This window comes from Campylobacter sp. CNRCH_2013_0898h, from assembly GCF_025772965.1.
Taxonomy (GTDB): domain Bacteria; phylum Campylobacterota; class Campylobacteria; order Campylobacterales; family Campylobacteraceae; genus Campylobacter_D; species Campylobacter_D lari_D.
In genome coordinates this window covers 1-57,671 of record NZ_JAKMTD010000001.1, presented here as the reverse complement: position 1 = coordinate 57,671, position 57,671 = coordinate 1, and the positions used below count along the sequence as shown (strand labels likewise).

The window sequence follows — 57,671 nt, the reverse complement described above, 5'->3', positions numbered from 1 at the left end:
GCTTTGGCTTACGGACTTGATAAAAAAGAAAGTGAAAAAATTGTAGTTTATGATTTAGGCGGTGGTACATTTGATGTTACTGTGCTTGAAACAGGTGATAATGTTGTAGAAGTTTTAGCAACAGGCGGTAATGCATTTTTAGGCGGTGATGATTTTGATAATAAATTAATCGATTTTTTAGCAAATGAGTTTAAAGATGAAACAGGTATTGATCTTAAAAACGATGTAATGGCTTTGCAAAGATTAAAAGAAGCAGCTGAAAATGCTAAAAAAGAATTAAGTTCAGCTAATGAAACTAATATTAATTTACCATTTATCACAGCTGATGCAAGTGGCCCAAAACACTTAACTAAAACTCTAACAAGAGCTAAATTTGAAAGTATGATTGATGGTTTAGTTGCTGAAACTATTAGCAAAATTAATGAAGTAGTAAAAGATGCAGGGCTTGATAAAAGTGAAGTAAAAGAAATTGTTATGGTGGGTGGTTCTACTCGTGTTCCACTAGTACAAGAAGAAGTTAAAAAAGCCTTTGGAAAAGAGCTTAATAAATCAGTAAATCCTGATGAAGTTGTTGCAATAGGTGCGGCAATTCAAGGTGCGGTTATTAAAGGTGATGTTAAAGATGTATTATTGCTTGATGTTACTCCGCTTTCTTTAGGTATTGAAACTTTAGGTGGTGTGATGACTAAAATCATCGAAAAAGGTACAACTATACCAACTAAAAAAGAGCAAGTTTTCTCAACTGCTGAAGATAATCAAAGCGCAGTTACTATCAATGTTTTACAAGGTGAGAGAGAATTTAGCCGTGATAATAAATCTTTAGGAAATTTCAATCTTGAAGGAATTCCACCAGCACCTCGTGGTATGCCACAAATTGAAGTAACTTTTGATATTGATGCAAATGGTATTTTAACAGTTAGTGCAAAAGATAAAGCTACAGGTAAGGCTCAAGAGATTAAAATCACAGGTTCAAGTGGATTAAGTGAAGAAGAAATCAACAACATGGTAAAAGATGCAGAGCTTCACAAAGAAGAAGATAGAAAACGCAAAGAAGCAGTAGAAGCTAGAAATGCTGCTGATAGCTTGGTACATCAAGTAGAAAAATCTTTAAGTGAGCTTGGAGATAAAGTAGGCGATGATGATAAAGCAAATATTCAAAAAGCTTTAGATGAGTTAAAAGAGACATTGAAAAATGCTAATGCTTCTAAAGAAGAAATCGAAGGCAAAATGAAAGCTTTAAGTGAAGTTTCTCATAAATTAGCAGAAAATATGTATAAAAAAGAAGAACCAAACGCTCAAAAGAAAAAAGATGATGATGTAATTGATGCTGAAGTTGAGTAAAAACTAAACTAGAAGCCTTGTTGCTTCTAGTTTAATCAATATATTTTTTACAATCTTCCTTAAAATAATTTCTATCAAATCTTGCAAAATTATCATTATTTGGCACTTTATAACATTCAGTGAAATTTTTAGCCTTAAGAATTTTGATATAAAAACTAGGAATGGCTATGTTGTTTTTAATGCGTTTTGGCTTATCATCATAAAGTACTAAATTTAAGACTTCTAATTCTTTATTTTTCTTTGCTAAATATCTTTCTCTTTGTTCGATTTCATTCCAAATTTCTGCATTAATATCTTTTTTTTGCGGAGTGATATTGCTCATTAAAAAAGTGCTAAGTTGGGCTTGTGGGGTTGCATTCATGGATTGATTTGGTACAACATGCCCTCTTGTATAACCACTTCTTAGATAATCCTCCCAATAAGTTCTATACTTTTTAGGAATATTGGTATCATCTTTAAATTTTGGGCGTTTTTTGATGTGCCCTTGATTTAAAATTTTAGCTTCTAGTTTATAAGCAATTGCCTTAGTGCCTTTATAATTATAATCATAACAATTAATATAATAATATTTATCCATTAATAAAGAGCAGTCTTTAAAATAAGCTTTAAAGCTAGGATGTAATTCATATTGAGTATAAGCAAAAGAGCTTAAAGCTAAGGCGCAAAGTGTTAAAACTTTTTTCATGCTAAAAGCTTTCTTACCATTTCATTAAGTCTTTTACCATCAACGCTCGCGCCAAAAGCTGCTTTAGCTTCTTTCATCAAAATACCTTGTTCTTTTAAAGAGCTAATTTGTAGTTTTTCTATAAGTTTTTTTAGCTCACTTTCTAATTCCTTATCGCTAAGTTGTTTTGGTAAATAAGCACTTAAAATAGCTACTTCTTGGAGTTCCTTTTGTGCTAAATCTTCTCTAGAACCTTTGCTAAAAGCAAGTGCGGCTTCATTTCGTTTTTTAATCTCACTCGCAATGATTTTATATATTCTTTCATTATTAAGTGTGATTCTCTCATCAACTTCTATTTGTTTAAAGCTAGCATTAAGCGTTCTTAAAGTGTTTCTTTTAAAATCATCTTTATTACGCATAGCTTCTTTGATATCTTCTAAAATTTGATCTTTTAAACTCATTTTTTCTCCTTTAAAATTTGATATTTTTAAAATGTGCTATACACACACCTTCTCTAACACCATCATCAATCACAATGAGCTTTTGCTTATTAAATAAAGCAAAAAGTATCATTGAGCCTGCTATGAGGTATTTTTTTCTATTTTCTCCAAGATAAATTTTAGCTTTTTCTTGTTCTAAATTCCAAATTTTTAATGCAAAATCAAAAAAATCTTTGCGTTTGAGTATTTTGCCATTTACACTTTCTTCTAGATAATCTTTGTATTTTATGTTTTGTTTATAAGCACAAAGTGTGGTAGGTACTCCTGAATTTAGTATGAAAAAATTTCCTTTTAATTTTATATCTTTACTAAGATTAAAAGCTTTTAAGGCAAGTTGCTTTAAATGCGCAGGGTAGGGGCTTAGATGAATTTTTAATTTTTCATCTTTAATACGCACAAGATTTTGTGGATATTTTTTAAAAAATCTTACATAAATACTTGGTTTTATGGCTTTAAAATGCATTCTTTCATAAAAACTAATGATTCCAAAATCATAACTTTTGCTAAACTTATCATTTGAAATTTCACAAGAAGCACCGCCCAAATCACAATAACTTAAGTCTTTTCTAAAAAGTTTAAGAGCTTTAAGACGCTCTTGCATACCTAAAACGCTTAGTTTTGCTTCGGTTTTTGCATCGATTAATTTTATATCAAGTTTAAATTCTTTTTGAATTTTTTCAAAAATAAGCTTAGTATTTTTTGCTTTTCTAAAAGCAGCTGTGGCGACTGCTTTAGCTTGACTTAAGTTATAATTTTTTTCTTTTAAGATTTTCAAAGCGCTAAAAATTCTTTCTATAGCTTCATCACTAATGGTGTCATTTTGCATATTTTTAGCTGCTCCTATGATAAATTCTTCACTTTTTAATTTATTAAAATTCTCATCCATCAAAACAGCTCTTAATGTATTTGAACCCATATCAATACCTAGCACTAGCTCTCCTTAAAAAATTTAAAGTATAATAGCAAAAAACTTATAAGGAAAACTTATGCTTTTAGGGGTTAATATCGATCATATAGCAGTTTTAAGAGAAGCTAGAAAAGTAAATGATCCTGATTTACTTGAAGCTGCTATTTTGAGTGCAAATTTAGCTGATCAAATCACTATCCATGTGAGAGAAGATCGTCGTCATGCTAATGAGTTTGATTTAGAAAATATCTTAAAATATTGCAAGTGTGTAGTGAATTTAGAATGCTCTATTGATATGATAGAATATGCTTTAAAATACAAACCCTCGCGCGTTACTTTAGTACCTGAAAAAAGACAAGAGCTTACAACAGAAGGTGGTTTAAATTTAGACAATAAAAAACTACAAGAAGCCATTAATGCTTTAAAACAAGAGCAAATTGAAGTTTCTTTATTTATTGATCCAAATTTAGAAGATATTAATAAATCATCTTCTTTAAATACTGATTTTATAGAGCTTCATACAGGATTGTATGCTAATATTTATAATGCATTATATACCAATATCAATCAAACTTCTTATGCATTGCCTGAATTAATTTTAAGTAAAAATGAACTCAAAAAGCTTTTAGAAAATGAACTCCAAAGATTAAAACAAAGTGCGAGTTTGGCTAAGGGTTTAAATTTAAGAGTGGCAGCTGGTCATGGGCTTAATTATAAAAATGTAAAAAATATTGTGGATATTTTAGAAATAGAAGAGTTAAATATAGGTCAAAGCATAGTAGCAAGATCGGTTTTTGTAGGCTTAGAAAAAGCTATATTGCAAATGAAAGCTTTGATTAAAAGATGAAAAAAATTGCTATTAGTATAGGAGATTTAAATGGTATAGGTATGCAAATTTTATTATCTTGTCATGATGAGCTAGTAAAAATTTGTGAGCCATATTATTTTGTGCATTATGAATTATTTCAAAAAGCAAATAAACTTTTAAAAATAAATCCTAAATCTAAAATCAATTTAGTTGAAATTTCTAATGCTTTAAAACCACATTTTGCCTTTAAAGAAGAAAAAGAAAATTTTTTAATTTATGAGTTTTTATATCAAGCTAATAAAATTATTGATTTTGATTTTGAGTTAAATCCTGCAAATTTAGACGCTAAAAGTGGAGCTTATTCTTTTTTAAGTTTTGAAGGAGCTAGTTATTGCACGCATTTATTTTTAGATGCTTTAGTAACTTTACCGATTAATAAAAAAACTTGGCAAATGGCAGGAGTGAGCTATAAAGGTCATACTGAAGCACTAAGAGATTTTTTCAAACAAGATGCTATTATGATGTTAGGGTGTGATGAGCTTTTTGTGGCTTTATATACTGAGCATATGCCTTTAAGAGATGTTTATAAAGAAATTAAGGCTTTTGAACTTGCGAAATTTTTAATTAATTTTTATCAATGCACTTTATTTGAAAAAATTGGAGTTTTGGGTTTTAATCCTCATGCAAGTGATAATGGCGTAATAGGCGGAGAAGAAGAGCAGGAAATAAAAAAAGCTATAAGAATGGCAAATGTATTTTTAAAAGATCATGCATTAAATTTACAAAATTTGGAAAATGAATATTTTTTAAGTCAAAAAGAAAAAGAGTTTTCTTATAAGGAAAATATTTTTTTAAGTGAGCCTTTAGTGGCCGATAGTGCTTTTACTCCTTTTGCATTAAGTAAATGCAAGTATTTAGTTAGTATGTATCATGATTTAGCTTTAGCACCTTTAAAAGCTTTGTATTTTGATAAAAGTATTAATGCGAGTTTAAATTTACCCATAATTCGAACTAGTGTTGATCATGGAACAGCTTATGATAGGGCTTATAAAAATGAAAAAATAAACTTACAAAGTTATATGCAAGCAGTAAAATCTGCTTTACAATTTTTACAAATCAAAGAAAAAAATAAGTAAAAGTTACTAAAATATTCTTAAAATAATTTCTTAAGGAGAATGCTTGAGTAAAGACAATACCATTGCATTTTTTATTTTTATTGTAAGCGTTTTGTGTTTTTTTGTTTGGGGTTATAATTACATTCCTAATAATTCCATGATATTATTTATTCTTGCTAGTGTATTTGGAATTTTTATGGCCTTTAATGTTGGCGGTAATGATGTTGCAAATTCATTTGGCACTAGCGTGGGAGCTAAGACAGTTACTATTAAGCAAGCTTTAATTATTGCAGCAGTATTTGAATTAAGTGGGGCTGTGTTTGCAGGTGGGGAAGTAACTAATACTATAAGAAGTGGTATAGTGGTTTTACCAGATAGTGTTGATCCTATGGTGTTTGTATGTGTTATGCTTTCAGCTTTGCTAAGTTCAGGTATTTGGTTATTTATAGCAACAAAAAAAGGACTTCCAGTTTCTACTACTCATAGCATTATAGGTGGTATTGTAGGTTCAAGTATAGCTATGGGGTTTGTATTTTTTGATCAAGACCAAGCTTTTTCTATGGTAAATTGGAATGGTATTTATAAAATAGCTATGAGTTGGGTTATTTCTCCTTTACTTGGTGGACTTGTGGCGTATTTAATTTATGCTTATATTTATAAAAAAATACTTCAACCTTCGGCTTTGATTAATATGCAAATAAAAGAAATTAAAAAAGAAAAAAAGGAGTTTAAAGAAAATTTTTTTATCAATTTAAAAAACAAAAGTCAAGAAGAGCAAATTAAAGAATTAAGTGCCATTGTTTTAGATGATGATGAAAAAAGAAGTGAATATAAGTTAAAAATTAAAGAATTAAAAGAAAAAGAAAAAAATATAGATGTTTTTTCTAAAATGAAATTTCATGTTCCTTTGGTTGCAGGGATAGCTGCTTTAATAATAGCGTCAATGTTTTTATTTAAAGGTTTAAATAAAGTTTCTACTTTAGATATGGTGCAGAATTTATGGATAGTTTCTATTATTTCTATTTTTGCTTATATAGTTACTTTGGCTGTTGTAAGATTGATGAAAAAAACTGAAGTAAATAAAACTATAGAAAAGATTTTTTCGTGGTTTCAAATTTTTACTGCTTCTAGTTTTGCTTTTTCGCATGGAGCTAATGATATAGCTAATGCTCTTGGGCCATTTGCTGCGATTTTGGATGTGCTTAAAAATAATACCATTAATCCAAGTTCGCCAGTGCCATTTGCTGTAATGCTTATGTTTGGTATAGCTTTGGTTATTGGACTTTGGTTTTTAGGTAAAGAAGTTATTCAAACTGTTGGTTCAAAACTAGCAGAAATTAAGCCAACAACAGGCTTTAGTGCTGAACTTGGTGCAAGTATTGTTATACTTTTAGCAACTCAACTTGGAATTCCAGTTAGCTCAACCCATATTTTAATCGGTGCTATTTTAGGTATAGGGGTGTTTAATAAAGATGCTAAATGGGGTATGATGAAACCTATTGGTTTAGCTTGGGTTATTACTTTACCAGTTGCTGGAATTCTTTCAAGTATTATTTTTGTAATTTTTGTAAATATAATCTTATGAGTTTAAACTCATAAGATATTTTTTAGCTTCATTTAAATTAGAGCTATTTATAAAATAATCAATTTTTGCAGGTTTTTTATATACTTTATCATAATATTCAAAAAGCATTTTTACACAAAGTTCTAAATTATTCTCTTCATAATTTTTACAAAGTTTTATCTTGAAGTCTTTACTGATATAGGGTGAGATTTTCTCAACACATTGATAAAACACTTTTTTATCCATTGGAGTATAGTTTTTTAAAGCTCTTTGAATGCGTAAATTTATATCACACTCGCACCAAATTTTCTTAGCTTTTTGCATACTATTATATAAATTTAGCGGGATAGTTAAATTTCCAATTTGTCTGCTTTCAGCTTCTATAAAACAAGTTTTGTGAGTATAATCTTTTAAAAAATAAAACAACTTATCTTCAAAGGCTTTTTGGCTTGGTTGTTCTCCATAAATTTTACCAAAACTTGATCCTTGGTGATTAGCTAGTTTTTCTAAATTTAAAGCATTGTTTAAAGTTTGGATTAAATCACTTTTACCACTTGCTGTATTGCCACAAAGACATAAAAACTCAATATTTAAATCTTTCCTAAAAAACTCACTCACATAACTTCTATAGGCCTTGTATCCACCTTCTAATCTTACAACTCTATAACCAAGTTCAGCCAAGATTAAAGCAATAGCTTTTGATCTTTTACCACCTCTTGCACAATAAATTCCCACCAAAGAACCTATTTTATAATTTTGATAAAGTTTATTAATATGTTCACTCATATTTTTACAAATATAACTTGCACCTTTTGCTTTAGCTAAGCCTTTATTTTTCTTATAAAGTGTGCCTATTTCTTCAAATTCATTATCATTTAATGCGTAGTAATTTTGCGCAGATTTTATATGAGCAAGTTTGTATTCTTTGGGACTTCTTACATCAATTAAAAGATCAAAATTAAATTTTAAAAAATTTTCAAAATCAACTTCTTTATACATAGTCTTTAAAAGCTTTGCATAAGGTGGTATAAACTTTTTCCAAATCACTCCCACAAATTCTAGTTTGTCCTATGGTAGTGATAAAATTTGTATCCCCTTGCCATCTTGGGATTAAATGATAATGACAATGCGGCGCTATGCCAGCTCCTGCTGCACTGCCTAAATTCATACCTATATTAACACCCTTGGCATGAAAGTTTTCTTTTAAAATTTTAACTCCAATACGCACAAAATGGCTAATTTCTAGCCATGCATCATTATTTAAATCTTCTATATTTTCTAAATGCTCATAAGGGATAATCATGAAATGACCCGGACTATAAGGGTATTTATTCATAATGCCAAAACATTCTTTAGCTCTAAAAATTACCCCAAGTTTTTCATCTTCATTGAGTTCATACTTACAATGACAAAAAGGGCAAAAATTTTTATCTTTATTATTAAAATAAACATCCCTCCAAGGTGCGTATAAATACTCCATCAACTCTCCTTTATGCAAGCATGCAGATTTTTGATATTTTTACTTATAAGAGCTTTATTTTTTGGTATCAAAGGTAATAGCTTTTCATCTTCTAATAAAAAAATTCTAGCTCCTGCTAAAATAGCATTATTAAGATCACTTTTGCTTTCAATATAAAAAATGGCCTCTAAGCCAAGATGTATTGCAAAATTATAAAGTTTTTTTAGTTGTATAGTTTTTAGCATTTTAGGAAATACAATAAACGCATCAGCTCCATATACCAAGCTTTCTAAAATTTGATATTCATCAAAAATAAAGTCAAATTGCACAATGGGTTTTTCATGATAGCGTCTAAAAAGACTTAAATTTTGTATGTCTTGATTAAGCAAAGGACTTGTTGGTAAAACGATAGCATCAAAATTTTCATGATTAAAATTTAAATCTTTGGAATATAAAAAATGCGAAAGTTTTCTTTCAAGCAAAAGTGTGTAAATATCTTTAGGATAAAAAGCATTAGAAGCTAGGCTTCTGCCTAGCATATCATAAGGAAAAATTTCTTTTTTATTTTCTAGAATTTTTTGTGTTTTTGAAAAATGATCTTTTAAATCTATTGTTTTAAACATTTTTCAATGGCCTTTAAGTGATCTTTGCTTTCTTGGGAATTTGCAAATTCTTTATCGTGGAATGTTTTTTGTAAAATTTCATAAGCTTTTTTGCAATTTTTAAGTTTATAATAGCCCCAAGCTAAAGAATCTAGGTAGTAAAGATTTTGTGGTTCTTGTTCAAGTGCCCAGCCTACTAATTCTATGCCTTTTGCAATATCAATATCATATTCGATTAAGGCATAGCCATAGTAGTTTTGATATAAAGCATCGCTACGCACATCTACACTTTGTTCAAATTTTTTCATAATAGAAGCTAGAATTTTTGGATCCGTGATTTTTTTACTTTTAGAATCCATATAAATTTCAAATTCTAAAACCCCTGCCATAGAAAGGTATTTTTTATCTTTGCTAAGTTCATAATGTTTTAAAGTTATTTCGTAAGCTTTTTTATAATTTTTTGTTTGTGTATATAAGAAAATTTTAGTATCAGGATCTATGTTGTATTGTTGGACTAAATTTAGAGCTTGTTTATAATTTTTTTCTTGCACTAGTAATTCTATCATAGCATATATATATTTAATATCATTGTTGAGTTTATATAGTTTTTCAAGGGTTTGAATGCTTGCCTTATTGTTTTTTTGCTCTTGATAAATTTTTAAAAGTAGGGTGCATGTTTTAAGAGTGCATTGTGAATTTTTTACAAATTCTTCTAAAGCTTTTTTAGCTTGATCGATATTTTTATTTTTAATATTAATTTCAACTATTTTAAGTAATAAATTTTCATGTTCAAAAAGCTTATAAGCAAGATTGTATTGCTCTAAAGCTTTGGTGTATAAAGCTTTTTTAGCAAAAATATCACCTAGTATTTCATAGTTTCTATAATCTTGCTCTTCTTTAATGAGTTTATAAAGTATAGTTTCGGCTTGTTTATAATCTCCTATTTCAAAAAAATGCAAAGCATTTAATCTTGCAATAGCTGTATGATTTAAAAATTCTTTAGAGGCTTTTAAAAGTTCATCTTTTTGTTTTAAGTTAGCACCCAAAGCTAAAAGCAATGCTTTTTGCAAATAGATACTTTCATTATTTTCATGAAATAAATTTGTATAAATATCACATGCTTTTTGAAACTGTCCATGTTCTTCATAAATGAGTGCTTGTAAGATTTTATCTTCGCTTTTAGCCAAAGCAAGGTTTGTTAGGATAAAAACGATAATTAGTGAAAGCAAACCCCTATACATTCTTCTTTCAACTCCTCTTTGTGTGTTTTAAAATACTCCCAAAATGGAAAAGTTTTACATTGTTTTGGTCTATGCTTGTAAATTAAACATTTTTTATACATTGTATCAAAAAAAATACAACGATAGCCATTTTCATGCTTTACTTCTTTAAAACTATATTTAAATCCAACTTTGATAAGGTATTGTTCTTTAAAGGCTTCAAAGTTTAAATTTAAAAAAGCAGCAATAGCTTCTAGCTCTTCTTTGCTAGCATAGATATATCCACTTTCTCCAGTGCAGCATTTTCCACCGCATATTTTACAAGCATTTTCATCAAAAGAATAATCAAAGTTTTTTTCACATATCATAGCTTATAGTTCCTGTATTTTCATAAATTTCGCTAATTTTTGGATTTAAAACATTATTTTCATACATAAAAAGCGTAGGCATTATCACACAAGGGCTTTTATTATTTTTTTTAATATGCATTAAAACAAGCCTTGCATTAGTTTGTGTATTGGTGTGAATACATTGAAGAGAAACTAGTTTTAATTTAAATTGTTTTAAATAAGCACAAATTTCATCTAAAAAACTTGCCTCATAGCACATAAAAAAACTACCATTTGGCTTGATTAAAGTATTTATTTTAGCAAACATCTTCTCAAGCGGCATAAATTCTTGATATCTTGATATACATAAATGCAAATCTTGGCTTTTTTGTGTATTTTTTTTATAAAATGGAGGATTAGAGATTAAAAAATCAAATTTTATATCACTTTTATAGTTTAAAAAGTCTTCGCAAATGCTTTGAATTTCAAGTTTATTTTCTTTGGCATTTTTATAACTTAGTTTGATATTTTGCTCTTGAATATCTAGTAGATAGACTTTTGAATTTGGAAATTTTTGCTTTACTAAAAGTCCTAAAATTCCACATCCACATCCTATATCAAGGATATTTCCTTTTAAGTTATTTTTAGATAAAAAGTCAAAAAGTAAAAGGCTATCATTATTATAACGATAGCCTTTTGAATATTGAAAGAGTTTTAGCATTTATAAAGATGATCGCAGATTTTAAATGAATCATTTAAACCCACTACAATAGAAGCTCCGTTTTTACTCGCTATATCGCCTGCTACAAATAATCCTTTTACATTACTTTCTTTGTTTTCATCAAAGCTTGGCACACCTTTTTCATCAACTTCTATAGAGCATTTTTGTAAGAAATCAAGTGGAGTTGAACCACCAATAGCATAAATAATGCGATCATAAATTTCACTTGTATTGTTAGTGAAATTTACTTTAGCTTTGCCATTTTCATCTTCAATACCAGTTATATCTATGCCGAGTTTTGCTTTTACACTGCCTTGCTCAAAAGCTTTTTGAATATCTTCAAGATTAATATCGTTTAATCTTGAGAAAGTTTCTCTTCTATAGCAAAGTGTAACATCGTTATTTTTAGCTAAATCTATAGCGTATTCTGCTGCTGAATTTCCACCGCCTACAACTAAGATTTTTTCATCTTGGCTTGTTGAATTTGCATTAAAATTGATGATTTTTGTTAAAGTTATAGGTAAAGTATAGCTTGGTTTATTTGGCTTACCCATTCTACCTATGGCAATAACTGCATTTTTACAAATATAATTTTCATTTGCAGTACTAACGATGAAATTTTCTCCATCTTTTTTAACACTTTCAACTTCACTAGAAAGCTTTACTTCAAGATTATGCTCTTTAATGGCATTTTGGAAAGTTTCTATCGTACTTTCTCTAGTTCCATCTTCAAAATTTATATGCCCGTGATTTGTGCTATCACAACCTTTATAAGCTTTATCTACTCTTTTGCCTTCTTTGTAAAATTTTACCAAGGTTTGACAAATCGCATCAGCTTTTTCTAAAACAATAACTTCTTTATTTTTTATTTTAGCTTCTACTCCTGCTGCAATACCTGCAGGGCCAGCACCAATAACTACCATATCAAAAATTTTCATTATTTCCCTTTTTTAATTTTTAGTTTATGTAAATGTATCAAAAAAACAATAATAAAAAATAAAAAACAGAAATTATTTTTATTTTGTAAATAAATTTTTTATGCTTATAAATTATTAAATTAATAAAATTTTATAATAAAGTAGATTAAAATGTGTAAAAAATATATTATTATAATATTTTTTGCATAAAATCACTTATATAAAAGCAAAAAAACATAAAAATTATATATAGTATGCAAAAGGAGTTTTTGATGGGACAAAATACAGGACAAAGTTTAAAAAATAATTTTTTAACATTATTGTTATTATCCTTTTGCGGATCTATTATTTATGGTTTACCTTATTTTAGAAAGTATTATTATGATGATTATATGAGTCTTTATCATTTAAATAATTTTGAAATGGGGCTTTTGGGTAGTGCTTATGGATTGCTTGGTTTGTTTTCTTATGCTTTAGGAGGTTATTTAGCAGATCGTTTTGCACCAAAAAAATTATTGATTTTTTCTTTAATTGCTACAGGACTTGGTGGTTTATTGCATTTATATTTTACTTCTTTAAATGCACTTTTGATTATTTATGGAATTTGGGGGATTACTTCATTATTAACTTTTTGGCCTTCTTTGATGAAAATAGTAAGGAGTTTAGCAAATTCTAAAGAACAAGCAAGGGCTTATGGAATTTTTGAAGGCGGTAGAGGAGTTGTTGGTGCTGCACATTTGGCTATAGCTACGAGTATTTTTGGATATTTTCAAACAAAAGCCTTAGCCGCACAAGGTATAGAAATGGTTATTGTGTTTTATTCTATAGCTCCTATTGCAAGTGCTATTTTATTGTTTTTTCTTTTGAAAGATGATATTAATGAGCAAAGTGAGAAGATTAAAATCAAAGACTTGGTTTTTCTTTTGAAAAATTCTGCTCTTTGGCTTGTGGTTGCTATTACTTTTTGTACATATTTTTTTAACATGAGTTTTTATTATTTTACTCCTTATGCAAGCAATGTTATAGGAACTTCTGCTGTTTTTGCAGCTATTTTAACGGTATTGGCTCAATATATTCGTCCGGTTTCTTCTGTAGTGGGTGGATTTATAGCAGATGGATATGGAAAAGCTAAAATAATGATGATAGGCTTTATTTTAATGGGAATTGGTGTTATTTTTTTAATGCTTAGTTCAAAATTAAATGGATTTTTACAAATGAGTGTTTTAACTTCTGCTTGTGTTATAATTTATATAGCTATGTATTCTAATTTTGGAATTTATTATTCTTTACTTAGTGAGGGAAAAATTCCTATACATTTAGCGGGTATGGCTATAGGTGTTGTATCTACTTTTGGGTATTTGCCTGAAGTTTTTGCACCATTACTTGCTGGAGATTTATTAGATAGATACCCAGGTGTAAAAGGTTTTCATATATATTTTACTATTATGATAGCTATGGCTATTTTGGGTGTAATGTTTTGTTTGATTTGGATTAAAAAATACAATAAAAAGGAGATGAAATGAAGGAAATTGTTTTTAACTTTAAAAACAAGGTTAGAGTAATAGAAAATGAATGGATAGTTTTAAAAGATGGCACTAAGCTTTCATCACGAATTTGGCTTCCTCAAGTAAAAGAAAAAGTTCCTGCTATATTAGAATACATTCCTTATAGAAAAAATGATGGAACAAGGGGCAGAGATGAGCCTATGCACGGATATTTTAGTAGTAATGGCTATGCGGTTGTTAGGGTTGATATTAGAGGAAGTGGGGAATCTGATGGTTTATTAGAAGATGAATATTTAAAACAAGAACAAGATGATGCTTTAGAAGTCATTGAGTGGATTGCAAAGCAAGAATGGTGCGATGGGAATATTGGTATGATGGGTAAATCTTGGGGTGGCTTTAATTCTTTACAAGTTGCAGCAAGAAGACCTAAAAATTTAAAAGCAATTGTAGTAGTAGGTTTTACCGATGATAGGTTTAATGAGGATATTCATTATAAAGGCGGATGTTTGCTTAATGATAATTTTTGGTGGGGTAATATCATGCTTGCATATCAATCACGCTTTGTTGATCCAAAAATTGATCCAAATGGTAGAAAAAAATGGTTCAATAGGCTTGAGAACATGCCTTTATGGCCCACATTATGGCTTGAGCATACTTTAAAAGATGATTATTGGAAGCATGGATCTGTTGGGGAAAATTATGATGATATACAAGTCCCTGTTTTTGCATTAGATGGATGGGCTGATTCTTATACTAATCCTGTTTTTACTCTAATGAATGGTTTGAAAGTTCCAAAAAAAGCTATCGTTGGTCCTTGGGCTCATGTTTATCCTCATGATGGCTTACCTTTGCCTGCAATGGGTTTTTTACAAGAAGCACTTAAATGGTGGGATAAATGGCTTAAAAATGAAGAAAACGATGCACTTGAAGCTCCTATGATACAAGCATATATTGAAAATAGCTCTAAGCCAAATTCAAAAACAGAGAAAGTAGAAGGTCGTTTTGTTGCTTTAAATGATTTTGAAAATGATATTAGCTATAAAAAATATTATTTAAATCCGTATAAATTAACATGTAAAAAATCAAGTGAATTTATCAAAATTAATACCCCGCTAAATCATGGGCTTTTATCAGGAGAGTGGATGGGAGCTGGTGTTTTAGGAGAAAGTCCTAGCGATCAAAGGTTAGATGATGGGATGGCAGTTGTTTTTGAAAGTGATTTTTTAGAACAAGATTTAGATGTCTTAGGCTTTCCTATGTTAAATGTAAAAATTGCAAGCGATCAAGAAAAAGCTATGCTTTTTGCTCAACTTAGTGAAGTTAGAGCTGATGGTTTTGTAAAAAGAGTAAGTTATGGAGTAATCAATCTTGCATTAAGTGATAATAAAGAGCAATTTATACCTTTAAAAAAAGATGAATTTATCCAAAAGCAAATCAAACTTGATGCTTGTGGATATAGATTTGCCAAGGGTTCTAAGATAAGATTATCATTAGCGAATTCTTTTTGGCCTATGTTTTGGCCTATGCCAAAAATTTCAACCTTGACTTTAGATTTAAATGAGTGTGAATTTAATTTGCCATGTTTTAGTGGTCAAGATAGCGATAAAATCAATATGCAAGCACAAAGTGCTCCTTTAACTCCAATAACACTTTTAGAAGAAGGTAGGGTAGATAGAAGCATTTCTTATGATATTTTAAACGATACTTGGACTTGTATTACAGATGGTGTTGGCGGGGTTTTTGGAGAAGGTGTTTATAGATTTGATGAGGTTGATGTTTTAGTAAAGCATAATTTAAAAAGAGAATTAAAACTTCAAAATGAAAACCCATTAAGTGCAGAATATACCATTACTCAAACAATGCAAATAGGACGCGAGGGTTGTATGATGGAGGCGGATATAATCTTAACACAAACTAGCGATTTGGAGTATTTTTATATTAAGGGAAAATTAGTAGTTAAGGAAAATAATAAGCTTGTTTTTGATAAAAAATATGATTGTAAAACTAAAAGAAATAGTTTATAAAATTTCCCAAAGTAAAATTTACTTTGGGAATTAATTTTCTTGCAAGATTTTAGCTAAATCTTTAGCACCTTTTAGATCCACTTTGCCAGAGCCTAAAAGTGGGATTTGTTCTACCTTAAAATATCTACTTGGTTTAAAAATAGCAGGCATAGTAGAGTTTTTAATTGCTTCACAAATTCCTTCAAAATCTTGCTCTTGGCATTCTACTAATAAGCATACCATTTCACCTTTTTTATCATCATCTAGTGCAACTGCGCAAAATTTTACTATATCTGTATTGATAAATTTAGCAATTTCTTCTTCTAAAGCTCCTAAAGATATCATCTCACCACCAATTTTTGCAAAACGAGAATAACGATCTACTATATATAAAAAGCCATCCTCATCTACATGGCCTTTATCACCGGTATTATACCAGCGTATGCCATCGATTTCTTTGATAACTTCATCGGTTTTTTCTTTATTGTTTAAATAACCCACCATAACCTGATGGCCACCAATGAGTATTAATCCATCTTCTCCATGATTTAAACTTTCATAAGTAGATGGATCTACTATGCGTATAGCACTTCCTGGTAAAGGCATACCTACACTACCTTCTTTATTTGCACGGTGTAAAATCCAATAGTCAGGATCAAATTTATTCGGTAAATTCACACTTGCAACCGGAGTGGTTTCAGTGGCTCCATAACCTTCAAAAATAGGTTTTTTAAATTTCATTTCAAAGGCAGTTCTTACTTCGCTTTTGAGTTTTTCAGCACCTGAAACAATAATCCTTAAGCTTTCAAACATAATCGCATCAAGTTTTTTATTTCTTGCATAAATACCTAAAAAAGTTGAAGTAGCACACATAATGCTAACATTGTTTTTTACTATAGCTTTTGCTACACCTAGTGCATCTGTTGGATCAGCATGTGTTATGCTTTTAATCCCTTCTAATAAAGGCATAAAAGTAGTTACAGTTAATCCAAAAGCATGAAAAGGTGGCAAAGAAGATAAGATAACATCTTCATTTTTTGCACATAATACATCTGAAATTTGGGCTATATTGCTTAAAATATTGCGATTATTTAGCATTACTCCTTTAGGTGTTCCCTCGCTACCACTACTAAATAATATAGCAGCTATGGCAAGGTTTTGTTTATTAGATGCAAATAATGCTTTTATTAAACAAGTAGGTAAGATACTTACTAAAGCAAGCATAGAAAAGATTTTGAGTTTTTGTCTTTTAAAGTTTGCGATAATATCTTCCATAAAAATAATTCTAACATGCTCTTCAAATTCTAGTTTTATGCCTTTATTTTCTAATTTTTCCATAAATTTTCTAGAAGTATAAATTTGTTGAATTTGAGAGCTTTGAATGGCTTGATTTATTGCTTTTACACCTGCTGTGAAATTTAAATTTACCACGATTTTATTTGCAAGTAATACAGCTAGATTACAAAGAGAGCTAGCCATGGAAGCAGGGAGCAAAATTCCTATACATTCTTCTTTTGGAGCATAGCTTCCTTGGGTAGGTTGTATATTTAACTCATGTGATCTATTTTTTATAAAAGAGCTAAAAACTAAACTTAAAGCAAGCATTTTTCTATAAGTAATACCACCTATTAAAGGATCAACAATAGCTATTTGACTTAAATTTCTTTTAGCACTATCTATCCAAGCTCTAGCTATAGTATGCATACTTTCACATTGAGATTTCCAAGCAATAAATGAAAGTTCAAAAACCTTTGCTTTAACCACTTCTTTTTTAGTGTGTATTGGCAAGCTTTTTCCAAAAGCAATAGCGATTTTTCTTTTACTTATTTTGCGGTTTCTTGCTGAAAATTCTTCATCACTTCTTGAAAAAGCACTTCCCCAAAGTCCTCTAATATAAAAAGGTAAAATCACTCCATCTTGTTCTTCTAATTTTGAGCAAACTAACTCAAACCCACCTTTAAATTCATTAAGCTGTCCATGGCGTGAAAGCACTCCTTCTGGGAAAAGGCAAACTAAATTTCCATTTTTAATATGCATAGCAATAAGCTCTAAGCTTGATTTGCTAGAAGCACTTGAAACAGGAATAACTCCAAATTTATCAAGAAAAATTCTAATATACCACTTAGAATAAATGCTTTTTTCCATAACAAAATAAATTTTTCTTGGTATAGCCATTTGCACAATAGCCCAATCTATAAAAGATATATGATTGCCAAGTAATAACGCTCCGCCTTTTTCAGGAATATTCTCAAAACCTTCTACCAATAAACGGTAGCGTTGAAAAAACGCTATACTCATTAATAAACGCACTAAAGAAAAAGGCAATTTACTTAGCACATAAATGCTTCCAAAAAATGCCACAGCGATGATAAAATAAAACAAATTTATCACTTCAATTTTAGCATAAGCAGCAAAAGTAGCTAGTGCTAAAAAGCCTAACATAAAAATATTTTGTATGAAATTATTTCCTGCTAAGACTTTTCCTAGTTCATTTTCTTTTGCATGAAATTGTATTAGAGAGTTTAAAGGTATGATAAAAAATGCTCCGCTTAAACCAAAAATAAAAAACACTACACTATAACTTAGTAAGTTTTCTAAAAATGGCATTAAAATGCTCATTAGAAAAACCCCTAAAGCACCTAGTGGTATAAGACCTAATTCGATGTAATTTTTAGAAAACTTACCACTAACAAGCGATCCTATAATCACTCCTATACCAGAAAAAGCTAAAGAGCATTGTACATAAAAGGTATTTTCTATGAAAAGATCATTTTTTGCATATACAGGAAAACTCACTAAATAAAGTTGTGATATGGCCCAAAAAAGTGAAATTCCTATAATACAAAGCCAAATAATTTTATGAGAAAATATTGTTTTTAAATTAGAGGTTAAAAGCTTTCCTTGTAAATATTGTTTTTTATCAAAACTTAAATTTTTATCTTCTTCTTTTAAGCTAGGAAGTTTATAAGCTAAAAAAAGTTCTAATAAAGCAAAAGCTATTAATACAAAACCCAAAGGTGCAATTTGTGTTAAAATATCCGAAGGAGTGTTAAAATTTGACTCAAAAAGCATTTCAAAGCTTAGAGAAAATACTGCCATACCGGCTAAAATAGCCACAATACTTACTGCATTGACAGCTCCATTTCCCATAGCTAAAAACTCTTTTCCTACTAATTCTTTTATAAAGCCATATTTTGCAGGAGAGTATAAGGCAGATTGCACTCCCATGATAAAAGTCATTGTAAATGCAAGCCAAAATGCTCCAAGATAATAACACAAACAAATAATACAAGTTAATATTACTGAAAATAATGCAGATATTTTCATGATTTTATTTTTAGGAAATTTATCCGCTAAAAATCCAGATGGTGAAAGCATAAGAATAAAAGGCAAAAGCATTAAAGCATTGACAATAGCAGTTAGAAAAAGTTGGGTGCTATCTTCATAAAATTTATAAATGGTATTTTGTATGATGATTTTGTGTCCTAAATCCACAAAAGCGTTAATAAAAGCTACTGCTAAAAATGGCAATACGCCAAAAATCTTTAAAAAATTTCCTTGCATTTAAAACTCCATTTTATTTTAAAAATATTATTTTATTATATAAAATTTAAATGGAGTTTTGATATTTGATTAATCTTTAAATTCTACCACTTCATTAAATGCAAAACGAGCTTTTTCTGTACTAGAATTTTTTTGGGCATGTCCTAGAGCAATAAGCATAGATACTCTTTGTTTGGTAGTGTCTAAATTTAAATATTGATTGATTTTATCTTTATCAAAGCCACCGATAATACACGAACCTAAATTTAAACTATAAGCAGCATTGATAATATTTGCAATAGCAAGATGACTTTGCTCTTTTGCATAAATAAAACTTTGTTCTAAATCCATTGCGTCTAAAAATGGCTTATAGGTTTGCAAGCGTTTGTTTAATTCTTCTTGGCTTAAACCACGCTTTTTTAGTTTTTCTTCAAAATAATCTTTAAAATCAGCTCTTGAGATCACAACAATAATAGCAGCACAATTTGCTACATGATTTTGATTGTTAGCTATTTTGGCAATTTCTTTTTTATGTTCATCTTTTTGAAAAACCAAGAATTTCCAAGGTTCAAGCCCTAAAGAACTAGGAGATAATCTAGCACATTCTAAGATATATTCTAAGTTCTCTCTAGAAATTTTTTCTTGAGTATATGCTCTAATGGAAGAGCGATTTTGCATTAAATTTAAATAATCTTGCATATAATTTCCTTATTTTTAGTTTAATTTATCTTATACCTTATAAGCTTTAAAATTGTTAAAATTATATTTTATTGCTACAATTTTATTTTTACTTCACACAAATGTTTTATTATGCGGTTTTTAAAGGATTAAAATGAAAAAAATAATTTATTTGAGCATATTTTTGATTATACTTATTATAGGGGTGTATTTTTACTTTTTTGCAAATAAGGAAGAATATAATTATCTAACTTATGAGGTTAAAAAACAAGACATTACTCAAAGCATAGAAGCAATAGGTGAAGTTTATGCAAAAACCCAAGTTGATGTTGGTGCACAAGTTAGTGGGCAAATTACTAAACTATATGTAAAATTGGGCGATCGTGTTAATGAGGGTGATTTAATCGCACAAATTGATAAAGATAAACAACAAAATGATTTAGATATTACTAAAGCTAGACTTGAAAGTGCAAAGGCAAATTTAGAAAGTAAAAAAATCGCTCTTGATATAGCTACTAAACAATACCAAAGAGAGCAAAAACTTTATGCCAAAAAGGCTACCTCTTTAGAAAATCTTGAAAATCTTAAAAATACTTTTTATGCCTTAAGAGCAAATGTGGCTGATTTAAAAGCTCAAACTACTCAACTTGAAATTTCTTTAAAAAATGCTCAAAAAGATTTAGCTTATACTACTATAACTGCACCTAGTAAGGGTGAGATTATCAATGTAGCAGTTGAAGAGGGGCAAACTGTAAATGCAAACCAAAATACACCAAGTATAGTGCGCTTGGCTGATTTAAGTGAAATGGAAATTCGTATGCAAATAGCTGAAGCTGATATTAATAAAATTAGTGTTGGAAAAAAGGTAAAATTTAGCATTTTAAATGAGCCTGATAAAAAATATGAAGCAACTATTTCAAGTATAGATCCAGCAAATACTACCATAAGTGATGCAACAAGCAATACAAATTTAAACTCAAACTCAAGTACTAGCACTAGCGCTGTGTATTATTATGCAAGGGTTTTTGTAAAAAATGATAATAATTTTTTACGCATAGGTATGAGTACAGAAAATGAAATTGCTATTAAAACAGAAAATAATACTTTAGTTATACCAACTTTAGCTATAAAAAGCGATACAAGTGGTTATTATGTAGAAATTTTAAAAGCCAATAATATAAGTGTAAAAACACCTGTTAAATTAGGTATCAAAGATAGTTTAAATACTCAAATTTTAGATGGTATTAATGAGGGTGATTTAGTTATCATAGGTAAAAATAAAAAATGATACGCTTAGAAAATATACAAAAAAAGATTAATAATACAACTATTTTAGAAAATATTAATCTTTATATTCAAAAGGGAGAATTTGTAGCCATTATAGGACAATCAGGAAGTGGTAAAACCTCTCTTTTAAATATTATAGGCACACTTGATGAACCAAGTAGTGGAAAATATTTTTTAGATGCATATGAAGTAACTAATTTAAGCAAAGATGAAAAAGCAAGAATTAGACGCGAAAAAATTGGTTTTATATTCCAAAGATATAATTTGCTTAGTCTTTTAAATGCTAAAGATAATGTAGCCTTACCTGCTGTTTATGCAGGTAAAAACAAACAAGAAAGATCACAAAAGGCTAAAGAATTACTTTCTTTTTTAGAGCTTGATCATAAAGAACTTTCTAAGCCAAATGAACTAAGTGGTGGGCAACAGCAAAGAGTTTCCATAGCAAGAGCTTTGATGAATGGTGGTGAGCTTATTTTAGCAGATGAGCCAACGGGTGCGCTTGATTCTAAAAGCGGTAAGATAGTTTTAGAAATTTTAAATAAACTAAATGAGCAAGGACACACCGTAGTTTTAGTCACTCATGATAGGGAAATAGCTGCTAGAGCAAAAAGAGTTATAGAAATTAAAGATGGTAAGATTATAAGTGATAATGGTGCAAAAAAAGCAGATGAAATAAAAGCTAAGTTAATGCCAAAAGAGAAAAAAAGCTTTAATTTGCTTAAAAATCAGCTTTTTGAAAGTTTGAAAATGTCCATAGCTTCCATTGTAGCACACAAACTACGCTCTTTGCTTACTATGCTTGGTATTATCATAGGCATAGCTTCAGTAGTTTGCGTGGTTGCTTTAGGGCTTGGAGCCCAACAAAACATACTTGCTTCTATTAGCTCTATTGGGACTAATACTATAGAAGTTGTTTCAGGGCGTGGCTTGGGAGATATTCGATCAGGCAGAACAAGGCTTAATTTAAGCGATTTAAAAACCTTAAGTTCTTTGCCTTATTTAGAAGCAGTAGAAGCAGATGTGGGTAAAATAGGGGTGGTAACTTATAAGAATAATTCTTTACAAGCTAGAATTTATGGAGTAGGACCAAATCATCTAAGACTTAGAGGTTTTGTGATGGTAGATGGTAGGTTTATTAATAATGAAGATATAAAAGATAATACTAATATTTGCATTATAGATGAAAATGCTTTGAGAATTTTATTTGATAATATCAGCGTTAAAGATGTTTTAGGTAAAAGCGTGATTTTTAACAAGCAACCTTTAACTATAGTTGGTGTTTTAAAAAAAGAAAGAGATAATAAAGGCTTTAGAGCTGATGAAAATACCATTAAAATTTATACTCCTTATTCTACTTTGATGAATAAAATCACAGGAGATAAACAAATAAGAGCTATAGTAACTAAGGTAAAAGATGAGGTAAATCCTGCTTTGGCTGAAGAAGCTATGGTAAAAATTTTAGAGATTAAACGCGGAAAAAAAGATTTTTTTACTATAAATTCTGACGCGATTAAAAATGCCATTGAGGAAAATACTGCTACTTTGACTTTACTTATTTCTTCTATTGCAGTGGTATCTTTGATAGTAGGTGGTATTGGTGTGATGAATATCATGCTTGTTTCAGTAAGTGAGCGCACAAGAGAAATTGGAGTTAGAATGGCTATTGGAGCTAGAAAAGAAGATATTTTAATGCAGTTTTTAATCGAAGCTGTGTTGATTTGTTCTTTAGGGGCTATTTTTGGAGTAATGCTTTCTTTTATCATCATTGAAGTATTTAATTCTTTAAATTTTGGTTTTACGATGATACTTTCATTAAATTCGGTATTTTTAGGGCTTTTAAGTTCGGTTTTAATCGGAGTGGTTTTTGGATTTTTCCCAGCAAAAAATGCAGCAAATTTAAATCCTATTAGTGCTTTATCAAAGGAATGAGATGAGAATATTTTTATTATTTTTTATAGCCTTTTTTTTAAATGCCTGCGTAGGAGTAAAATTAGAGCAAGTATCTCAAGAGCAAATAAAAAAAGAATATTTTGAAGATTTTAACGCAAGCAAGGCTTGGTGGGAAAAATATAATAATCAAGACTTAAATAATATCTTAAAAGCTATTATTGATAATAATAAAGACTTAAATATAGCAAGGGTTAATTTTTTAAGTACTTTAGCTAGATATAAGCTTTTAAATTTAGATCTTTATCCTACTTTGAGTGGAAATTTTGGTGCAAATATAAGAAAAAATTTAAACAATGGCGCAAAAACGCATAGTTTTTCAAATGGCATTATGTTAAATTATGAGCTTGATATATATGGCAAAATTTCAGATCAAGTTGCTAGTTCTGAATTTTTAGCAAAGGCAAGTGAGTATGAGTTACGCTCTTTAGAGTTTGATACGATTAATTTAGCGATAAATAGTATTTTTGAATTTATTTATTTCAATGATGTAGATCATTTATTAAACAAACATTTAAAAAATCTAGAGCAAATGCTAGAAATTTATACTACTAAACTTAATTATGGAAAAGTTGAATATATAGATCTTTTAAATATTAAAAAATCTTTATTAAACACTAAACAAAATATCATTACAAATTTGCAAAATAAAGACTTAACTCTTAAAAATATAAAAGACTTACTGGGTAAAGATGATGAGCATTTGATTAATAAAATGCTAAATTATACTCTTGAAGATTTTTCTTTGCAAAAAATTAATTTTGATATAGAATTAAAAATGCTTGCTTATAGACCACAAGTTCAAGCAAAACTAAATCAACTTATGGCTTCTTACAAGGATTATACAAGTGTGCAAAAAAGTATTTTACCTAGCATAAAAATATTGGGAAATTTAGATGGGAATGATAAGAATATTGATGAGAGTTTTAAATTTTTAATTTTAGGAGGCAATGTCGCCATTGACTTACCATTTTTGGACTTTTATAGAGTAAAACAAAATGTAAAAATTTCTGAATTAGCATATCAAGCTCGTTTGGTTGAATATAAAGATGTATTACAAAGAACTATCCATGAATTTAAACTTTGTTATGAAAATGACAAGTATTATAATGATTTGTTAAAATTAGTAAAAGACATTAATGTTAATCAAGAAAAAATTACACAGCTATATTTAGAAAAATATGAATTAGGTCGCAGTGAACTAAAAGATTATCTTGATGCGGATGCTTTGCTTATAAATTCACTCCAAGAGCTTAGCAGAGCAAAGCTATCTTTGCTTAAAAATATTAATTTATATCATAATATTGTTTTAATTTCAGAGTAAAAAAGACTAAAAGTGTTTCATTTTGTAATATTATAAGAAAAGAGTGTTGTTTATTTGCGTTGTTTTAAAGTCATTTAGAATACAATTGATAAATAAATCAAACAAAGGAGAATTATGAAATTTGATTTTTATGCAACGCTAGTTACTATGGTTATAGTATTGCTTTTAGGCGTATTTGTCATTAAAAGGGTAAAATTTCTTCGTGATTATAATATCCCTGAGCCAGTTGTTGGTGGTGGGATTGCTGCGATTATTCTTTTGATCTTACATAGTTTCTTCTCATTGGATATTAAATTTGATGAATCTATGAAAGATCCTTTAATGCTTGCATTTTTTTCAAGTATTGGTTTGTTAGCTGATTTTGCTTCTTTAAAAAAGGGTGGAAGAAAATTAGCAATTTTTTTAGTTGTTGTTGTTGGCTTGCTTTTTGCGCAAAATATAGTTGGCATAGGTGTGGCAAGTGCTATGGGGCAAAATCCACTAATGGGACTTATAGCAGGTTCTGTTACAATGAGTGGTGGTCATGGAACAGGTGCAGCATGGGCAGCTGAATTTATTAAAGAACCTTATTTTTACTCTAGTGCAACTACTGTTGCTATTGCTTGTGCTACTTTTGGGCTTATTTCAGGTGGTATCATAGGTGGGCCTGTTGCAAGATATTTAGTCAATAAATATAAGTTAGTAGTTCCAAAGCAAAATGATGATAAAGATGCGATTTTAAATTTCCAGTCTCCAGAAAAAGAAAGACTAATCACACCTTCTTCTTTTATAGAATCTTTGGCATTAATTGCTTTATGTTTATTAATAGGTAGTGCTTTGTCTACTTATATTAAAACAAATACAGGTTTTACTTTACCAACTTTTGTGTATTGTCTTTTTGTAGGTGTGGTTTTAAGAAATGTTTTATCAGCTACAAAAATTCATCATGTATTTGATAGAGAAGTATCAGTTTTGGGTAATGTAAGCTTATCTTTATTTTTAGCTTTAGCTCTAATGACTATTAATCTTTGGGATTTAGTAACTCTTGCATTACCGATGTTGGTAATTTTAGCTGTTCAGGTTGCTATGATGGCTGCTTATGCTATATTTATCACTTTTAGGGTATGTGGAAAAGATTATGACGCAGCAGTTTTAGCAGCAGGGCATTGTGGTTTTGGTTTGGGCGCTACTCCAACAGCTATGGTAAATATGCAAACTGTAACAAATCACTATGGTATGAGCCATATGGCATTTATTATTGTACCTTTAGTGGGTGCGTTTTTCATAGATATAGTAAATGCTTTAGTCATCAATGCTTTCTTGTATCTACCATTCTTTCATTAAAATCATCTAGCACTAAATTGGTGCTAGATTAAATTTTCTTATCTTTACTTTTACATAAATGATTTAAAAAGCACTCTTTGCATAAAGGATTTTTAGCTTTACATGTATAACGCCCAAAAAGCACCATAGCTTGATGAAGATAGTTTAGATTATCTTTAAAAATTTTAGTTAAGTCTTTTTCGGTTTCTTCAGGAGTTTTGGCTTTGCTAAGATTAAGTCTATGCGAAACTCTAAATACATGGGTATCTACAGCCATGCAATTAGCCCCACACCATTCTATCATCACTACATGTGCAGTTTTTTGTCCTACACCTGCTAGAGTTTTCAAATCTTGCTCGTCCATTGGAATTTCACCATTAAATTGTTCGCAAACTGCTTGAGCCATTTTGATTAAATTTTGTGCTTTATTATTATAAAATGAGCAAGAATTAATCAAAAGTTTTAAAGAAGATAAATTTGCCTTAGCTAAATCTTGCACACTAGGGTAAGCTTTAAATAAAGCAGGTGTGATGAGATTAACCCTTTTATCAGTACATTGAGCTGAAAGCATAACACAAACTATAAGTTCATAAGCATTGCTAAAAACTAATTCTGTTTTTGCTTGTCCAAAATGTTTTAAAAATAATTCTTTAATTTCTAAATTTCTTTTCATAAACTTATTGTATGTTAATCGGCTTTAAATAAAGTTTAGATATAATAAAATCAACAAAACTATTTCAAAGGAAAAACAATGAAAAAAATTTCTTTAGTTGCTGCGGCTTTATTAACAGGTTTGAGTTTAAATGCTGCGGTGGTTGCAACCCTTGATGGAAACAATATTAGCGATACAGAAGTAAATGAGTTTTTTGCTCCTATGTTAAGAGGTGCTAAAATCACTGACTTACCAGCTGAACAAAAAAAAGCAATCATTGATCAATATATCATCCAACAACTTGTATTAAAAGACGCTAAAGCTCAAAAAATAGAAAATGATCCTTCATATAAAGAAGAATTAGAGCGTGCTAAAGAAGCTATCATGGTAAATATCTATCAAAAGAAAATTTTTGATTCTATCAAAAATGATGATGCTAAGGCTAAAAAATACTATGAAGCAAATAAAGATAAATTTACTAAACCAGCTCAAGTAAAAGCTAAGCATATTTTGGTAACTAGTGAAAAAGAAGCTAAAGATATTATTGCCGAGCTTAGTAAGTTAAGTGGAAAAGCTTTAAATGATAAATTTGCTCAACTTGCAAAAGAAAAATCAATCGACAAAGGTTCTTCGGCTCAAGGTGGTGATCTTGGATGGTTTGCTGAATCAACTATGGTAAAACCATTTGCTGATGCAGCTTTTTCTATGAAAAAAGGCACTATTTCTAAAACACCAGTAAAAAGTGATTTTGGATATCATATTATTTTAAAAGAAGATGCTAGAGCGAAAAGTACTATGAGTTATAATGAAGTAAAAGCAGGTATTGAAAGCAATATCAAAATGGAAGAATTTAAAGAACTTATGAATAAAAAAGCTCAAGAGCTTCGTCAAAAAGCAAAAGTGGAATATAAATAATGGGTGTATTAGATCTTGTCAAACCAGGTGTTTTAAGTGGCGATGATCTAAATACCGTATATAATTATGCAAAAAAAGAAGGATTTGCTATCCCTGCGGTAAATGTCGTGGGGACAAATTCTATTAATGCGGTTTTAGAAAGTGCTAAAAAAGTTAATTCACCTGTGATTATTCAATTTTCAAATGGTGGAGCTAAATTTGTAGCAGGAAAAGCTTGTCCAAAAGCTGATGTGCTTGGTGCTATAAGTGGTGCAAGACATGTGCATTTAATGGCAAAAGCTTATGGAGTTCCAGTAATTTTACACACAGATCATGCTGCTAGAAAATTACTTCCTTGGATTGATGCTTTGATTGAAGCAAATATTGAGTTTAAAAAAGAAACAGGTAAGCCTTTGTTTAGCTCTCATATGATTGATTTAAGTGAAGAGGATTTAGAAAGTAATCTAGGCACTTGTGAGAATTATTTAAAACAAATGTCTGAGCTTGGAATTTCTTTAGAGCTTGAGCTAGGATGTACGGGTGGTGAAGAAGATGGAGTGGATAATACTAATATTGATAATGCAAAATTATACACTCAGCCTGAAGATGTAGCATTAGCTTATGAGAGACTTTCTAAAATTAGTGATAGATTTTCAATTGCAGCTAGTTTTGGTAATGTACATGGAGTATATAAACCAGGAAATGTGATTTTAAGACCTGAAATTCTTAAAAACTCTCAAAATTATGTAAAAGAAAAATTCAATCTTGGTGAAGATAAACCAATCAATTTTGTTTTCCATGGTGGTAGTGGTAGCGATATAGAGGATATCAAAGCAGCACTTAGCTACGGTGTAATTAAAATGAATATTGATACAGATACACAATGGGCTTTTTGGGATGGTGTTAGAGAATATGAGCTTAAAAATAAAGCTTATTTGCAAGGCCAAATTGGTAATCCAGATGGAGAAGATAAGCCAAATAAAAAATATTATGATCCAAGAGTATGGCTTAGAGCGGGCGAAGAGAGTATGATCAAACGCTTAGAGTGTGCTTTTAGCGATTTAAATTGTATCGATAGAAACTAAGAGTTTTATAACTCTTAGTTGATTTTCCTGTGAAGATTTTAAATTTTTAGAGTAAAATTAACAAAGGTTTATAAAATGGAAGTTAAAACAACTGATGATTTTTCTGATCTTGTATTACCTGAAGGAAAAGGTAGCACAGGAATTGTTGCTTATTTAAAGATTATTTTTATCCCTGCTATATTGTATATTTTAGTGCTTTTAGGGTATTTTGGAAAGATTGATTTTAAAGTAGAATTACATAGTGTTGTAATGATAGGGATTATCTTTTTAGTGGCTTTGATCTTTGCTAGACATAGCGCTGATTATGCTTCAAGTATTTTTGAGCAACAAAAAGATGAATTTAAGCTGATATTAAAACGCTATATTATGAAGCATTTTTTAGTTATAGGTAAAGAAACAAAGTCAAATGCTAGTTTTGATGATTTTGCATATGCTTATGTGAAAGATTTGAGAAATGAAAATTTTGCTTCTGTGGGTGCAGCTATTTTTCCTATGCTTGGTATTTTAGGAACTTTTATAAGTATAGCCATGTCTATGCCAAATTTTAATTCAAGCGACACAGCAGGCTTAGAACAAGAGATTTCAGTTTTATTAAATGGAGTAGGAACAGCCTTTTATGTATCAATTTATGGAATTTTCTTAGCACTTTGGTGGATATTTTTTGAAAAATACGGTAGTAGTAAATTCCAAAAACTTCTAAATCGTCAAAAAAACGCAACAAGCGATTTTTTCTGGTCTAAAGAAGAAATTGATAGAAAATATCTTCAAGAAAGTTTGCAACATTTTGAAAAAATAGGCACGATTTTTGAACATGTAAGCAATGAGGAATTTTTTAAAGAACTAGATAATACAATAGATAGAAAATTCAAAGTTTTTCAAGAACTTGTAAATGCTGAAGAAAAAGCTGTAAGATTAAGCAGTGAGCATGTAAAACAAACTATGAGTGATTTATCTAAAACCCAAAGAGAGCAAAAAGATATAGTTAAAACTTATAGCGAGATTGCAAATGCGGTAAATATGTTAAATTCAAACATAAAAGATCTAACTTTAAGAATTTCAGAGCAATATAATAGACTTTTAGATGTGAGTTCAGATAAGATTGTGCATTTAGATAAAAGTGTGAGTGCTTTAGATGAAAAGGTAAATAATTTTTCAAATAATATTGAAAAATATCAAAATCTTATGCTTGATAATCAAACTAAGCTTTTTGAAGGCTTTAGGGCAAGTATTATAGAGGGTATGCATACTTTTAAAGAAGCTTATGAAGATGAAAAAAATATTGACGAAAAAATTTCACTAATGCAAGAATTTAAAGAAGAAAGCAAAGAATTAGATGAGCAAACCACACAAGTTATTGCAAAGCTTGAAAATCAAAAAGAAGATGAAAAAATAGATGATAAAAAATAATTCTAACAATGAAGAAAATAATTTTTGGATAGCTTATGCAGATTTAATGGCAGGCTTGCTTTTTATATTTATTTTGCTTATTGGAGCTATAGTTGTTAAGTATGTTTTAACTCAAAGTGATTTACAAATCATAAAAGAAAATTTGCAAAAACAAGAAGAACGCTTAAGAGAGAATAAAGAAGAATTAAATCAAAAAGAAGATATTTTAAAAAGTCTTAGCCAAAAATTAAGTAATACCTCAAGTACACTTGATAATATCAACAAACAAAAACAAGCTTTAGAAGCTAATATTACTAAACTTAATCAAGATTTAAATTCAAGTTTAGATGAAAAAGATCAGCAAATTTTTGCTTTACTTGAAAGATTAAATAAAAAAGATGAGGAAATTAAAGAATTAGAGCGTAATTTTGATGAGGCGAAAAGCAAAATCAAAGAACTAGGATTAATCAAAGAAAATACTATCAAAAATCTTCAAGCAAAATTTGATACTAATATTACCTTAGATTCTAATACAGGTGCGATAGTTTTACCTTCTGAAGTGCTTTTTGATACAAATTCTTTTACTCTAAAAGCTCAAGCAAAAGAGAATTTAAAGGCAATTTTAACACAGTATTTTGACAATATCTTAAAAGATGAAAATATCTTAAATAGTATAGAAAATATAGTCATAGAAGGGCATACGGATAGTGCAGGCTCTTATATATATAATCTTGATTTATCACAAAAAAGAGCTTATGCTGTGATGAGTTTTATACACTCATTTTACAAAGATCCAAGATTGCAAAAACTTTTAATGGCAAGTGGTAGATCTTATTCTGATGTAATTATGAAAGATGGTAAAGAAGACAAAGAGGCAAGTCGTAGAATAGAGATTAAGTTTAATATCAATACAAATAATGCTTTAGAAAAGGTTGAAAAATACCTTGATAGCAAGTAGAATTGATGTTTTAAAATACAATGATTTTGAATTTTTACTCAAAAGAGATGATTTACTAGGTTATATTAATGGAAATAAGGCTAGAAAACTAGCCTTTTTTGAAAAAAATAAACATTTATTTAAAAAAGGACAAAGATTTATTTCTTTTGGCTCCTCTCAAAGTAATGCTTTAGTTGCTTTAGCTAAGTTTTGTTACGAAAATGATTTTTTGCTCATTTTTGTTTGTGAAAAAATGAGTTCTTTTTTAAAAGAAAATCCCCATGGAAATTTAGAATTTGCATTAAAACACAATGTGAAGTTGATAGAAAATATAAATTATCCCACAAGAAGACTGCAAGCTCTAGCCTTGAAAAAAGATGATGATATTTTTATAGAAGAGGGTGTGGCTATAAAAGAAGCTGAATTTGGATACCAGCAACTAGCCTTAGAGCTTAGTGAGCAGTTAAGTGAAACTGTAAGTATTTTTTTACCTTCAGGTACAGGAACTTCTGCGGCTTTTTTGGCTAAACATAGTAAATTTAAAGTTTTTACATGTGCTTGTGTGGGCGATAGTGCATATTTAAAAGAGCAAATTTTAAGCTTAGAGCCAAATTATGATTTTGATAATTTAACCATATTAAATTCACCTAAAAAATATCATTTTGCTAAGCCTTATTTAGAATTTTATGAGCTTTATAAGGATTTAAAAAAAGAATGTGGAGTGGAGTTTGATTTGCTTTATGATATGGTAGGTTTTAAAACTTTATTAGCTCATAAAGAGCAATTTGGTGGAAAAATCTTATATATCCATCAAGGAGGCCTTGAAGGAAATATAAGCATGTTAAAGCGTTATGAGTATAAATTAAAAAATTCCAAAATAAAAAATCACTAAGATAATCAAAGGTATAATAAATTTAACATAATAATACCATAATTTAAAAATACTTCCTTTTAGGGTATTTTGATTGGAAAGTTCATAAATAGCATCTTTTTTAAGCACCCAACCTACATAAATACAACAAAAAAATGCGGTTAAAACAAAGAATATATTTCCACTAATAAAATCAAAGCTATCAAAAATATTTTTTCCCTTGATGATAGTAATATCTCTTAAAGGACCATAGGTAAGTATACATGGTAAATTCCCTAAAACAAAAATACTTCCAAGTGTTAGATTAATAGCGGTATTTTTAGCTAGTTTAAATTTTTCCTCTAAAACACTAATGATTACTTGATAAATTGGTAAGCTTGTAGTAAGTGCAGCGATGATTAAAAGCAAAAAGAAAAACACACAAATTATACTTCCAAAAGGTATATGTGAAAATGCAACGGGCAAGGTTTTAAAAACCAAAGATGGCCCACTATCAGGGGTTAAACCTACGCTAAATAAAGCAGGGAAAATCATAAATCCAGCAAGCACTGCTATGAGGGTGTTTAAAATTCCTGTATAAACAGAAGTTTTGATTAAATTCTCATTTTTCTTAAGGTGAGATGATAAGGTTATCATTACACCAAAACCCAAAGATAGGGCAAAAAATACTTGTCCTAAAACATCTATAAACAATTTAGGAGTGATTTTGGAAAGATCAGGAGTAAGGTAAAATTTCACACCCTCGCTTGCTCCTTCAAGAGTTAAATTGCGTGCAACAACGACCAAAAGGCAGATGAATAAAAATGGCATAAGGTATTTTACTGATTTTTCTATGCCATCAATTACACCTTTTTTTAAGATAATCCAATTAATTATCACAAATATAGTAGTAAAAATTCCTATTAATAAAGGATTATTTTCTATAGTAGAGCTATAAAATTCGCTTGTATATTGAGCGTTAATGGGACTTGAAAGATTAAAATCGCCTATGATAATTTTAAAAATATAAGCTAAAACCCATCCGCCTATTACCATATAATAAGCCATGATTCCAAAACTTCCCAAAAGTCCCATATAGCCAACACCTTGCCAAGAATTAGATATTTTAACTCCATCGCTTGTTTTTCCGCCAAAAGCATCGACTGAATTTAGCATTCTGCGTCTTCCTATGACATTTTCGACCAAAATCACAGGAATTCCTATAAAAATCATAGCTATACAAAATGCCAAAACATAAGCACCGCCTCCATTTTCACCCACTAAATATGGAAAACGCCAAGTGGCTCCAAAACCAATAGTCGCTCCTGCTACTGTAAGGATATAAGTTAGCGTATTGCTCCAAGTTTGTCTTTGCATGCTTTTTCCTTGTTAAATTTAAATAAAAAATATTTTAAGATAAAAAATAATACCATTATGCCAAATTTTTATTTATTTTTTTATCAAATTAAAGGAAAATCCATGCAAAAAAAGAAAATTTTGTTTTTAGGTGCAGGATATGCTACTTTATCGGCTATAAAAGCCTTACCTGATGAGTTTTTTGAAAAAGCACAAGTGAGTTTGATTAATAACAATTCTTATCATTATCATACTATTTTACTACACAAAGTAGCTTCCAATGAAGATATTTATAGTTCAAAATATGATCTTTTGCCTTTATTAAATCCAAAAATCAACTTTATCCAAGATGAAGTTTTAAAAATTTCTAAAGACAAAGTTTTTACTAAAAATAATGAATTTGACTTTGATATTTTAGTATGTGGACTTGGTTTTGCCAAAGAAACTTTTGGTATTAAAGGCATGCAAGAATATGCTTTGAGTATAGATAATTATGAAAATGCTTTAAAAATTAATGAAATAATATATGAGAAAATAAAAAATTATAAAGCCACCCAAAATGAAGATGATTTAAAAATCGCAGTTTGTGGCGGGGGCTTAAGCGGGGTTGAATTTGTAGCTTCTTTAGCTAAAGAGCTTAAAATATTTTGTCAAAAAGAGCAAATTTCTTATGAGAATTTAGAACTCTCTATTATTGAAGCTATGGATCAAATTTTACCTATGTTTGATAAAAGTTTGGCTCTAAAAGCAAAGCAAAGACTAGAAGCACTTGGTGTGAAAGTATATGAAAAATCTAAAATTATAGAATGTGAAAAAAATGGTATAAGGCTTGATGGGGGAGAATTTATTAAAGCTAATACTATCATTTGGACTGCAGGAGTTAGAGGTAATAGCGTTATAGAAAATAGCTCAGATTTTCCAAGCACAAGATCGCGTATAGAAGTAGATGTTTTTATGCATCCATTAAATGTTGAAAATTCATCAAAATACTTTTTTATAGGCGATAATAGTTTATTTAAAAACCCTAAAACTAACACTCCATATCCTCCAACAGCCCAGCTTGCATTAAGAGAAGGAGCTTATGTGGCTAAAGCTTTAATGGCTATGATTGATGAGAAAGATTTTAAACAAGAATTTTCTTTTGTGAGTGGAAATACCGTTTGTTCAATCGGAAAAGATTATGCAGTTGGCACGGTTTTACATAAACCAATTAGTGGTCTTTTGGCAATAAAACTTAAAATTTTTATAGAAAAACTATGGCAATATCAGCTTGAAGGATTGAAAGGTTTTTTGAAATAAAATTAATTTTAAATAGAGTCCTTTAAGGAACTTTATTTAAAAATTCATTTGCATCTACATAGCCTATAATGCGTCCTTTTTCCTCGCTTTTGTTAAAAAATATCATCACAGGAGGCCCAAAAACTCCAAATTCTTTCATAAGAGCTAAATCTTCTTGGCTATTATGTGTTACATCTGCTTTTAAAAGTGTGTAATTAGCAAGTAAATTTTGTACTTTAGCATCTGTAAAAGTATATTCTTCTAAAAGTTTGCAGTTTTCACACCAAGCGGCTGTAAATTCAAGCATAACAGGTTTGGTAGAATTTTGTAATTCTTGCTTAAGTTCTTTTAAATTTTTAATGGTTTTAAAACTTAAACTAGGGCTATTTTCTTTTGAAGTAAGGTTAAACTCAAGAGGTTTTAGTAGGCTTTTTGAACCCATTGAGCCGCCTAAAATTAGGCTTAAACTGTAAGTTAAAACTAAAATCATACTCGCTTTTTTAAATTTATTAAAATTAGTTTTAGCTTCATCAAATAAACCCATAAAACTAGCAAAAAATATCCCTATAATTCCATAAAGTATCAAAATGATATTTGCACTAAGTATTCTTTCTAGCATCCAAACTGCCATAATGAGCATGATAAAACCAAAGAAAATCTTTATCTTAAGCATCCAAGCCCCACTTTTTAAAAGATTTCCTCCAAGACCTATTAAGAGTAAAGGCATGCCCATACCAAAACTCATCACAAATAAAGAAAGTCCTCCCAAAAATACATCACCACTATTAGTAATATAAAGCAAAGCTCCTGCTAAAGGTGCAGCCACACAAGGACCTACAATAAGAGCTGATAAAAAGCCCATGATAGCTATACCAAAAACTCCATTTTTGCCTTCTATTTTTTTATTGATAAAATTTTGAAATTTAAGCGGTAGTTGTAATTCATAAAGTCCAAACATAGAAAGTGAAAGTAATACAAAAATGCCTGCAAAAGTAATGATAATCCAAGGTTGTTGTAATAAACCTTGTACATTAGCCCCTGCAAGGCCTACTAAAGCACCTGCTATAGCATAAGCTAAAGACATAAAAAAGACATAGATAAAAGATAAATAAAAGCTATGTTTTTTAGATGGTTTGTCTTTGAGCTTCATTGCAATTAATGAAGAAAGAATAGGTATCATTGGTAAAATGCAAGGAGTAAATGCTAGTAATAAGCCATAACCAAAGAAAGTCAAAAGTGTGATAAATATATTTTGTGTGCTTAAATCATTAGCAATTTGCTCATCTTCGTTTTGCTTTTTAAATTGATCTTTAGTTGATTTTATAGCATAAATTCCATTTTGTTTATTAAGCTCATAATTTACATATACAGGACGATAGCATAAACCTTCTTCTGAACAACCTTGATAAGCTAGGGAAAGTTTTGCTTTGTTATTTTTAACAAAATCATCTAATAATAATTGAGGTATGAAAAGTTCAAGTTGGCTAAAGATTACTTCTTTATTTTCTCTAGTTTGAGTTTGTGGGAAATTTAATAAAGAAGTAATGTCATTAGAGTCTAATTCTACTTTGATTTGATCTTTATAAAGATAAATTCTATCTGCAAGATTGATTTTTAAAAAAATTCCTTGATTGTTGCTATGGGTATTGAGTTTAAAAGCTTCATTAAGTGATAATACTCCATTATTAGCAAAAGCTAAATTGAAAAAAATAAAAAATACCGCTAAAAAACGCATTTTTCTCCTTGAAATTGAAAATTAAATTTGTTTTATTTTACTTATTTGTGGTAAATTTAAGTTAATAATTATCCTAAATTAAGGAGTTTGTTGTGGATAAGGATAAATTTACTCTTATTAAAGTGAAAAAATCAACACTTGAGTATGAAAGCGAACTTAGAAGATTACAAATTGAGCTTTTAAAATTTCAAAATCATGTCAAAGATAAAGGATTAAAAGTTTTGATTTTAATTGAAGGGCGTGATGCAGCAGGAAAAGGTGGTGCTATTAAAAGATTAATTGAACATTTAAATCCTAGAGGTTGTCGTGTGGTAGCACTTGAAAAACCAAGTGATGTGGAAAGAACTCAGTGGTATTTTCAGCGTTATGTGACACATTTGCCTGCAGCAGGAGAGATAGTAATTTTTGATAGATCTTGGTATAATAGAGCGGGGGTGGAACCTGTGATGGGTTTTTGTACTCCAAATGAGCATAAAAAATTCTTGCGCGAGGTGTCTTCTTTTGAAGAAATGCTACTTGATAGTGGAATTTTGTTTTTTAAATTTTATTTTTCAGTTTCCAAACAAGAGCAAAAAAGGCGTTTTGAGCAAAGGAGAACAGATCCGCTAAAACAATACAAACTTTCTGTTGTTGATGAAAAATCACAAGAATTATGGGATAAATACACTCTAGCCAAATATTCTATGCTTTTAGCTTCTAATACACCAAAATGTCCTTGGGTGATCATTAATTCAGATAGTAAAAAGAAAGCAAGGATAAATTTATTTAAATATCTACTTAATTCTTTAGAGTATCCAAATAAAATTAAAAATAAGTATTTTAAATATGATAAAAAATTAGTCCGTAGCGGTGAGGAAGAAATTCGTAAGATGGAACTTAGTTTAAATGATGAAAAACTTAAAAAATTTGATAAAAAATAAAGGCTAGAATTGAATCATCTTTTTATAGTGCGTAATAAATTTAATGAGCATAAAAAAATCAGTCCAAAGGTGTTTGCGGTTAATGCCTTTTTGCTAGCATTTTTATTGTTTTTATTTTTTTATTTATCTTTTTTAAGTGCTAGTTATAATTTTGATTTTATGGCAATTTATGAGTATAAAGACAAAATGATACAAGGTTTTTTTACAAGTTTTTTTATTAGTGTTTTGTCTTTGATTGTAGGTGTGATTTTTGCTTTGATTTTGTGTTATATGAGTCTTTGTAAAATCGTGCTTTTTAATATGTTTGCAAGAGTTTTTATAGAGCTTATTAGAGGCACACCTTTGCTAGTGCAAATTTTATTGATTTATTATATTTTTGCAGATAATTTGGGGCTTGATAATCGCTATGTTTGTGGAGTTTTGATTTTAGCTTTATTTGCTAGTGCTTATATTTGTGAAATATTTAGAGCAGGGATTTTAAGTGTTGATAAAATGCAATATGAAAGTGCTAAGGCTTTGGGTTTGAGTGAGTTTGAAATTTATAAAAGTGTGATTTTTCCTCAAGCTTTAAAAAATATCTTAGCACCACTAAGTGGACAACTTAGTAATTTGATCAAAGATAGCTCTCTTTTAAGCGTTATAGCTATTTCAGAATTAACTCAAAATGCTCAAGAAATTAATGCTTTTACCTTTTCTACTTTAGAAATTTATATTCCCTTAGCGCTTTGTTATTTGGTTTTAACTTTACCTATTTCTATGTTTTCAAGAAAGCTTGAAAAGAGTTTTTCTTAAAAGAAAAACTCAAGCTTTTGTTCTTTGAAAACTTCTTGCATATCTTTGAGATATTTTTGACTTAGTTTATCAAAAAGACCATTTTTTTTAGATTTTAAAATAAACTCATTGAGCTCTTCTTTTAATTTGGTATTGTTTTTATTTAAAGCTATGGCCCATTGCTCAGGTGTTTTTTCAAAAGGGGTAAAAATAGCTTTTGTTTGCTCAGGATGTTTTTTCCATGCTTTATAAATACTCATTTGATCATAAATAAAAGCATCAGCTTTTGCTTGAATGACTTCTAAAATAGCTGCATTTTCTTTATCAAATACTAGGATTTTTGCATTTTTAAGATTTTTTTGAGCATATAAATGCGCACTTGAACCTCTTTTTAAAGCAAGGATTTTTCCTTTTTGATTTAAATCTTCTATGGAATTAATATTTGATTTTTTAGCGCTTAATATCGCTAAATTTGCCTTAGCATAAGGCAAGGTAAAATCTATTACTTTTTTTCTTTGCTCGCTTATACTCATAGAAGACATGATTAGATCTATTTTTTGAGTTCTTAAAGCAGGTATAAGTCCATCCCAAGCTATGTTTTGAATTTTTAAATCATAGTTTTTTTCTTTGGCAAAGGCTTGTAAAAACTCTACACTAATACCACTTGGATTGCCTTTAGTATCACTCATTTCAAAAGGAGGGTAGGCCAGTTCCATACCTACGATTAATTCTTTTGCATGAAGTGTAAAAAATAAGCTTAGTAAAAAAAGTATTTTTTTCATTTTTTAACTCCAAATTTAGCCAAAGCTTTCTCATAATCTTCTTTTGTATCTATACCTATGCTTTGACTTTGTATTTTTAACATTTTGATTTTTTTGCCATTTTCTAAGGCTCTTAATTGTTCTAATTTTTCACATTCTTCCAAAGCTGAGTTTTTCAAAGTACAAAATTCTTGTAAATTTTTAACCCTATATGCATAAATTCCAAGGTGGGCTTTAAAATTTTGTTTATAATTTGCCCTTTCATAAGGAATTTTAGATCTTGAAAAATATAAAGCATAATCATTACTATCAGTAACTACTTTAACCAAATTTGGATCATCACAAGCTTTCGCATCTACTTCTTTGTAGCAACTACTCATAAAACAAAGCTCATCTTCAAAAGCTTTTTGGCTAAATTCTTTAAAATCTTTAATATTTTGTCTTTCTATAAAAGGCTCATCAGCTTGGACATTAATAATTAGCTCATTTTCATTTAGTTTTAAAATTTGACAAGCTTCGTTGATCCTATCAGTGCCACTTTCATGATTTTTGCTTGTTAAAACTGCTTTTATATTGTGTTTTTGTGCTATTTTTAAAACCTCTTCATCATCAAGTGCCACACACACTTCATCAACTTCTTGCATTTTTTTAGCTGTATAAATAAACATAGGTAAATTGTCAATTTCACATAAAATTTTATTTTCAAAACGACTTGATTTTAATCTTGCTGGTATGATTATCATTGTTTTATCCATTCTATAATAGTTTGTTTTAGATTTTCAAGTTTGCAAACTTGATTTTGTTTTTGAGTGCTTGTAAATAAGCTTGCAATATTTGGATGAATTTCTTGCTTAAATTCTTTTGCAAGTTCTTGCATGCAAGCTTGTTCATCTTGACATTCTTTGTTATAAATTGCCTGATACATGCTTGGGGTAAATTTACTCCATTGTGCTGTGGAAGTGATGAGTGTCGTGGTGTTAGAATCAAGCATTTTAAAGCAAGTGCAAGTGTGAGGATCTAAAAGTCCTAAGTGGCTGTATTGTTTGATATATTGCATACACTCATCATCATTGCAAAAATCAGCTTCAAAGTCTTCTTGTAAAAGCTTTAGTTCTTTTTGGCTAAGCTCATAATATTTTTCATTCTTTAAAGCTTGCATAAGTTCTTTGGTGCGTTCATCTTTGAATTTATCAAAAAGCAATCTTTCTATATTTGATGATATGAGTATATCCATAGCAGGGGAAATAGTCTTTTGTAAGTTTTTGTTTCTTAAATCGTATTTACCTGTATTAAAAAACTCACTTAAGATATTGTTTGAATTGGAAGCAATTTTAATTTTACCTATATTTGCTCCCATTTTTTTAGCATAATAAGCCCCCAAAGCATCACCAAAATTTCCACTCGGCACAATAATGTCTATTGTTTTATCGATTTTTAAACTAGCATAGTAATGATAGATGATTTGAAAAAGTATTCTTCCGAAATTAACTGAATTTGCAGCACTTAGACTTAACTTTTCTTCTTTTAAGGTGTTTTTAAAATCTTCATCATTTAAAAGTGTTTTTAGGGCATTTTGTGCATCATCAAAATTACCTTCAATGGCTATGGATTTTAAATTGCTTGCATTTGAGTGTGTCATTTGTAAAGCTTGAGTTTTACTTGTGCCTTCATTTGGGTAAATGCAAACTACTTTTATGCCTTTTTTATTTTCAAAGCTTTTTAGCGTAGCAGGCCCTGTATCGCCACTTGTAGCACACATGATTAAAAAATCATCATCTTTTTTTAAGTATTCCAAAAGCACGCCAAAAGGTTGCAATGCCATGTCTTTAAAAGCTCTTGTTGGCCCATGAAATAATTCATTAATATAAAGCTTATCATTAATTTTTCTTAAATGAACAGGGCAGGTTTTATCATCAAAACTCTCATAAGTTTTCAAAGCTTTTTCAAAAACTTCAGGCTCTAAATCAAAATCAAAAGCTGCGATAATTTTTAAAGCTAATTCTTTGTAGTTTAAATTTTTTAAAGCTTCATTATCAAGCTTTGGTAGATTAAGTGGTGCATATAAAGCATTATTAGGTGCACTAGGGCTAAGTAAGGCCTTTGAAAAGCTTACTTGGTGATTTTTATCTTGGGTTGAGTGTAGTAACATTTTTTTCCTTATTGTTAAATTTATCAATATAATCTTGCAAAATTTGCTTAAAGCTGTCTTTTAAAATAATATCAAGATGAATTAATTCTGTTTTAAAGCCAAAATCTTTTACCTTGACATAGTCTTTAAAGGTTAGCATTAAGGTGTCACAATTGTGTTTTTTTAAAAGTTTTTCTAATTCTTCTTTTTGAAAAGTGTAATGATCAGCAAAAAAATAACAAGCTCTAGCTTTAATAAAATGCTCATATAATCTAAAAGGCTTTGCAATAGAGCTTATTAAAATAGCTTTTTGATTTTCTTTTACATGAGAATAACGCACAAAATCTTCATTTTCTTTAGCTATAAAATCAGCCCTTTTAGCAAAAGATTTTGGCAAACGATAAGCCCCGCTAGGTAGGGTAAAATCAAAAAAAGGCTCATCTTTGCTTTGTAATAAAATACTAAGTTTTTTAATATGAAATTTAGAAAAAGCATCGTCTAAAAGTATGATCTTTGCTCCAAGTTCGATAGCTTTTTGTATGCCTTTAACTCTATCTTCACTTACTATCACTCCACTAATGTGCTTTGTAAGTGCATACTCCATAGCTTCATCGCCACTTTCTTTAATGCTGCATAAAATTTTATCTTTGTGTTTAACGATGATTAAGCCTTCACTTTGTCTTTTATAGCCTCTTAAGATGATAAAACAATTTTCAAACTCAGCAGCTATGGCTTTACAAATGGGAGTTTTTCCATTGCCTCCTAGGGTTAGATTACCTATGCTTATAATGGGTAAATTAAAATCAAGTTCTTTTTTAAATTTAGTATTTAAAATAGCTATAATCATATATAAAAAGCTAAAAGGTAAAAGCAAAAAGGCTAGAATTTTTTGCAAAAAATTAGGTTTAAAAAAATACCGATCAAGCCAAGTCATATGTATTCTTTAATGTTGTTGGAAGTTTTCTTTTAAAGGCATTATTTTGCACACGCTCTAAGACTAAATTTTTTAAATTCTCATCAAAATTTTCCAAGCTTTGATTTTTTTCTAAAGCTTTTAAAACTTCATCTAAAACTTCATATTTATAGCCAAGATCTTTTTCATCACTTTGATTTGGCCAAAGATCAGCACTAGGGGCTTTTTGTATGAAATTTTCATGTACACCTATAAATTTAGCAAGTTCAAAAACTTCACTTTTATAAAGTGTAGCTAAAGGATTAAAAGCGCAAGCTAAATCCCCATAAATAGTTCCATAACCAAGCATAAGTTCGCTTTTATTAGAAGTGCCTACCACTAAAGCATTATGCAAGGCTGAATAATCATAAAGCAAGCTCATACGCACTCTTGCAGCTAAATTCCCAAAACGTAAATGGCTTAAATCTTGACAAATTTTTTCATAAGCACAAAGTACTTCATCAATATAAATGATCTTGTGATGAATTTGCAAATGATCACATAGCATTAACGCATCATCTAAATTTTCTTTTTTAGAATATTTTGTAGGCATTAAAAGCACAAAAAGTTTTTCACCTACTGCTTTTTTGCAAAGATGAGCTACTAAAGCCGAATCTATCCCACCGCTTAAACCTAAGATGAGATTTTTATCTCTTGCTTGTTCTTTTATAAAATTGATCAATAATTCTTGTAATTTTGTATAATTCATAAAAAATCTTTAAATATTAATTTTTTAAAATTATATTTGATTTAGTTAAAAGGAAGTTTATATGCGTATTTTGAAACAACCATGTGGAATGTATGAAACAAATTGTTATATTATAGATCATAATAACAAGCAAATTATCATCGATCCAGGAGAAAATGCTTATAAGTTTATCAAAGAAAATACAAGCAAACCTTTAGCTATTTTAAATACCCATGGTCATTATGATCATGTTTATGATAATGCTAAAGTTAGAATGGCTTATGAAATTCCAATTTTTATCCATAAAGATGATGCTTTTATGCTAAAAGATCCTTTTAATTATGGTTTTGAGCATTCAAGTGCTGATGTATTGATAGAAAATGAAAATGAATTTAGTATAGATGAGTTTAAGTTTAAATTTCATCATTTCCCAGGGCATACTCCAGGGTGTTGTATGATAGAACTTGTGGGCGAAGATGTGCTTTTTAGTGGGGATTTTTTATTTTATCGTAGTATTGGTAGGTGGGATTTTCCTTACTCAGATGCAACTAAGATGAAAGAGAGTTTGCTTAAAGTTTTAGCTTATGAAAAAGATTTTAAGCTTTTTCCAGGGCATGGAGAAGAAAGTTCTTTAAGAGAAGAGCAAAATGCAATTCCTGCTTGGTTAAGGTATTTTCATTAATGGATAAGGTTTTATATTTTTTAAGTTTTTTACTGATTTTAAGTGCGATTTTGAGTTTTTTTAAACCCAAAGGAACAAAAAAGAAATTTTTTCATAAATGTCCATGTTTTAGAGCAGTAGAAAATGGTTTAATGAGTAGAATTTGCATTTATGCAGGAAGTTTTGGTTTTATGTATTCTGTGCTTTATATTGGTTTTGGAGTGTATGATAAAAAGCTTTTTATGATTTTGCTTTTATCTTTTGCGATATGGTATTTTGCTTGGGTTTTAAAAAAAGAATAGCTAGAATTAGCTATTCTTAAAAATTATTTTGTATTAATATATAAAGGTTCAAAAGGACCATAACGATGTTGCTCTATACTAAATTTATCATGTTTAGCATAAGGTTTTACATCCATATCTGCAGGTTTTACATCACGATCTGGAAAGTCTTTATTTCTATTCTTTTTAATAGATCTTGGTTGAGAATTAATATAAGCTGCCACATCATAAGCTTGTTCTAGAGTTAAGGTTGCATCATCTTTTGGCATATTTGCTTTGATATAACTTGCAGCTTTGATAAGTCTATACATGCCAGCACCTGTGTTGTAACTATCATTTCCCCATAAAGCAGGATATATGTAATAACTCATACTAGGATCATTACTTTTTATCCCCTCTCCATTTTCTCCATGGCAGGCTACGCACTTATTTTGATAAATTTCTTTACCTTTTTTAGGATCTGCTGCTCTTTTTAAAAAGGATATTTTAGGTAATCCTTGTCCTTGTGTTTTTGCTCCTACTTCTATACCTTGAGAAATATAATGCATATAAGCAAGTATGGCTTTCATTTGAGGAGAGTTGTTTGGAAGCCTTTTGCCATTCATGGATCTTTCCATACAGCCATTAATTCTATCTTCTAGAGTGATTATTTTATCCGCTCTTGCATTATATTGTGGAAAGCGTGCATAAATTCCTACAAAACCTGATTGATTTTTTATAGTTCCAGCATTAGCATGACAGCTTGAGCAAGAAAGATTGTTACCTGCATAACGATTTTTAGGATTTTTTGCTTGAGGTCCTATATAGTTTGTGGTGTAATTTAAAATTTTATTACCCAAAATGACTGCTTGAGTATAAGGTGAATTTGGAAGTTTATCTTCAATGATAATACCATTTTCTATAGTATTTGGGACTTTCCATTGTGCACTTTGTAAATGGATACCTGTTTGCTTTTTTGCTTGAAGTTTTGCTTGATCAATGGCAAAAGCAGAACTCATTAAAAAAGATAAAGATAAGACAGAATATACAATTTTTTTCATTTTACCTCCTTGAACTTGTCTTATTTTCATCTTATAACTTGAAATTTAAAAAAATATTAAATATTTTTAATGTAAAAGTATCTTTAAATACTACTATGCCGTTTTTAAAGATAAAAATGATATTATTAATATTTTTTAGAATATGTCATTAATGTTACCTTTTTATACATTTTATCAAAGGAAATTATCAATGAGAAAAAGCATAGCAGAATGGGAAAAACAGGAACTACTTTTACTTTCATTACCCCATAAAAATAGCGATTGGAGTCCTTATTTAGAGGAAATTATGCAAAGCTATGAGGAATTTATTAAAGCTGTGGCAAATTTTCAAAAAGTTTTACTTATTGCTCCAAGTGAAAAAGATTTTCAAAGATTTAAACATATAAAAAATGTAGATTTTTTTAAGTGTGATACTAATGATACTTGGATTAGAGATTTTGGTGCAATTGATGTGCGTGAAGATGATAAAATTATAGGGCTTGATTTTACTTTTAATGCCTGGGGTGATAAATTTCAAAGTTCTTTAGATAATGCTGTAAATTCTAAACTTTTTAACAATAAACTACAAGGAAAATTAGAAAAAATAGATTTTATTTTAGAAGGTGGGAGTATTGATTTTAATGGGCAAGGAGTAATGCTTACAACGAGTGCTTGTTTGTTAAATAAAAATAGAAATTCACATTTAAATAAAGAACAAATTGAAGCCAAGTTAAAAGAAATTTTTGGCTTAAAACAAATTATATGGTTAAATCATGGTTATATAAAAGGCGATGATACTGATCATCATATAGATACTCTAGCAAGATTTATCAATGAAAAAACCATCGCTTATTGTGTGTGTAAAGATGAAAATGATGAGCATTACGCACCTTTAAAGGCTATGGAAGATGAGCTGAAAAAAACAGGATTTGATTTATTAGAACTTCCTTTACCTAAACCTTTGTATTTTGAAGGTAAAAGACTTGGTGCTACTTATGCAAATTTTGTTTTTGTTAATGGTGGTTTGATAGTGCCAACTTATAATGATGAAAATGATGCTTTGGTATTAGAAAATTTACAAAAAGCATGCAAAGATAGAAAAGTAGTAGGGGTTGATGCAAGGGTGTTTTTAAGACAAAATGGTTCTTTGCATTGTTCTTGTCAAAACCGCTATGAAGGTCAAAGATGAATTTACAAAAAAGCGCAACTATCATTGCAAGTGTATGTGCTATTTTTTTAGCTATTATAAAATTTGCAGTAGGATTAGCTTCGGGTTCTGTTGCAGTACTTTCTAGTGCGATTGATTCTTTGCTTGATTGTGTGATTTCGGGTTTAAATTTTTTAGCTTTGAAAAAAAGTTCTCAAGGCTCTAGCAAAGAATATAATTTTGGCCTTAGTAAAATTGAAGCTTTAATGGGGCTTTTTGAAGGTCTTGTTATTAGTGGGATTGGGGTTTATATTTTTTATGAGAGTGTTTTGAAAATTCACAATCAAGAAAGTGTAGAAAAACTTGATCTTGGAATTTTTGTCATGGCTTTTGCTATGGCTGTGACTTTGTGTTTGGTGGTTTTTTTAAATTATGTTGCTAAAAAAACAAAAAGCTTGATTATAAAAGCTGATAGCTTACACTATAAAATAGACTTTTTGACTAATGCTTTAACGCTTTTAGCACTTGTGATTATAGCTTTTACAAATTATCATTTTATTGATGGATTATTTGGCATAGCTATAAGTTTATATACGATTTTTTCAGCTTTTAAAATCATTAAGGAAAGTTCTAAAATTTTATTAGATGTAGCTATTGATAAAGAACAAGTTGAAGTGATTAAACAAATCATAAGTGCAAATAAAGAAGTCAAAAGTTTTCATCATTTAAAAACTAGAAAAAGTCCTGATATGCTTTATGTTAGTGTGCATTTAGTTTTTGAACCTACAATATCACTTTTAAAAGCTCATGAGATTGGTGATGAGATTGAAGATAGTATAAGAGAACATTTTAAAGATGATTTTTGGAATATCCATATACATTTAGATCCTTATGATGATTCAGAAGAAGAAAGGAGTAAAAATGAAATTAGCGCTCATTCAGCAAGAATTTAAACAAAATAAAGAAAAAACTATAGAAAAAACATGCGAACTTATTAAACAAGCAGCAAAAGAAAAGGCTGAGCTTGTGTGTTTGCAAGAGCTTCATCAAACGCAGTATTTTTGTCAAAGTGAAAATACAAACTTTTTTGATTTGGCAAATGACTATGAAGAGGATGTTAAATTTTGGTCTAATGTAGCTAGGGAAAATAAAGTTGTTTTAGTAACTTCTTTATTTGAAAAAAGAAGTGCAGGGCTTTATCATAATACTAGTGTGGTATTTGAAAAAGATGGTTCTATAGCAGGCAAATACCGCAAAATGCATATTCCTGATGATCCTTGTTTTTATGAAAAATTTTATTTTACTCCAGGTGATTTGGGTTTTGAGCCTATACAAACAAGTGTTGGAAAGCTTGGGGTTTTAATATGCTGGGATCAATGGTATCCTGAAGCTGCTAGGTTAATGGCTTTAAAGGGAGCTCAAATTTTGATTTATCCTACTGCTATAGGTTGGTTTGATAAGGATGAAAAAGAAGAAAAACAAAGACAGCTTGAAGCTTGGATAGGCGTGCAAAGAGGTCATGCTATAGCTAATGGCTTACCTGTAGTAGCTATTAATAGAGTGGGTTTTGAAAAAGATGAAAGTGGTGTGGAAGAAGGTATAAGATTTTGGGGGAATTCTTTTGTTTTTGGGGCTCAAGGTGAAGAGCTTTTTAGGGCTGATGATAAACAAGAGCTTTGTAAAATCGTTGAAATTGATATGCAAAGATGTGAAAATGTGCGTAGATGGTGGCCATTTTTACGCGATAGACGCATAGAGTATTTTCATGAATTAAATAAAAGATTTATTGACTAAAAGGAGAAAAAATGAAAAAAGTTTTAGTGCCTTTGGCAAAAGGTTTTGAAGAAGCTGAGTTTATAGGTATAGCTGATGTTTTAAAAAGAGCAGGAGAGGCTAGTGGGAATTTAGAAGTAATTATTGCTTCGCTAGATGATGAGCTTTTAGTGCAAGGAGCTAATGGAATTAGCATAAGGGCTGATGTGAGTTTGGCTAGTGTTGATCAAGAAAATTTAGATGCAATCGCTTTGGCAGGTGGATTTGAAGGTATGATGAATTTAAAAAACAATTCTCTTATCATAAAAATCATACAAGATTTACATGCTAAGAAAAAAATCGTAGCTGCTATTTGTGCTTCACCTATGGTATTGGCAAAAGCAGGGGTGATTAATGGCGAGTTTTCTTGCTATCCTGGTTGTGAAGTGGGTATTGAAGGTATAAGAGTAAATAAAGCAGTTGTGGTAAATGAAAATGTCATCACAGCAGCTGGGCCTGCTACGGCTATTTTATTTGGTTTAGAGCTTGCTAAACATTTATGCTCAGAAGAAATTTATCAAAAACTTTATGAAGGTATGCTTATTCCTTTAACAAAATAAACCCTCGCTAATGAGGGTTTAGCTTATATTTGTTTCATAAGCTTGGTAATTTCACCCTCATGAGGAAATCTATCTACTTCACAATTAAACAAGTCTTTTTTAGAGTAAATGATTTTACCATCTACTTCTACTATAAAATGACCACCACCTTTTTCTATGGTAGAAATTTGCACATCTTTGAATTCATTTTGTATTTCTTCTGCAACCCTTGCAGCTTGTGGTTTGTAATTTCAAAGATTACAATAATAAATTTTTACTTCCATTTTTTACTCCTTTTTTGAAAGTAAGCTATTATACATTTTTTATGCTTGTAAGTTTTAAATTTAAGGTTTTTTTTTATAATAATAAAAAAATACAAGGAAAAATATGAGCCAATTTACACATTTGCATTTACACACAGAATATTCTTTACTTGATGGAGCAAATAAACTCAAAGAGCTGGCTAAAACGCTAAAAGCTCAAGGTGCAACAAGTGTTGCTATGACTGATCATGGAAATATGTTTGGTGCTATTGATTTTTATAAAACAATGAGAGCTGAAGGAATTAAGCCTATTATAGGGCTTGAAGCATATTTACATAATCACGATGATTTAAGTGATAAAAGTTCAAGACAGCGTTTTCATCTTTGTTTATTTGCTAAAAATGAAATTGGTTATAAAAATTTGATGTATTTGAGCTCGCAAAGTTATATGCATGGCTTGTATTATTACCCAAGGATTAATAAAAAGCTTTTAGAGGCTCATAGTGAGGGTTTGATTTGCTCTTCTGCGTGTTTACAAGGTGAGGTTAATTGGCATTTAAATACCAAGAATGAAAGAAATATAAAATTTGGCGCAAAGGGTTATGAGGGTGCAAAAGAAGCAGCTTTATGGTATAAAAAGGTTTTTGGAGATGATTTTTACCTTGAAATTATGCGTCATGGTATTGATGATCAAAAATTTATTGATGATTCTATTATCAAACTTGCTAAAGAGCTTGATATAAAAATTATTGCAACTAATGATACGCATTACACTTTTAAAGAAAGAGCGGCTGCTCATGAAGTATTTATGTGTATAGCTATGGGGGTTAAGCTTGATGATCCAGGGCGTTTAAGACATGAGGTGCATGAGTTTTATGTAAAAACGCCAGAGCAAATGAGCGAGCTTTTTGCTGATATTCCTGAAGCCATTGAAAATACTCAAGAAATAGCTAATAAATGCAATTTAGAATTAAAACTGGGCGATCCAACCCCACCAAATTTTAAATTTACCCGTGAATATGCAAAAAAATATAGTTTAAATCTAGCACAAGAAGATCAAGAATTTAGCTTTGATAATGATGATATAGTTTTTGAGTATCTTTGTAAAAAAGGCTTAGAAGAAAGACTTCAATTTATCGATGAGAGTAAGCATCAAGAGTATAAAGATAGGCTTGATTTAGAAATTAGTATTATTAAAAATATGAAATTTTCAGGTTATATGTTAATCGTTCATGATTTTATCGCCGCAGCTAAGGAAAAAGATATACCAGTTGGCCCAGGGCGTGGGAGTGCAGCGGGGAGTTTAGTTTCGTATTGTTTGAAAATTACAGATTTAGATCCTATACCTTATAATCTTCTTTTTGAAAGATTTTTAAATCCTGAGCGTGTATCAATGCCCGATATTGATGTGGATTTTTGTCAAGATAGAAGAGGGGAAGTGATTGATTATGTGATCGATAAATACGGAGCTGAAAAGGTTGCACAAGTCATTACCTTTGGTAAGCTTTTAGCAAAGGGAGTAATCCGTGATGTGGCTAGGGTTTGTGATATGAGCATACCTGATGCGGATGCTTTGGCAAAATTAGTTCCTGAAGAGCTAAAAATTACTTTAGAAAAAGCCTATGAGCAAGAACCAAAAATAGCTGAATTTGTAAATTCTCATCCAAAAGGGCGTCAAGTTTGGGATTTTGCTAAAGCGCTAGAGGGTTTAAATAGAAACGCAGGTATGCACGCGGCCGGAGTTGTGATATCTAATGAAGCTTTGTGGAATAAAGCTCCGCTTTTTAGACAAAGTAAAAATGATGAGCGTCATTTGGTAACGCAGTATTCTAAAGAATATCTTGAAGATGTGGATTTAATCAAATTTGACTTTTTGGGTTTAAAAACCCTTACAGTAATTGATAATGCGATTAAGCTAGTGAAAAAGCGTTATGGTAAAGATGTAATTTGGGAAAAGATTGATATGAATGATCCTAAGGTTTATAAAACCATACAAAGTGGTAATACCTTGGGTATTTTCCAAATAGAATCAGGCGGTATGCAAAGTTTGAATGCTAGGTTAAAGCCTGAAAGATTTGAAGATTTAATCGCGGTTTTGGCTTTATATAGACCAGGGCCACTTGATAGTGGGATGGTGGATGATTTTATCGATATCAAACATGGTAGAAAGGCTGCTACTTATGCATTTGAAGATTTAAAACCTATACTTGAAAACACTTATGGGGTTATAGTTTATCAAGAGCAGGTTATGCAAATAGTGCAAAAAATTGGTGGTTTTTCTTTGGGTGGAGCTGATAATGTGCGTCGTGCTATGGGTAAGAAAAAAAGAGAAATTTTGGACAATCTTAAAGCAGAGTATTTAGAAGGAGCTAAAAAACAAGGCTATGATGAGAAAAAGGCTGATGATTTGTTTGAGCTTATTTTGAAATTTGCTGAATATGGTTTTAATAAATCTCACTCGGCTGCCTATGCGCTTATAACCTTTCAAACAGCGTATTTAAAAACTTATTATCCAAGTGAGTTTATGGCTGCGCTTTTAACAAGCGAAGAAAGCAATGTGGATAAGGTCGCAAAATACATTGAAGAGATGAAAAGAATGAATATCAAGCTTTTGCCGCCAAATATCAATAAAGCTCAAAGAGAATTTAGTGCAACTAAGCTTGAAGATGGTTCTGAAGCTATTATTTATGGGCTTGGAGCGATTAAGAGTGTGGGAATTCCTGCGATAGAAAATATCATGACTATTCGCAAGGAAGAGGGCTTTAGTGATTTTGATGATTTTATAAGCTCTATTGATCCTACTAAGATTAATAAAAAAACTATAGAAAATTTAGCTAAATCAGGTGCTTTTGATGAGTTTGGTTATACTAGAAAATGTTTGGTGGATAATCTTGAGCTTATTTCAGAAACAAGTAGAAAAATAGCTGAAGTTAAAAGAAATTCTACTGCTTCTCTTTTTGGAGAAGAAGAAATAGCCGCAGATATCAAAGTAGGGCTTCATGATAGCAAAGTAGAATTTGAGTTAATGGAAAAACTAGGCTATGAAAAAGAAATCTTAGGAATTTATGTATCAGGTCATCCTTTAGATAAATTTGCAAGTCAAATAGAAGGTATAGATTATTTTAAAAGTATGGATTTTGAAACACTCAAAGGCGAGGGTGAGCTTTTGGTTGTAGGAAAGATTGAAGATTTTAAATCAATGATGAGTAAAAGTGGTAAAAGATATGCTAAGGCTGTGGTTTTAGACTTTTATTCTTCTTTTGATATGATTATTTTTGAAACTCAAGTAGAAAAAGTTGAAACACTTTTTAAAGAAAGCAAAGATGAAGCCTTTGTCTTTTTACTAAGATATAAAAACAATGACAATGACTTAAGCTTTAGTTTAAATGAAATTTATACACTAGAAGAAGCAAAGGAAAATGAGCTAAAATCTTTTAGTAAGAAAAAAAGCTTTGCAAAAAAAGAAAACAAAGAAGAATTTACACAAGATCCTATGAAATTTGAAGAAAATATCATAGAACTTGACATTAATAAGCTTAGTAAAGATATGGTGTATGAAATTTATGATCTAGCTAATACAAGACATAATCCAAAAGATGCTAATAATAAAAAGCTTGTGTTAAAAGTACTTGATATGGGTAGCTGCTTGCTTTATCATACAAATTTTGTTCTCTCGCAAGAAGCTATGGATGTGATAGCTCAAAAATGTAAAGGTTAATATCAATTTAAGCTATGATTGTCATAGCTTAAATTGATAATATGTTTGAAATTTTTTCTATCAATTTTTTTTCTTTTTTCAAGAGACTTTACATTCCATTCAGTATAATTATATATTATATCTTGAGTTGTCATATAGCAAGTTAAAATCTCTTTGTTTGTATAAATTTCTTTTTTTTAGCAAAATCATAATTTAACGCTTGAACATTTTTTCTCATAGATATTAATGTTAAATTTGCTAAAGAAGTAGAAGTATTTGATTGCATTATAAACCTTTAAACTAAGATATAATATAATGCAATTATAAACAAAATAACTAGACTTTTATTGTCTAGTTATGAAAAATTATTAATATCATCACTATGTGTGTATCTATCATAAGCTAGTCTTGGTAAAAAGACTATGTGTTTTAAATTTAGACTTTGTTTTAAAGTATGGATAATTCTTTCCTTGCTAAGTGTTGGATTTTGGCTAAAAATTTTCTCACACATAAAGGCAACATCATGTTTTCTTATGAAATTACCTCCATCAAGGATTAAATTTAAGTGATTTTTTAGAGGTTTTATGGTGGTTTTTAAATGTGGATAATTTCTAAATAATCAGGATTATAAATATAACTTTTCGGCGTATTTTTATACACTAAAGGCATGAAATCTCTTAACCATATATCATTACTTGGTATTTCTTTAAAAGCGATGTTAAATTTAGTAAATTTCGCACAAGATTTTTATAAATTCTTTTATGTTTTGATGATAAAAGTGTAGAAATAGCTATCATTCATCACTCTTTAGCATGCTTAAAACTAATAACTCACCATCATAAATAATGTCATATTGTAAGATATATCCCCAAAGTTTTAATTTGCCTTGTGAATTTTCATAATGCTTTATAGCTAGTTCTTTGAGCTTTTGCATGATTTGTGTTTTATCAAGATAGAGCATATCATTACTAATAGGAAATTTAAGCACGCGTAAGTGAGATAAAAACATCAAAGTATGCAAAGGCTCGCTTTTGCGTTTAAAATTTGTTTTTATGATCGCTTTTGCTTCTTGTAATTTTATGTGTTTATCTTTTAATAAAACATTTTGTTCTAAAATTGAATTTAAAATTTCTTTATCTAAGATAAAATCAAATTTTTGTATAAATTCTAAAGAGGAATTTACCATATCATAATGTCCTTTTAAAAGCCATTCTTGTATGCTTTCGCATTCTAAAAACAAAGTTTTTGTTTTAGTAAATTTTTCTACATTGTTATAGCCAAATTTCTTTGCAAGTAAAGTCTCATCGGTGTGAGTTAGGATGTGTTTCATGGTTTGAAGCATTTTTAATCCTTTTTTTGAATGATTTGAAAAATCATAGCTAAAAAAAGCAGACAATGGTAGTCTATCTTTTTGTAGTATAATTGTGAAAATTATTTTAAAGGCATTGTGAATGAAAAATTTTATTGAAGAATTATTAAGGGTTAATGATAAATTTGAAGAAAATACCAAAAAAGGCATGAGCGATATAAATATTTTTGAAGCTTTGGGAGTTGAGTATAAAGAAAATTATCATTCTAAATTTATAGCTTATTTGATAAATCCACATGATGATCATTATCAAGAGCTTTTTGCAAATGAGTTTTTAAAAAAGCTTGGAAGATATACAAAGGCTGGTAAATTTAAAAATCTTACAGCTCATGACATAGAAAGAGTAGAAACAGAAGCTTGTGTAAAAGATAATAGAAGGATTGATATACTTATAAGTTTAAAAGATAAAAGATATATCATCATAGAAAATAAACTTTATGCAAAAGATCAGCCAAATCAACTCAAAGACTACATAAAATACATAAGAGAAAAAGGTAAAAACATAGATGATTTTCATGAAAATATACTTACTATTTATTTGCATAAAAATGAAGAAGCCGAGCCTAGTAAGTATAGCTTAGGCACAAGAAATGGATTTAAAATAAATGATGATCTTATATATGATGGCTATGATAAAAAAATGAGTTATTATTTAAAATTAGATTATAAATGGATAAAAGAGTGGATTAATGCTTGTATAGGTGTGTGTGAGAATAAAGTTAAAAACAATGAAATTGATAAAAAATTTAAAAATGATATGCAAAATGTGATTTTTACTTTAAATCAATATAAAAACATTTTAGAATGGTATGTAACAGATGAATATGTAGCTAGGGATTATGTATTAAATTTTCTAAAAGAAAGTAAAGAAAATTTAAAAAATACTAAGGCTTTGTATAGATATACTAAAAATAAAAGTGATTTTAAAGATGTGGATAATGATAAATATAAAAAAGCAAAAGAAATAGTAAGAGAGAAATGGGATGAAATTTGTGAAGAATTAGTAAATGATTTTTTTAATGAGCTTGAAAAAGAATTTGAAAAAGAACGAACTATATGTGATGAAAAATGGTTTGGATATAAGCTTGATGAGAAAAGAGTTAATTACGATTGGTTTGATTTTTATCCAAAAATTTATGAAGATGATAATGATGTGTGGCCTAGTGTGGGTGTTTTTTTTGGAAAAGGTGATTATGATAATTTTGGATTGACTTTTAAAATTAATTGTAATGAAGAGGATGAAAAATATAAGGAATTCTTTCAAAACTCAAATATAAGAAATGATAATATCCGCAGAAGTGGTGATCATTATTACTATGATGAATTTAAGATTTTTAACTTTAAAGAAAAATATGCTTTTGTGTATTGGCTAATAAATAATCATGGCAATTGGATGGTAGAATTTTCTAAAATTTTAAGAGAATTCTTGGATAAAAATACCATAAAAGATGTTTTAAAAAAGATAAACAATGAATTAAAACCAAACAAATAAGCAATTATTTACTTATTTGATCAAGGTATTCTCCAATTACTTCTTTGACTTTATTTGCTATGAAATCAGGCTCTAAAACCTTTACATAAGGTATGTAATAATACACTAAAGGTAAAATTTCCATTTCATGAGTTATCTCAAGCTCTATTTCTATGGAGCCATCTTTGTCTTTGCCGGTGATGATTTGTGAATTTAGAGGCTTTCTTTCAAAGTATTTTCGCACAGGTTCTTCTACTAAAAGCCTTACTGTAAAAGGCTTATCAAGACTAAACCATATAGAATTTACTCTTTGAAGTTTTACTTCTAAACTCTCATCGGTTTGAAAATGCTCTTGGGTTAGGGTGATGTTTTGGATATTTTTTAAATAAAATTTTTTGAAAATATCACGTTTTTTCATGTCAAAAGCAAGTAAATACCAAAATCCACTAAAAAAGGCTAGTTTTAGAGGTTTTACTTGGAAAAGTTTATTTTCATATTTAAAGACAATTTGTGTTTTGGTGTTGATGGCTTGTTCGAGAATTTGAAAATTGCTTAAATCTTTTTCTTCTAGCTTTTCTGCATCTAGGCTAGTATGGATGGGATTAGAAATGTTTTGAGAAAGTTTAGAAAGTAGGGGATGAGCCTTAGCATAAAAGCTATTTCCAGCACTTTTTGCCATGGTATCAAGCACTTCAAGGATTATTTTTTCATCATTTTGCTCTTGTATATCTTTGCTTGTATCAATGCGCCATTTTCTTCCATTTTTAATAAGCCCTATAGGCTCAAAAACCCCTTGCATATCTCTTTTTATGGTTTTAGCGCTTACATTGAGTTCTTGGGCTAGTTCTTTTATGGTTATGCCATTTTCAGACTTTACTAATTTTTCATATAAAACTTCAAGGCGTGTTAGTTTGGAATTTGCAATGTATTTTTTAAGATCTTTCATGATTTTTCTCTAAATTTTTTTAAATATTAACAACAATTGCTTTATAAACAAATAAAGTCTAGTTTATAAACGCTGCAAAACTTATATTTTGGAAATGAAAGTTTGTTTATAAAATAATATTTGATAGTAAAAAATGATAAATATATAATTATTAGAATACAAAAGGTTGTATTTTACTAGGTTTAACTAAGAGCGATGAAAGTATAGGTCAAAGCAGACAAGCTTGTAAAGAATTATATGACTTGTTATATCAGCAAGATTTATCAAATATAAAATTAGAAATTACAAACAAAATTTTAGAAAGGAGATAAAAGTTTAAGTAGGCCAAATGTGGTATTCTAGCTCCCCTTTTTAAAGGGGAAATCAAAGCTAATAAGCCTTGACTATAATTATACAAAGTAGTATAATTATTATTAGAATTTTATGGTTCAATTTAATCACCACCTAACTGAGTGTTGATTAACACCAAAGGCGGCCACCTTTGGTGTTCCACCCTTTGAAATTATACTCAAATCTTACTTAAACTTCTAAAATAAGAAATGATAAATCTTTTATTTAACAATACAAAGCTTTATATTGCTTTAGCTTTAATGACAATCTTAGTAGGATATTTATATCTTAAGCTAGATAGCACAAACGCAAAATTAGAAAAAAGTCAAAGTGATTTAAATTTGGCTTTGAGTGTAAATAATGAACTCACGAGGATTACTCAGGAGCTTAAAATTAGACACGAACAAGAGCTAAAAGCACTCTTTTATGCAAATACTCAAAAAAATCAAATCAAAGCAAGGGTTGATGATGTTAAAAACTATATATCCAAAAGCAGTGAAACTAATACCACTAAGCTTTTTAATGTTATGCTTGATAGAAAGTGCAAATACCAAATGAGCTTTTAGAATTTGATAGAGCGCATAAACCTATAGTGCAAGATGAAAAAGATATATTAAAAGCTTATAGTGAGCTTTTTTACCACTATAAGCAATGTGAGATTAGTATGGATAAAATTAATGAGTTAAGTGAGTGATTTTATCTGCTAATTTTTTGAGTTTCACAATATACTACTTTATTTTGGATTTCTAGTATATGCTGTGACAACATATATTTTATTGAAATTACCATTCTAAAAGCTTATATAATCTAGCGATAGATTCTAATAATGATAGTTTTAATGATACTTGTAATTCTTCAATACCACCTGCAAACAATTGTGTTAAAAGTAGGAAAGTATGTCCATTTAATGAAGAAAGAGAATGTGTTTTAACAGATAATAAGTATCAATGTTCTCCGTTTCCTTGCATAGAAGGTGCTAGCCATATCGAAGATGAAGATACTCAAGTTGGTATTAATGATGAAAATAATAATGGTTGGGAAGATGATGGTTCTTGTGGAGGACAAATTTTTATCTTTAATGGAAAAGATAATAGATGTCGCTCTAAAGACAAATTTTTTGGCTTAACTGGGGGTGGTTGCTGTGATAAAGATAAAGTATTTATAGGGCTTGTACCTTGTAAAGAAGATGAAAAAAAGCTAGCAAAACTCAATAAGCAAAATAGATGTGTAGAAGTTGGTGAATATTGCTCTAAAAAAATTAAATTCATAGCTTGTATTCAGCATAAAAAAACATATTGTTGTTTTAATTCAAAATTAGCAAGAATATTTAATGAACAATGACGCACACAAATTGGAAGAGGTTGGGGTTCTCCAAAAAGTCCTGATTGTAGAGGATTTACTCCAGAAGAATTTCAAAAGTTAGATTTTAGTGAAATAGATTTAAGTGAATTTATTGCTGATATTGTTGGAAGTATTGATGTAGATAAAATACAAGCTGATTCTATAAAAATACAAGAAAAGATTGAAAGCAATCTTGAGAATTTAATAAGAAAACCTACTAATTAAAAAGAAAATAAAATTATAGAAAGGAGATAGAGTTTAGTTAAAAGTTTGTTTGGTAAGCCAAAGGGATTATCCTAAACCCTGCAAAAGCAGGGGATACTCAATAAGCCTTGACATAGCAAAGTGTTAAGAGTATAATTATAAGGATAATTTTTGTTAGCATTATGCTCACCTCCCTTCTGGGCGGTAAATTAACGCTAAAGGGTTGCGCCCCTTTGGCGTTGCACCCTTAATATAATTATACCAAACAAACTCTTTAACTTCTTTAGTACAATTGATGAAAAGATTTTACATTTTATTCCTTAGTGCTTTAATTTTCGCATCTTCTTTATTATTTTATAGATTAATCATATTATCTTTACTTGGGGCTATGGTAAAGTAGCAAATGATATTTTACAAGTTATAAAAGATGTTATATCTTTGCTTCAATTAACTAATAAAAGT

At 29.5% G+C, this 57,671-nt stretch carries 55 protein-coding genes (1 of these 55 running past the window's edge); 29 read left to right on the top strand and 26 right to left on the bottom strand.

The window, feature by feature from the left end; all coding sequences use genetic code 11:
• Positions 1–1,341, top strand: partial view of a molecular chaperone DnaK gene (gene dnaK, locus L8X50_RS00275; protein WP_114640400.1) — the 3' portion only. The gene continues 522 nt to the left of window position 1, outside the view; only the last 1,341 of its 1,863 coding nucleotides appear in the window; its start codon lies off the left edge, out of view; the stop codon is at positions 1,339–1,341.
• A 31-nt stretch (positions 1,342–1,372) separates the two neighbouring features.
• On the opposite strand, the gene L8X50_RS00270 is transcribed toward dnaK, so the two are convergent.
• The 3 genes from L8X50_RS00270 to L8X50_RS00260 are packed head-to-tail and all read right to left on the bottom strand — an operon-like array spanning position 1,373 to position 3,436.
• Complete coding sequence (locus L8X50_RS00270) at positions 1,373–2,026, bottom strand: DNA/RNA non-specific endonuclease (protein ID WP_263660078.1); 654 nt, start codon at positions 2,024–2,026, stop codon at positions 1,373–1,375.
• On the bottom strand, positions 2,023–2,466 hold the full coding sequence (locus L8X50_RS00265) for a GatB/YqeY domain-containing protein (RefSeq protein ID WP_263660077.1): 444 nt from the start codon (positions 2,464–2,466) through the stop codon (positions 2,023–2,025). Before L8X50_RS00265 ends, L8X50_RS00270 begins: the two co-directional genes overlap by 4 nt.
• A gap of 10 nt (positions 2,467–2,476) precedes the next feature.
• On the bottom strand, positions 2,477–3,436 hold the full coding sequence (locus L8X50_RS00260) for a Ppx/GppA family phosphatase (protein ID WP_263660076.1): 960 nt from the start codon (positions 3,434–3,436) through the stop codon (positions 2,477–2,479).
• Positions 3,437–3,491: 55 nt separating this feature from the next.
• Between L8X50_RS00260 and L8X50_RS00255 the strand changes: the two genes are divergently transcribed.
• The 3 genes from L8X50_RS00255 to L8X50_RS00245 are packed head-to-tail and all read left to right on the top strand — an operon-like array spanning position 3,492 to position 6,920.
• Positions 3,492–4,259: a pyridoxine 5'-phosphate synthase gene (locus L8X50_RS00255; protein WP_263660075.1), complete on the top strand. Its 768-nt coding sequence runs from the start codon at positions 3,492–3,494 to the stop codon at positions 4,257–4,259.
• Positions 4,256–5,356 carry a 4-hydroxythreonine-4-phosphate dehydrogenase gene (gene pdxA, locus L8X50_RS00250; RefSeq protein WP_263660074.1) on the top strand — a complete coding sequence of 367 codons (1,101 nt, stop codon included), beginning with the start codon at positions 4,256–4,258 and terminating at the stop codon, positions 5,354–5,356. The genes L8X50_RS00255 and pdxA overlap by 4 nt, the downstream gene beginning before the upstream one ends.
• A 43-nt stretch (positions 5,357–5,399) precedes the next feature.
• The gene (locus L8X50_RS00245) at positions 5,400–6,920 is read left to right on the top strand and encodes an inorganic phosphate transporter (protein ID WP_133318806.1); all 1,521 of its coding nucleotides are present in this window, start codon (positions 5,400–5,402) and stop codon (positions 6,918–6,920) included.
• On the opposite strand, the gene mnmH is transcribed toward L8X50_RS00245, so the two are convergent.
• From mnmH to L8X50_RS00210, 7 genes are read right to left on the bottom strand one after another with little or no spacing between them, the layout of a single operon-like run.
• Positions 6,915–7,898 (bottom strand): tRNA 2-selenouridine(34) synthase MnmH, encoded by a 984-nt coding sequence (gene mnmH, locus L8X50_RS00240; protein ID WP_263660157.1) that lies wholly within the window; start codon positions 7,896–7,898, stop codon positions 6,915–6,917. The two genes, L8X50_RS00245 and mnmH, sit on opposite strands and share 6 nt — an antisense overlap.
• A complete protein-coding gene (locus L8X50_RS00235; RefSeq protein WP_263660073.1) occupies positions 7,891–8,379 on the bottom strand; it encodes an HIT family protein in 489 nt (162 codons plus the stop codon). The genes mnmH and L8X50_RS00235 overlap by 8 nt, the downstream gene beginning before the upstream one ends.
• Positions 8,379–8,981 (bottom strand): indole-3-glycerol-phosphate synthase TrpC, encoded by a 603-nt coding sequence (locus tag L8X50_RS00230; protein ID WP_263660072.1) that lies wholly within the window; start codon positions 8,979–8,981, stop codon positions 8,379–8,381. The genes L8X50_RS00235 and L8X50_RS00230 overlap by 1 nt, the downstream gene beginning before the upstream one ends.
• Positions 8,966–10,201, bottom strand: coding sequence for a tetratricopeptide repeat protein (locus tag L8X50_RS00225; RefSeq protein ID WP_263660071.1), 1,236 nt, complete (start codon positions 10,199–10,201; stop codon positions 8,966–8,968). Before L8X50_RS00225 ends, L8X50_RS00230 begins: the two co-directional genes overlap by 16 nt.
• Complete coding sequence (locus L8X50_RS00220) at positions 10,177–10,548, bottom strand: YkgJ family cysteine cluster protein (RefSeq protein WP_263659104.1); 372 nt, start codon at positions 10,546–10,548, stop codon at positions 10,177–10,179. The genes L8X50_RS00225 and L8X50_RS00220 overlap by 25 nt, the downstream gene beginning before the upstream one ends.
• Positions 10,538–11,230: a tRNA1(Val) (adenine(37)-N6)-methyltransferase gene (locus L8X50_RS00215; RefSeq protein ID WP_263659105.1), complete on the bottom strand. Its 693-nt coding sequence runs from the start codon at positions 11,228–11,230 to the stop codon at positions 10,538–10,540. Before L8X50_RS00215 ends, L8X50_RS00220 begins: the two co-directional genes overlap by 11 nt.
• Complete coding sequence (locus L8X50_RS00210; RefSeq protein WP_263660070.1) at positions 11,224–12,168, bottom strand: NAD(P)-binding domain-containing protein; 945 nt, start codon at positions 12,166–12,168, stop codon at positions 11,224–11,226. Before L8X50_RS00210 ends, L8X50_RS00215 begins: the two co-directional genes overlap by 7 nt.
• Before the next feature lie 251 nt (positions 12,169–12,419).
• Between L8X50_RS00210 and L8X50_RS00205 the strand changes: the two genes are divergently transcribed.
• Positions 12,420–13,670 carry an MFS transporter gene (locus tag L8X50_RS00205; protein ID WP_263660069.1) on the top strand — a complete coding sequence of 417 codons (1,251 nt, stop codon included), beginning with the start codon at positions 12,420–12,422 and terminating at the stop codon, positions 13,668–13,670.
• A complete protein-coding gene (locus L8X50_RS00200) occupies positions 13,667–15,676 on the top strand; it encodes a CocE/NonD family hydrolase (RefSeq protein ID WP_263659108.1) in 2,010 nt (669 codons plus the stop codon). The genes L8X50_RS00205 and L8X50_RS00200 overlap by 4 nt, the downstream gene beginning before the upstream one ends.
• Positions 15,677–15,706: 30 nt before the next feature.
• Here L8X50_RS00200 and L8X50_RS00195 read toward each other — a convergent pair whose 3' ends face one another.
• On the bottom strand, positions 15,707–19,219 hold the full coding sequence (locus tag L8X50_RS00195; RefSeq protein ID WP_263660068.1) for an acyl-[ACP]--phospholipid O-acyltransferase: 3,513 nt from the start codon (positions 19,217–19,219) through the stop codon (positions 15,707–15,709).
• 69 nt (positions 19,220–19,288) lie between these two features.
• The gene (locus L8X50_RS00190) at positions 19,289–19,897 is read right to left on the bottom strand and encodes an NAD(P)H-dependent oxidoreductase (protein ID WP_133318817.1); all 609 of its coding nucleotides are present in this window, start codon (positions 19,895–19,897) and stop codon (positions 19,289–19,291) included.
• A gap of 133 nt (positions 19,898–20,030) precedes the next feature.
• On the opposite strand from L8X50_RS00190, the gene L8X50_RS00185 reads away from it, so the two are divergent.
• From L8X50_RS00185 to gltS, 4 genes are all read left to right on the top strand, one after another.
• A complete protein-coding gene (locus L8X50_RS00185; RefSeq protein ID WP_263660067.1) occupies positions 20,031–21,164 on the top strand; it encodes an efflux RND transporter periplasmic adaptor subunit in 1,134 nt (377 codons plus the stop codon).
• Complete coding sequence (locus L8X50_RS00180; RefSeq protein WP_263660066.1) at positions 21,161–23,092, top strand: ABC transporter permease; 1,932 nt, start codon at positions 21,161–21,163, stop codon at positions 23,090–23,092. Before L8X50_RS00185 ends, L8X50_RS00180 begins: the two co-directional genes overlap by 4 nt.
• 1 nt (position 23,093) lies before the next feature.
• Positions 23,094–24,434 carry a TolC family protein gene (locus L8X50_RS00175; protein WP_263660065.1) on the top strand — a complete coding sequence of 447 codons (1,341 nt, stop codon included), beginning with the start codon at positions 23,094–23,096 and terminating at the stop codon, positions 24,432–24,434.
• Between the two features lie 114 nt (positions 24,435–24,548).
• Entirely contained in the window at positions 24,549–25,757 is a 1,209-nt protein-coding gene (gltS, locus tag L8X50_RS00170; RefSeq protein WP_133318821.1) for a sodium/glutamate symporter, read from the top strand.
• A 28-nt stretch (positions 25,758–25,785) separates the two neighbouring features.
• Here the strand turns inward: gltS and nth are convergent, their stop codons facing one another.
• Positions 25,786–26,409 carry an endonuclease III gene (gene nth, locus L8X50_RS00165; RefSeq protein WP_133318822.1) on the bottom strand — a complete coding sequence of 208 codons (624 nt, stop codon included), beginning with the start codon at positions 26,407–26,409 and terminating at the stop codon, positions 25,786–25,788.
• Between the two features lie 78 nt (positions 26,410–26,487).
• Here nth and L8X50_RS00160 point away from each other — a divergent pair, with 78 nt between their 5' ends.
• The 5 genes from L8X50_RS00160 (at position 26,488) to L8X50_RS00140 (ending at position 31,582) form a co-directional block, all read left to right on the top strand.
• Positions 26,488–27,303: a peptidylprolyl isomerase gene (locus L8X50_RS00160; RefSeq protein WP_133318823.1), complete on the top strand. Its 816-nt coding sequence runs from the start codon at positions 26,488–26,490 to the stop codon at positions 27,301–27,303.
• Complete coding sequence (fbaA, locus tag L8X50_RS00155; protein WP_133318824.1) at positions 27,303–28,367, top strand: class II fructose-bisphosphate aldolase; 1,065 nt, start codon at positions 27,303–27,305, stop codon at positions 28,365–28,367. Before L8X50_RS00160 ends, fbaA begins: the two co-directional genes overlap by 1 nt.
• A gap of 75 nt (positions 28,368–28,442) precedes the next feature.
• Positions 28,443–29,774, top strand: coding sequence for a MotA/TolQ/ExbB proton channel family protein (locus L8X50_RS00150; RefSeq protein WP_039626332.1), 1,332 nt, complete (start codon positions 28,443–28,445; stop codon positions 29,772–29,774).
• On the top strand, positions 29,761–30,711 hold the full coding sequence (locus L8X50_RS00145) for an OmpA family protein (RefSeq protein ID WP_263660064.1): 951 nt from the start codon (positions 29,761–29,763) through the stop codon (positions 30,709–30,711). The genes L8X50_RS00150 and L8X50_RS00145 overlap by 14 nt, the downstream gene beginning before the upstream one ends.
• On the top strand, positions 30,698–31,582 hold the full coding sequence (locus tag L8X50_RS00140) for a 1-aminocyclopropane-1-carboxylate deaminase/D-cysteine desulfhydrase (RefSeq protein WP_263660063.1): 885 nt from the start codon (positions 30,698–30,700) through the stop codon (positions 31,580–31,582). Before L8X50_RS00145 ends, L8X50_RS00140 begins: the two co-directional genes overlap by 14 nt.
• Here L8X50_RS00140 and L8X50_RS00135 read toward each other — a convergent pair.
• On the bottom strand, positions 31,553–32,917 hold the full coding sequence (locus tag L8X50_RS00135; RefSeq protein WP_214126899.1) for a sodium-dependent transporter: 1,365 nt from the start codon (positions 32,915–32,917) through the stop codon (positions 31,553–31,555). The genes L8X50_RS00140 and L8X50_RS00135 overlap by 30 nt on opposite strands.
• A gap of 102 nt (positions 32,918–33,019) precedes the next feature.
• Here L8X50_RS00135 and L8X50_RS00130 point away from each other — a divergent pair, with 102 nt between their 5' ends.
• Positions 33,020–34,195 carry an NAD(P)/FAD-dependent oxidoreductase gene (locus L8X50_RS00130; protein ID WP_263660062.1) on the top strand — a complete coding sequence of 392 codons (1,176 nt, stop codon included), beginning with the start codon at positions 33,020–33,022 and terminating at the stop codon, positions 34,193–34,195.
• 22 nt (positions 34,196–34,217) lie between these two features.
• On the opposite strand, the gene dsbD is transcribed toward L8X50_RS00130, so the two are convergent.
• A complete protein-coding gene (gene dsbD, locus L8X50_RS00125; protein WP_263660061.1) occupies positions 34,218–35,909 on the bottom strand; it encodes a protein-disulfide reductase DsbD in 1,692 nt (563 codons plus the stop codon).
• A gap of 77 nt (positions 35,910–35,986) precedes the next feature.
• On the opposite strand from dsbD, the gene ppk2 reads away from it, so the two are divergent.
• Positions 35,987–36,829 carry a polyphosphate kinase 2 gene (gene ppk2, locus L8X50_RS00120; protein WP_220567128.1) on the top strand — a complete coding sequence of 281 codons (843 nt, stop codon included), beginning with the start codon at positions 35,987–35,989 and terminating at the stop codon, positions 36,827–36,829.
• A gap of 9 nt (positions 36,830–36,838) precedes the next feature.
• Complete coding sequence (locus L8X50_RS00115; protein WP_263660060.1) at positions 36,839–37,621, top strand: amino acid ABC transporter permease; 783 nt, start codon at positions 36,839–36,841, stop codon at positions 37,619–37,621.
• Here L8X50_RS00115 and L8X50_RS00110 read toward each other — a convergent pair.
• Genes L8X50_RS00110 through L8X50_RS00090 form a run of 5 tightly spaced genes read right to left on the bottom strand, consistent with a single transcriptional unit; the run spans position 37,618 to position 42,150 of the window.
• Positions 37,618–38,382 carry a transporter substrate-binding domain-containing protein gene (locus L8X50_RS00110; RefSeq protein ID WP_133318832.1) on the bottom strand — a complete coding sequence of 255 codons (765 nt, stop codon included), beginning with the start codon at positions 38,380–38,382 and terminating at the stop codon, positions 37,618–37,620. The genes L8X50_RS00115 and L8X50_RS00110 overlap by 4 nt on opposite strands.
• Positions 38,379–39,104, bottom strand: a complete 726-nt coding sequence (kdsB, locus tag L8X50_RS00105) for a 3-deoxy-manno-octulosonate cytidylyltransferase (protein ID WP_263660059.1) — start codon at positions 39,102–39,104, stop codon at positions 38,379–38,381. Before kdsB ends, L8X50_RS00110 begins: the two co-directional genes overlap by 4 nt.
• Positions 39,101–40,510 carry a threonine synthase gene (gene thrC, locus L8X50_RS00100; RefSeq protein ID WP_263660058.1) on the bottom strand — a complete coding sequence of 470 codons (1,410 nt, stop codon included), beginning with the start codon at positions 40,508–40,510 and terminating at the stop codon, positions 39,101–39,103. The genes kdsB and thrC overlap by 4 nt, the downstream gene beginning before the upstream one ends.
• Positions 40,485–41,423, bottom strand: a complete 939-nt coding sequence (locus L8X50_RS00095; protein ID WP_263660057.1) for a tetraacyldisaccharide 4'-kinase — start codon at positions 41,421–41,423, stop codon at positions 40,485–40,487. Before L8X50_RS00095 ends, thrC begins: the two co-directional genes overlap by 26 nt.
• Positions 41,410–42,150 (bottom strand): NAD+ synthase, encoded by a 741-nt coding sequence (locus tag L8X50_RS00090; RefSeq protein WP_263660056.1) that lies wholly within the window; start codon positions 42,148–42,150, stop codon positions 41,410–41,412. The genes L8X50_RS00095 and L8X50_RS00090 overlap by 14 nt, the downstream gene beginning before the upstream one ends.
• Positions 42,151–42,211: 61 nt before the next feature.
• Here L8X50_RS00090 and L8X50_RS00085 point away from each other — a divergent pair, with 61 nt between their 5' ends.
• Together L8X50_RS00085 and L8X50_RS00080 are read left to right on the top strand one after the other, a co-directional pair.
• A complete protein-coding gene (locus tag L8X50_RS00085) occupies positions 42,212–42,811 on the top strand; it encodes an MBL fold metallo-hydrolase (protein WP_263660055.1) in 600 nt (199 codons plus the stop codon).
• Positions 42,811–43,092 (top strand): hypothetical protein, encoded by a 282-nt coding sequence (locus L8X50_RS00080; protein WP_263660054.1) that lies wholly within the window; start codon positions 42,811–42,813, stop codon positions 43,090–43,092. Before L8X50_RS00085 ends, L8X50_RS00080 begins: the two co-directional genes overlap by 1 nt.
• Positions 43,093–43,115: 23 nt before the next feature.
• On the opposite strand, the gene L8X50_RS00075 is transcribed toward L8X50_RS00080, so the two are convergent.
• A complete protein-coding gene (locus L8X50_RS00075; protein WP_263660053.1) occupies positions 43,116–44,111 on the bottom strand; it encodes a c-type cytochrome in 996 nt (331 codons plus the stop codon).
• 190 nt (positions 44,112–44,301) lie between these two features.
• On the opposite strand from L8X50_RS00075, the gene L8X50_RS00070 reads away from it, so the two are divergent.
• The 4 genes from L8X50_RS00070 to L8X50_RS00055 are packed head-to-tail and all read left to right on the top strand — an operon-like array spanning position 44,302 to position 47,609.
• Positions 44,302–45,279 carry an agmatine deiminase family protein gene (locus L8X50_RS00070; protein WP_263660052.1) on the top strand — a complete coding sequence of 326 codons (978 nt, stop codon included), beginning with the start codon at positions 44,302–44,304 and terminating at the stop codon, positions 45,277–45,279.
• The gene (locus L8X50_RS00065; protein WP_012661604.1) at positions 45,276–46,190 is read left to right on the top strand and encodes a cation diffusion facilitator family transporter; all 915 of its coding nucleotides are present in this window, start codon (positions 45,276–45,278) and stop codon (positions 46,188–46,190) included. Before L8X50_RS00070 ends, L8X50_RS00065 begins: the two co-directional genes overlap by 4 nt.
• Entirely contained in the window at positions 46,159–47,031 is an 873-nt protein-coding gene (locus tag L8X50_RS00060; protein ID WP_087699946.1) for an N-carbamoylputrescine amidohydrolase, read from the top strand. Before L8X50_RS00065 ends, L8X50_RS00060 begins: the two co-directional genes overlap by 32 nt.
• 11 nt (positions 47,032–47,042) lie before the next feature.
• A complete protein-coding gene (locus tag L8X50_RS00055; protein WP_263660051.1) occupies positions 47,043–47,609 on the top strand; it encodes a DJ-1 family glyoxalase III in 567 nt (188 codons plus the stop codon).
• Between the two features lie 23 nt (positions 47,610–47,632).
• On the opposite strand, the gene L8X50_RS00050 is transcribed toward L8X50_RS00055, so the two are convergent.
• A complete protein-coding gene (locus L8X50_RS00050) occupies positions 47,633–47,872 on the bottom strand; it encodes a SelT/SelW/SelH family (seleno)protein (RefSeq protein ID WP_263660050.1) in 240 nt (79 codons plus the stop codon).
• Positions 47,873–47,975: 103 nt separating this feature from the next.
• On the opposite strand from L8X50_RS00050, the gene dnaE reads away from it, so the two are divergent.
• Complete coding sequence (gene dnaE / locus L8X50_RS00045) at positions 47,976–51,569, top strand: DNA polymerase III subunit alpha (RefSeq protein WP_263660049.1); 3,594 nt, start codon at positions 47,976–47,978, stop codon at positions 51,567–51,569.
• 142 nt (positions 51,570–51,711) lie between these two features.
• Here the strand turns inward: dnaE and L8X50_RS00040 are convergent, their stop codons facing one another.
• The 3 genes from L8X50_RS00040 to L8X50_RS00030 form a co-directional block, all read right to left on the bottom strand.
• Positions 51,712–51,834 carry a hypothetical protein gene (locus tag L8X50_RS00040; RefSeq protein WP_263660048.1) on the bottom strand — a complete coding sequence of 41 codons (123 nt, stop codon included), beginning with the start codon at positions 51,832–51,834 and terminating at the stop codon, positions 51,712–51,714.
• Between the two features lie 69 nt (positions 51,835–51,903).
• Positions 51,904–52,059 (bottom strand): hypothetical protein, encoded by a 156-nt coding sequence (locus L8X50_RS00035; RefSeq protein WP_263659131.1) that lies wholly within the window; start codon positions 52,057–52,059, stop codon positions 51,904–51,906.
• A gap of 282 nt (positions 52,060–52,341) precedes the next feature.
• On the bottom strand, positions 52,342–52,890 hold the full coding sequence (locus tag L8X50_RS00030) for a hypothetical protein (RefSeq protein ID WP_263660047.1): 549 nt from the start codon (positions 52,888–52,890) through the stop codon (positions 52,342–52,344).
• 109 nt (positions 52,891–52,999) lie between these two features.
• On the opposite strand from L8X50_RS00030, the gene L8X50_RS00025 reads away from it, so the two are divergent.
• A complete protein-coding gene (locus L8X50_RS00025) occupies positions 53,000–54,409 on the top strand; it encodes a PD-(D/E)XK nuclease family protein (RefSeq protein ID WP_263660046.1) in 1,410 nt (469 codons plus the stop codon).
• Between the two features lie 4 nt (positions 54,410–54,413).
• Here L8X50_RS00025 and L8X50_RS00020 read toward each other — a convergent pair whose 3' ends face one another.
• A complete protein-coding gene (locus L8X50_RS00020) occupies positions 54,414–55,334 on the bottom strand; it encodes a helix-turn-helix transcriptional regulator (protein ID WP_263660044.1) in 921 nt (306 codons plus the stop codon).
• 539 nt (positions 55,335–55,873) lie between these two features.
• On the opposite strand from L8X50_RS00020, the gene L8X50_RS00015 reads away from it, so the two are divergent.
• The 3 genes from L8X50_RS00015 to traN all read left to right on the top strand — a co-directional run bounded on the left by L8X50_RS00015 (position 55,874) and on the right by traN (position 57,005).
• Complete coding sequence (locus L8X50_RS00015; protein WP_263660043.1) at positions 55,874–56,230, top strand: hypothetical protein; 357 nt, start codon at positions 55,874–55,876, stop codon at positions 56,228–56,230.
• The gene (locus L8X50_RS00010; RefSeq protein ID WP_263660042.1) at positions 56,206–56,358 is read left to right on the top strand and encodes a hypothetical protein; all 153 of its coding nucleotides are present in this window, start codon (positions 56,206–56,208) and stop codon (positions 56,356–56,358) included. The genes L8X50_RS00015 and L8X50_RS00010 overlap by 25 nt, the downstream gene beginning before the upstream one ends.
• A gap of 119 nt (positions 56,359–56,477) precedes the next feature.
• On the top strand, positions 56,478–57,005 hold the full coding sequence (gene traN / locus L8X50_RS08250) for a conjugal transfer protein TraN (RefSeq protein ID WP_318529818.1): 528 nt from the start codon (positions 56,478–56,480) through the stop codon (positions 57,003–57,005).
• The last annotated feature ends 666 nt before the right edge of the window (positions 57,006–57,671 follow it).

Bases quoted from the DNA above. Each gene is read 5' to 3' on its own strand.
- L8X50_RS00270 (WP_263660078.1), bottom strand. From the start codon at position 2,026: ATGAAAAAAGTTTTAACACTTTGCGCCTTAGCTTTAAGCTCTTTTGCT.
- L8X50_RS00265 (WP_263660077.1), bottom strand. From the start codon at position 2,466: ATGAGTTTAAAAGATCAAATTTTAGAAGATATCAAAGAAGCTATGCGT.
- L8X50_RS00255 (WP_263660075.1), top strand. From the start codon at position 3,492: ATGCTTTTAGGGGTTAATATCGATCATATAGCAGTTTTAAGAGAAGCT.
- pdxA (WP_263660074.1), top strand. From the start codon at position 4,256: ATGAAAAAAATTGCTATTAGTATAGGAGATTTAAATGGTATAGGTATG.
- mnmH (WP_263660157.1), bottom strand. From the start codon at position 7,898: ATGTATAAAGAAGTTGATTTTGAAAATTTTTTAAAATTTAATTTTGAT.
- L8X50_RS00235 (WP_263660073.1), bottom strand. From the start codon at position 8,379: ATGGAGTATTTATACGCACCTTGGAGGGATGTTTATTTTAATAATAAA.
- L8X50_RS00230 (WP_263660072.1), bottom strand. From the start codon at position 8,981: ATGTTTAAAACAATAGATTTAAAAGATCATTTTTCAAAAACACAAAAA.
- L8X50_RS00225 (WP_263660071.1), bottom strand. From the start codon at position 10,201: ATGTATAGGGGTTTGCTTTCACTAATTATCGTTTTTATCCTAACAAAC.
- L8X50_RS00220 (WP_263659104.1), bottom strand. From the start codon at position 10,548: ATGATATGTGAAAAAAACTTTGATTATTCTTTTGATGAAAATGCTTGT.
- L8X50_RS00215 (WP_263659105.1), bottom strand. From the start codon at position 11,230: ATGCTAAAACTCTTTCAATATTCAAAAGGCTATCGTTATAATAATGAT.
- L8X50_RS00210 (WP_263660070.1), bottom strand. From the start codon at position 12,168: ATGAAAATTTTTGATATGGTAGTTATTGGTGCTGGCCCTGCAGGTATT.
- L8X50_RS00205 (WP_263660069.1), top strand. From the start codon at position 12,420: ATGGGACAAAATACAGGACAAAGTTTAAAAAATAATTTTTTAACATTA.
- L8X50_RS00200 (WP_263659108.1), top strand. From the start codon at position 13,667: ATGAAGGAAATTGTTTTTAACTTTAAAAACAAGGTTAGAGTAATAGAA.
- L8X50_RS00195 (WP_263660068.1), bottom strand. From the start codon at position 19,219: ATGCAAGGAAATTTTTTAAAGATTTTTGGCGTATTGCCATTTTTAGCA.
- L8X50_RS00190 (WP_133318817.1), bottom strand. From the start codon at position 19,897: ATGCAAGATTATTTAAATTTAATGCAAAATCGCTCTTCCATTAGAGCA.
- L8X50_RS00185 (WP_263660067.1), top strand. From the start codon at position 20,031: ATGAAAAAAATAATTTATTTGAGCATATTTTTGATTATACTTATTATA.
- L8X50_RS00180 (WP_263660066.1), top strand. From the start codon at position 21,161: ATGATACGCTTAGAAAATATACAAAAAAAGATTAATAATACAACTATT.
- L8X50_RS00175 (WP_263660065.1), top strand. From the start codon at position 23,094: ATGAGAATATTTTTATTATTTTTTATAGCCTTTTTTTTAAATGCCTGC.
- gltS (WP_133318821.1), top strand. From the start codon at position 24,549: ATGAAATTTGATTTTTATGCAACGCTAGTTACTATGGTTATAGTATTG.
- nth (WP_133318822.1), bottom strand. From the start codon at position 26,409: ATGAAAAGAAATTTAGAAATTAAAGAATTATTTTTAAAACATTTTGGA.
- L8X50_RS00160 (WP_133318823.1), top strand. From the start codon at position 26,488: ATGAAAAAAATTTCTTTAGTTGCTGCGGCTTTATTAACAGGTTTGAGT.
- fbaA (WP_133318824.1), top strand. From the start codon at position 27,303: ATGGGTGTATTAGATCTTGTCAAACCAGGTGTTTTAAGTGGCGATGAT.
- L8X50_RS00150 (WP_039626332.1), top strand. From the start codon at position 28,443: ATGGAAGTTAAAACAACTGATGATTTTTCTGATCTTGTATTACCTGAA.
- L8X50_RS00145 (WP_263660064.1), top strand. From the start codon at position 29,761: ATGATAAAAAATAATTCTAACAATGAAGAAAATAATTTTTGGATAGCT.
- L8X50_RS00135 (WP_214126899.1), bottom strand. From the start codon at position 32,917: ATGCAAAGACAAACTTGGAGCAATACGCTAACTTATATCCTTACAGTA.
- L8X50_RS00130 (WP_263660062.1), top strand. From the start codon at position 33,020: ATGCAAAAAAAGAAAATTTTGTTTTTAGGTGCAGGATATGCTACTTTA.
- dsbD (WP_263660061.1), bottom strand. From the start codon at position 35,909: ATGCGTTTTTTAGCGGTATTTTTTATTTTTTTCAATTTAGCTTTTGCT.
- L8X50_RS00110 (WP_133318832.1), bottom strand. From the start codon at position 38,382: ATGAAAAAAATACTTTTTTTACTAAGCTTATTTTTTACACTTCATGCA.
- kdsB (WP_263660059.1), bottom strand. From the start codon at position 39,104: ATGATAATCATACCAGCAAGATTAAAATCAAGTCGTTTTGAAAATAAA.
- thrC (WP_263660058.1), bottom strand. From the start codon at position 40,510: ATGTTACTACACTCAACCCAAGATAAAAATCACCAAGTAAGCTTTTCA.
- L8X50_RS00095 (WP_263660057.1), bottom strand. From the start codon at position 41,423: ATGACTTGGCTTGATCGGTATTTTTTTAAACCTAATTTTTTGCAAAAA.
- L8X50_RS00090 (WP_263660056.1), bottom strand. From the start codon at position 42,150: ATGAATTATACAAAATTACAAGAATTATTGATCAATTTTATAAAAGAA.
- L8X50_RS00085 (WP_263660055.1), top strand. From the start codon at position 42,212: ATGCGTATTTTGAAACAACCATGTGGAATGTATGAAACAAATTGTTAT.
- L8X50_RS00080 (WP_263660054.1), top strand. From the start codon at position 42,811: ATGGATAAGGTTTTATATTTTTTAAGTTTTTTACTGATTTTAAGTGCG.
- L8X50_RS00075 (WP_263660053.1), bottom strand. From the start codon at position 44,111: ATGAAAAAAATTGTATATTCTGTCTTATCTTTATCTTTTTTAATGAGT.
- L8X50_RS00070 (WP_263660052.1), top strand. From the start codon at position 44,302: ATGAGAAAAAGCATAGCAGAATGGGAAAAACAGGAACTACTTTTACTT.
- L8X50_RS00065 (WP_012661604.1), top strand. From the start codon at position 45,276: ATGAATTTACAAAAAAGCGCAACTATCATTGCAAGTGTATGTGCTATT.
- L8X50_RS00060 (WP_087699946.1), top strand. From the start codon at position 46,159: ATGAAATTAGCGCTCATTCAGCAAGAATTTAAACAAAATAAAGAAAAA.
- L8X50_RS00055 (WP_263660051.1), top strand. From the start codon at position 47,043: ATGAAAAAAGTTTTAGTGCCTTTGGCAAAAGGTTTTGAAGAAGCTGAG.
- dnaE (WP_263660049.1), top strand. From the start codon at position 47,976: ATGAGCCAATTTACACATTTGCATTTACACACAGAATATTCTTTACTT.
- L8X50_RS00040 (WP_263660048.1), bottom strand. From the start codon at position 51,834: ATGCAATCAAATACTTCTACTTCTTTAGCAAATTTAACATTAATATCT.
- L8X50_RS00035 (WP_263659131.1), bottom strand. From the start codon at position 52,059: ATGTGTGAGAAAATTTTTAGCCAAAATCCAACACTTAGCAAGGAAAGA.
- L8X50_RS00030 (WP_263660047.1), bottom strand. From the start codon at position 52,890: ATGCTTCAAACCATGAAACACATCCTAACTCACACCGATGAGACTTTA.
- L8X50_RS00025 (WP_263660046.1), top strand. From the start codon at position 53,000: ATGAAAAATTTTATTGAAGAATTATTAAGGGTTAATGATAAATTTGAA.
- L8X50_RS00020 (WP_263660044.1), bottom strand. From the start codon at position 55,334: ATGAAAGATCTTAAAAAATACATTGCAAATTCCAAACTAACACGCCTT.
- L8X50_RS00015 (WP_263660043.1), top strand. From the start codon at position 55,874: ATGATAAATCTTTTATTTAACAATACAAAGCTTTATATTGCTTTAGCT.